Source organism: Nocardioides sp. LMS-CY, from assembly GCF_018732145.1.
Classification (GTDB): Bacteria; Actinomycetota; Actinomycetes; order Propionibacteriales; family Nocardioidaceae; genus Nocardioides; species Nocardioides soli.
Genome location: NZ_CP076104.1, coordinates 1,817,496 through 1,872,196, shown reverse-complemented (window position 1 = coordinate 1,872,196; position 54,701 = coordinate 1,817,496). Strand labels below are relative to the sequence as shown.

Genomic DNA, 54,701 nt, shown 5'->3' with positions numbered 1-54,701 from the left:
CTCCAGCTCGGCGTGCTCGGCGAGCATGCCCTCCACTGCTTCGAACATCTTCATCTCTCGTAGTCCGGACTCAGGTTGCGAGACGAGCCGGCGACACCGGCTCCCTCAACCTCCCGGTCTGATCCTCGTCGCGCTTGCGCGACGAGGGACCGGGACATGACACGAGCGCCGGTCCCCGCACGTGGCGGGGACCGGCGCTCGAAGACAGCTACTTCTTGGCGTCGGCGGCCTTCTTGGCGTAGCGGGCCTCGAAGCGGGCGACGCGGCCACCGGTGTCGAGGATCTTCTGCTTGCCGGTGTAGAACGGGTGGCACTGCGAGCAGACGTCGGCGTGGATGACGCCGGAGGTCGCGGTGCTGCGGGTGGTGAACTGGGCGCCACAGGTGCAGGTCACCTGGGTCTCCACGTACTCCGGGTGGATGTCCTTCTTCATGGTGTGTCCTCTCGATGGCCGCCGGGTCGCCGCACTCCCTGCGAGTGGAGCGTGAACCGGAGCCGACAGACGATTGTCGCACGCGGTGGAACGCATGAGTAATCGGAGACATTCCCGGCGCGAGGTGCCGTTCGGCGCCGCTGGTGCACCGAGCTGCCCGGCCCGCGTTCGGGTGCGCCGGGCGGCGGTGAGCCAGCAACCTGATGCGGGTGCCGGATGGTTGCTGACGTACCGCTGGGGCGGAGCCGCTGCCCCTACGGCGCGGGCTCGGCGACCCGCCCGGGCGGCTCGACGAGCTCGAGGTGCGGCGTGCCCGCCTGGGCCGGGAGCCGCACGGTGACGGTGGTGCCGACCCCCTCCTCGGAGTCGAAGAGCACGGCCCCGCCGTGGCGGTCGACGATGGTCTGCGTGATCCGGACGCCGAGTCCGGTGCCGGCGATCTCGTTGGTCACCGCGTTGGAGGCCCGGAAGAAGCGGGTGCCGAGCCGGTCGAGCTCCCCCGCCGGGATGCCGATGCCGCGGTCGGTGACGGCGACCTCGACCTGGCCGCGGTGCGCCGTGATCGCGACGTCGACGACGCCGTCGTCCTGGCTGAACTTCACCGCGTTGGTGACCACGTTCAGGAAGGCGCGGTGCAGCATCGCCCGGTCCGCGAGCACCGGGACCGGCAGGTCGGGGCACTTGACGCCGATCCGGATGCCCCGGCGGGCGGCGGTGATCTTCACGTCCATCACCACGTCGCGCACCAGGGCGGACAGGTCGACCGGCTCCATCTGCTGGCTGCTGCCCTCGGCGCGCTGGAGCGTGAGCAGGTCGTCGATCAGCATCTTGAGCCGGGCCACGTTGCGGCGGGTGGCGTCGAGCATCCGATCGTGCCGCGGCTCCAGCTGTCCCTCGAACTCCTCGGCCACCAGCTCGACGTAGCCGCTGATCGTCGTCAGGGGGGTGCGCAGCTCGTGGGAGACGTTCGCGACGAAGTCGTCCTTGGCGGTGTCGAGGGTGCGCAGCTCCCGCTGGATCCAGACCTCGACCGCCCGGGCCCGGTTCTGGGCGTCGGCCAGGTCGTTGAGGGCCTTCGCGACCGCTTGCACCTCCTTGGGTCCGGTCGGCTCGGCACGCACCTCATGGTCCCCGCGCGCCATCCGCTGCACGACCTTCTCGAGCGCCAGCAGCGGGGTCGAGAGCTCGCCGAGCAGGCGGCGCCGCTGCCGGGTCATGACCACCGCCGCGACGAACGCGACGAGCAGCACCGCGAGCACCGTGCCGCGCAGCCGGAGCGTGACGCCCTCGGTCGCGGACCGCACCCGGCTGTCGAACGCCGTCGTGGTGCCCCGGTGCGCGGTCCGGAACGCGTCGAACGCCGCGATCCCCCGCCGCATCTCACGCGGGCGGGTTCCGGCCCCGCCCTCGGCGGCGATCCGCGGCTCGGCGTACTGCTTGATCCAGGCGTGCGCCACCTGCTCCTGGCGTGCTACTGCCGCCTCGAGCGAGCGGTCCCCGACGGCGAAGGAGCGGACCTCCTTCTCGTGGGCGCTCAGCCGCAGCTCGGCCTGACGGTAGTCGTCGACGGAGTCGGGTACGCCGACGCTCGCCCACGCCTCGACGGCCGCGGACATGTCGGTGAGCTCTTGGTAGATCGCCTGGTTCGCCGCCGCGGCCGGCTCGAGCTCCTGGGTCAGCTCCTGGACGGCGACCGCGGACACGATCACCCCGGTCACGGCGACCAACGTGGCCAGCGCGCCGAACAGCCCGATCCGGGCCAGCACCGACGCCACCACGCGCGCGACCGGACGTCCAGTCATCCCAGCCACCCCCGTGCTCACCCCGGGTGCCCCAGGGCACCGTCCCCGCGGAGCAGGCTACTGGCGTGGGCCCGGCGCGAACGCCACAGACCCGCGACCTTGCGGCTACCTAGCGGCATCACCGGAAGTTCTTCGGGTGGCCCGCACCCCGGGCACGCACCTCGCTGCGTTGCCGTCGCTTGCTGGACGAACAAGTAGAGCCGCGCTCCGGCGCCTTGCGATGCACGCACCCCGAGCACGGGCCACCCCCGAGGAACTTCCAGTGACGACCGCTAGCGGCAACCGGCGGACGAACGCCGGACGACCATCTGTCGACGCGCCCGGTCGGCCTTCGCGGTCAGCCGGAGCGGCTCAGCAGCGCCTGGACCCGGGAGGCCAGCTCGCGGGGGCTGAACGGCTTGGTGATGTAGTCGTCGGCGCCGGAGTCGAAGCCGGTCTCGACGTCCGACTCCTGGGCGCGGGCCGTCAGCAGGATCACCGGCAGGTCGGCCAGCGCCGCGTCCGCCCGGATCTCCCGGATCGCGTCCAGCCCGGACACTCCCGGCATCATCACGTCGAGCACCGCGAGGTCGGGTCGCTCGGCACGACAGGCGTCGAGCGCCGCCCCGCCGTCGGCCACCGCGACCACGTCATGCCCGAGGGTCGAGAGCTTGAACTCGACGAGCTCGCGGATGTCGACGTCGTCGTCCGCGACCAGGATCCGAGCCACGCGGGTCCCCTTCCGTTCTGCTGTGCGCTGTCACCCTAGCCCGAGCGGCGCCGTTCCCACGCCGCTCGGGTCGTCGCCGGACCGGTCACTCCTCCCGACCGGACACGGTCGGGGTGGTCGTCTGGACCTGCATCAGGAACTCGATGTTGGTCTGCGACTTCTTCAGCCGCTCCAGCAGCAGCTCGAGGGCCTGCTGGCCATCGAGGGAGCTGAGCACGCGGCGCAGCTTCCAGACGATCGCGAGCTCCTCCTTGCTCATCAGGAGCTCCTCGCGGCGGGTGCCGGACTGGACCGCGTCGATCGCCGGGAAGAGCCGCTTGTCGGCGAAGTCGCGACGCAGCCGGATCTCCATGTTGCCGGTGCCCTTGAACTCCTCGAAGATCACCTCGTCCATCTTCGAGCCGCTCTCGATGAGCGCGGTCGCGAGGATGGTCAGCGAGCCGCCGTCCTCGATGTTGCGGGCCGCACCGAAGAACTTCTTCGGCGGGTAGAGCGCAGCGGAGTCGACGCCGCCGGAGAGGATCCGGCCGCTCGCCGGCGCGGCGAGGTTGTAGGCCCGGCCGAGGCGAGTGATGCCGTCGAGCAGCACCACGACGTCGTGGCCGAGCTCGACGAGCCGCTTGGCCCGCTCGATCGCGAGCTCCGCCACGGTCGTGTGGTCGCTCGGCGGCCGGTCGAACGTCGAGGAGATCACCTCGCCCTTGACCGAGCGCTCGAAGTCGGTGACCTCCTCGGGGCGCTCGTCGACCAGCACCACCATCAGGTGGCACTCCGGGTTGTTGGTCGTGATCGACTTCGCGATCGACTGCAGGATCATCGTCTTGCCGGCCTTCGCCGGGGACACGATCAGGCCGCGCTGCCCCTTGCCGATCGGGGCCGCGATGTCGATGACCCGGCCGATCATGTTCTCGGGCCCGGTCTCCAGGCGCAGCCGCTCGGAGGGGTAGAGCGGGGTCAGCTTGGCGAACTCCACCCGGTGCTTCGCCGCCTCGGGGTCGGCACCGTTGACGGCGTCGATGCGGACCATCGGGTTGAACTTCTCCCGGCGCTCACCCTCCCGGGGCTGGCGCACCTGGCCGACGATCGCGTCGCCGCGGCGCAGCCCGAACTTGCGCACGATCGAGAGCGACACGTACACGTCGTCGGCACCCGCGAGGTAGCCGCTGGTGCGCACGAACGCGTAGTTGTCGAGCACGTCGAGGATGCCGGCCGCCGGGACCAGGACGTCGTCCTCGAGGATCGTGGTGTCCGGCTCGTTGCGGCCACCGACAGTGCGGTTCCGGTCGCGACCGCGGCGGCGCCGGTTGCGGCGGCCGCTACCGTCGTCGTCGCCGTCGTCACCGTCGCCGTGCTGCTGGTGCCGGTCCTGGGACGGCTGGGCCTGGCGGTCCTGCTGTTGGCGGTCCTGCTGTTGGCGGTCCTGCTGCTGACGGTCCTGCTGCTGGCGATCCTGCCGGCTCTGCTGCTTGCCGTCCTGCTGCTTGTCCTGCTTGGCGTCCTGCTGCTTCTCTCGCTGCTGGTCCCGCTGCTGGTCCCGCTGCTGGTCCGCACCGCGCTCGCGCCGGGCCTGCCGCTCTTGCCGCGGCTGGCCCGACTGGCCCGCCTGGTCCGCGGACTTCTCCCGCGAGCGCTCGGGCTTGTCCTGCTGCTTGTCCTGCTGCTTGTCCTGCTGCCGGTCCTGCTGCTGGTCCTGCTGCGGGTCGTGCTGGGGGCGCTCCGGCTCCCGCTTCTCCTGCCGCGGGCGCTCCGGCTTCTCCTGCTCCCGCCGGGGCTGGTCCTGCGGCTGGTCCTGGCGCGGCTGACCGCCGCCGCTCTGGTGGGCCTTGATGGCCTCGACCAGCTGGGCCTTCTTCATCGAGCCCGAGCCCGAGATCCCCAGCCCCGCGGCCATCGACTTCAGGTCCGCGATGAGCATGGAGTTGAGCCCGGCACCGCGCTTCCTCGCCGGCTTGCTTCCCGGCTGCTCGTCTGATGCGCCGGTGGTGGCTTCGATGGTCTCCGTCACGTGAGGTCCTTCCCACGTATCACTGCCGAGCCGGCCTCGGGCCGGCGGCTTCTGGTCATTGGTTCCTCACCCGTCGCGGCGTGGGTTCACGAGGCGGGCGGGCATGAGAGCGGCAGAGCGCCGCGAACGAGGAAGAGGGTGCACGATGCCGGCTGCTGGACCGGCGGTGCCACGCCGAGTGATCCGGCGCGGTCCCAAGATACCACCGGGTCGGGCCGCACGTTCAGGTAAGGCGGGCGCCGGTCGTCTCGATGTCCAGCAGGTGGCCGACCCAGCCTCGCGGGCATCGCGCCCGCAGCGCCTCCGCCCCGGCCGCGTCGGTGAACGCCAGCACCGTCGGTCCCGCCCCGGAGACCAGGGCTGCGACACCGTCGGCCCGGAGCAGGTCGACGAGGTCGAGCGAGTCCGGCATCGCCGGGCGACGGTACTGCTGGTGCAGGTAGTCCCGGGTCGCCCGCAGCAGCTGCTCGGGCTGCCCGGCGAGCGCGGCGACCAACAGGGCGGCGCGGCCGGCGGCCGCCGCCGCGTCGGCGTGCGGCACCTCGGCGGGCAGCAGTCCGCGGGCCACCTCGGTCGAGACCGACGACGGCGGCACGAAGGCCACCGCCTGCACCCGCGGGTCGACCGCCGCGGAGACCGCGAAGAACTCATGGTCCTCGTCACACCCGGAGATCGTGAAGCCGCCGAAGAACGCCGGCGCGACGTTGTCGGGGTGGCCCTCCATCCGCGCGGCCAACCGGAAGAGCGCCTGGTCGTCCGCGAGCAGCGAGCCGCCCGCGACGAGCCCGCGGGCCAGCGTCACGCCGGCCACGATGGCCGCCGACGAGGAGCCGAGGCCGCGCGCGTGGGGGATCACGTTCGCGCAGGTCAGCCGGAGCCCCGGCGGCTGCGCCCCCATCAGGTCGAAGGCGGCGCGCATCGCGCGCACGACCAGGTGCGACTCGTCGCGGGGCACGTCCTCGGCACCCGCGCCGGTCACCTCGACCTCGAGTCCCGACCCGATCACCTCGGCGGTCAGCTCGTCGCGCAGCGAGAGCGCGAGCCCGAGCGAGTCGAAGCCGGGACCGAGGTTGGCCGACGTCGCGGGGACCGTGACCCGCACCGGGCCGTCGACGAAGGTCGCCACCTGTGCACCCGGCCGTCAGGCCAGACCGGCGGCCTCCGCCGCCGCCGTGACGTCGGCGTCGACCACGGTGTCGACGATGCTGTGGCCGCTCTCCGCGAAGCCCTCCAGGGCGGTCGCGGTGTCCTTGAGCCCGTGCCCGGTGACCGTGATCGCCACGGTGCTGCCGCGGTACGACGCCCCGCCGGCGAGCTCCTGGAGCAGCCCGGCGACGCCGGCCGCCGAGGCCGGCTCGACGAACACCCCGTCGCGCGCCGCGAGCTCGCGCTGCGCGGCCAGGATCTGGTCGTCGGTGACCGCCGCGAAGGAGCCGCCGGACTCGTCGCGGGCGGCCTCGGCCAGCTTCCACGACGCAGGGTTGCCGATCCGGATCGCCGTGGCCCGGGTCTCCGGGTCGGGGAACGGCGCACCGGTGACCAGCGGTGCCGCACCGGCGGCCTGGAAACCGCGCATCACCGGGGTCTTCGTGGCGGCGCCCGCGTCGGCGTACTGCGTGTAGCCGAGCCAGTACGCCGAGATGTTGCCGGCGTTGCCGACCGGCAGCAGGTGGTAGTCGGGGGCGTCGCCGAGGAAGTCGACGATCTCGAACGCCGCGGTCTTCTGGCCCTCGAGCCGGACCGGGTTGACGGAGTTGACCAGCGCCACCGGGTAGTCCCACGACAGTCCCTTGGCCATCGCCAGGCAGTCGTCGAAGTTGCCGCGCACCATGATCACCTGGGCGCCGTGCAGGATCGCCTGCGCCATCTTGCCGGCCGCGATCTTGCCCTCGGGCACGAGCACGAGCGGCTTGAGGCCGGCCTTCGCGGCGTACGCCGCCATCGAGGCGGAGGTGTTGCCGGTGGAGGCGCAGACGACCGCCTGGGCGCCGTCGTGCTTGGCGACGGAGATCGCGGCGGTCATGCCACGGTCCTTGAAGGAGCCGGTGGGGTTGTCGCCCTCGACCTTGAGCCACACCTCGGCGCCGGTCAGCCCGGACAGCCACTCGGAGTGGACCATCGGTGTGCCACCCTCGCGGAGCGTGATCGCGACCGTGCCCTCGGGGATCTGGAGCAGCGGTCGGTACTCCTCGATGACGCCACGCCACTGGTGGGTCCGCTGGATGCTCACTCCGCGACTCCCTCGACGCGCATCACCGAGGTGACCTCACGGACCGCCGGCATCCCGCGCAGCGTCTCGACGGTCGCCGCCAGCTGCGCGTCGGTCGACTCGTGCGAGACGACGACGAGCTGCGCGTCGGCACCGCGGCCCTCCTGGCGCACGGTCTGGATCGAGACGCCGTGCTCGGCGAACGCGGTCGCGACCGACGCGAGCACGCCCGCCCGGTCGTCGACGTCGATCGCGACGTGGTAGCGGGTGACGGTCTCCCCCATCGGCAGCACCGCCCGGTCGGCGTACGCCGACTCGCCGGCGCCGCGGGTGTCGGCGAGCCGGTTGCGGGCGACCGTGACCAGGTCGCCGAGCACCGCCGACGCCGTCGGCGCGCCACCGGCGCCGGGGCCGTAGAACATCAGCTGGCCGGCCGCCTCGGACTCCACGAACACCGCGTTGTAGGCCTCGCGGACCGAGGCGAGCGGGTGCGACCGGGGGATCATCGCCGGGTGGACGCGCACGGAGACCGCGTCGTCCCCACCCACCCCGTCCCTCAGCTCGCAGATGGCGAGCAGCTTCACGACGCTGTTCATGTCGCGCGCGGAGGCGACGTCGGCGGCGGTGACGTCGGAGATGCCCTCGCGGTGCACGTCGTTGGCGGTGACCCGCGAGTGGAAGGCCAGCGACGCCAGGATCGCGGCCTTGGCCGCGGCGTCGAAGCCCTCGACGTCCGCCGTGGGGTCCGCCTCGGCGTACCCCAGCTCCTGGGCCTCCTCGAGCGCCTCGGTGAAGCCGGCGCCGGAGGTGTCCATCCGGTCGAGGATGAAGTTCGTGGTGCCGTTGACGATGCCGAGCACCCGGGTCACCCTGTCGCCGGCGAGCGACTCGCGCAGCGGACGCAGAATCGGGATCGCGCCGGCGACCGCGGCCTCGTAGTAGAGGTCGCGGCCGACCTTCTCGGCGGCCTCGAAGAGCGTCGGGCCGTCCTCGGCGAGCAGCGCCTTGTTGGCGGTCACCACGGACTTGCCGCTCTCGAGCGCCGCGAGGATCAACGAGCGCGCGGGCTCGATGCCACCGATCACCTCGATGACCAGGTCGACGTCGTCGCGCGTGACCAACGCCGTGGCGTCGGTGGTCAGCAGGCCGTCGGGCACCTCGACCTCGCGGGGCGCCTCGAGCCGGCGTACGGCGACGCCGGCCAGCTCCACCGGTGCTCCGACGCGGGCCGCCAGGTCATCGGCCTGCTCGTCGAGCAGGCGCACCACCTGGGAGCCCACCGAGCCGCAGCCCAGCACTGCCACCCGCAGTCGATCGGGCACAGCAGGCTTGTCGCTCTCCATTACAAATCACCCATGTCCGTTGCCAACAGGTCGTCCTCAGTCTCGCGGCGTACGACGACGCGCGCGACCCCGTCCCGCACCGCGACCACCGGCGGCCGCAGGGCGTGGTTGTAGTTGGAGGCCATCGAACGGCAGTACGCACCGGTGCCGGGCACGGCGAGCAGGTCGCCGGGGCGCACGTCACCGGGCAGGAACTCGTCCTTGACCACGATGTCGCCGGCCTCGCAGTGCTTCCCGACGACCCGGGCCAGCACCGGAGGGGCGTCGGAGGCGCGCGAGGCCAGCGTGCAGGAGTAGTCGGCGTCGTAGAGGGCGGTGCGGATGTTGTCGCTCATCCCGCCGTCGACGCTGACGTAGGTGCGCACGGCGCCGCCGTCGAGCTGGACCGGCTTGACCGTGCCCACGGTGTAGACCGTGCACATCGCGGGGCCGACGATCGCCCGGCCCGGCTCGATCGAGAGCCGCGGTTCGGGGATGCCGAGCGCCCGGCACTCGTGCTCGACGATCTTGCTCATCTCGGTCGCCAGCTGCGCCGGGTCGGCCGGGTCGTCCTGCGTGGTGTAGGCGATGCCGAAGCCGCCGCCCAGGTCCATCTCGGGCAGCGTCACGCCGAGCTCGTCGCTGACCCGGGCCTGCAGGGCGAGCACCCGGCGGGCCGCGACCTCGAAGCCGGCCGAGTCGAAGATCTGGCTGCCGATGTGGGAGTGCAGGCCGAGCAGCTCGATGCCCGGGGCGGCGAGCACACGGCGTACCGCCTCGAACGCCTGACCGTTGGTGATCGACAGGCCGAACTTCTGGTCCTCATGGGCGGTGGCGATGTACTCGTGGGTGTGCGCCTCGACGCCGGCGGTGACCCGGATCATCACCCGGGCGGTCGCACCGTCACCGGTGATCGACTCCAGCCGCTCGATCTCGTCGAAGGAGTCGACGACGATCCGCCCGATGCCGGCGGCGACCGCGCGGCGCAGCTCGCTGAGCGTCTTGTTGTTGCCGTGGTAGCCGATCCGGGCCGGATCGACCCCGGCTCGCAGCGCCACGGTCAGCTCCCCCGCTGAGCAGACGTCGAGGCAGAGCCCCTCCTCCTGGATCCAGCGGGCCACCGCGGTGCAGAGGAACGCCTTGCCGGCGTAGAAGACGTCGTACGCCGCGAACGCGTCGCGGAAGGCCCGGGCCCGGGCCCGGAAGTCCGCTTCGTCGAGGACGTACGCCGGGGTGTTCACGTTCGCGACCAGGTCGGGCACCGCGAGTCCGCCGACGTGGAGCTCGCCGTCGACCTTGTGGGCGGTCTGCGACCACAGGTGCGGGACCAGGTCGTTGACGTCACCGGGCTCGCGCAGCCACGAAGGACCGCGGAGCGCTCCGGGCGCGTGCGCCCAGCCTGCCTCGTGGGTCATCTAGATCCGCCCTCTACATCCGCTCGGGTGCACTGACGCCGAGCAGGCCGAGGCCGTTGGCGAGCACGGTCTGGGCCGCCACCGTCAGCACGAGCCTCGCCTGGTTGATCGGCGCGACCGGCTCGTCCCCCTGCGGCAGCATCCGGCACTCGCGGGTGTCGTACCACTTGTTGAACACCGCCGCGAGATCCTCGAGGTACCGCGCGACCCGGTGCGGCGCACGCAGCTCGGCGGCCGCCGTGACGACCCGCGGGAACTCCGCCAGGGCGCGCAGCAGATCGCCCTCCCGCTCGTGGGAGAGCAGTGCGGGGTCGAAGGACGCCACGGCGCCGGCGAGCTCCATGCCGAGGTCGGCGGCGTTCTCCACCATCCGGCAGGTGCGTGCGTGCGCGTACTGCACGTAGTAGACCGGGTTGTCGTTGGTCGCCCTGGCCCACAGCTCCAGGTCGAGGTCGATGTTGACGTCGCTGGAGTAGCGGGCGAGCGCATAGCGGCCGGCGTCGACGCCGATGGCGCCCACCAGGTCGTCGATGGTCACCACGGTCCCGGCACGCTTCGACATCCGCATCGGCTGGCCGTCGCGCAGCAGGTTGACCATCTGCCCGATCAGGATCTCCAGGTTGACGCCGGGCTCGTCGCCGAACGCGGCGCACATCGCCATCATCCGGGCTACGTAGCCGTGGTGGTCGGCGCCCAGCATGATCAGGCAGCGGTCGAAGCCGCGCTCGCGCTTGTCGAGGTAGTAGGCGAGGTCGCCGGACAGGTACGCGCCCTGGCCGTCGGACTTGATGACCACCCGGTCCTTGTCGTCACCGAACTTCTCGGTGGCCAGCCAGGTCGCCCCGTCCTTCTCGTAGATGTTGCCGAGCTCGCGCAGTCGCGCCACGGCCCGCTCGACCGCACCGGACTTGTGCAGCTCGTCCTCGTGGAAGAAGACGTCGAAGTCGACGCCGAAGTCGTGCAGCGACTTCTTGATCTCGCCGAACATCATGTCGACGCCCACGGCGCGGAAGGCCTCCTGGGGGTCCTCGGCCTCCAGGGCGTCGGGGCGCTCGGTCAGGACGGCGGCGGCGATGTCGTGGATGTACTGCCCGCCGTACCCGTCCTCCGGGGCCGGCTCGTGGCGAGCGGCCGCGAGCAGCGAGCTGCTGAAGCGGTCGATCTGGCTGCCGTGGTCGTTGAAGTAGTACTCACGGGTGACCGCGGCGCCCGACATCTCGAAGATCCGGCCGAGCGCGTCGCCGACCGCCGCCCAGCGGACGCCGCCGATGTGGATCGGGCCGGTCGGGTTGGCCGAGACGAACTCCAGGTTGACCTTCTCACCGGCGAAGGCGTCGTTGGCACCGTACGCCGCGCCCGCCTCGACGATCTGGGCCGCCACGACGCCCTGGGCGTCCGCCGCGACGGTGATGTTGAGGAAGCCCGGCCCGGCGATCTCGACCGCGGCGACGCCGTCGACCTGCTCCAGACGCTGCTGGACGAGCTCGGCGAAGGCCCGAGGGTTTAGCCCCGCCTTCTTGCCGAGCTGCAGGGCGACGTTGGTGGCGTAGTCGCCGTGCCCCTTCTGTCGCGGGCGCTCCACCGTCACGGTCGTGGGGACGCCGTCCGGCAGGGTGATCGCACCCTCGGTGGACAGCGTCGTCAGAACGTCGACGATCGCGGTGGAGAGCTGCTCGGGAGTCACCGGGCAAGGGTATCGGCGCGACCGGCCCACTCCCGCACCGGTTTCCGCCGTGGGACGGCGCGGCCGGCCGCCCGACCGATTACACCCTCCTCGCGAGTGGGTTGTAGGGTTCTGCGCAGTCCCGTCACGGCGGGGCGATGCCTCCGTAGCTCAGGGGATAGAGCACTGGTTTCCGGTACCAGGTGCCGCAGGTTCGAATCCTGCCGGAGGCGCCCATCTCGTCGGGTCACGGTCGTGACCTCCCGGTGCCACCAGGACGCCGACAGTGGCAGCCCGCCCTCCGCCGGCCGGCGGTGAGCCAGCAACCAACGACCGCCGCGAGCCGGTTGCTCACTCACCGCGGCGGCGCGGGGCGCCCGCCCGGCTCAGTAGACGATCACCCCGCGCAGGTTCCGGCCGGCGTGCATGTCCTCGTACCCGAGTGCGACCTCGTCGAGCTTGTAGGTGCGGGTCACCAGTTCGTCGAGCTTGAGCCGACCCTCGGCGTAGAGCCGCAGCAGCATGAGGATGTCCGCCTTCGGGTTGGACGCGCCGAAGAGCGAGCCCTGGATGCGCTTCTGGAAGAGCGTGACGTCGGCGAGCGAGATGGGCGCGCCGATCTCCGCGATGTTGCCCAGGCCGGTCACCACGACCGTGCCGGCCTTGCGGATCGCCGCCATCGCCTGGGCGACGTGCTCCCCGGTGGTGACCCCGACCGTCACGATCGCGGAGTCGGCGCCCTGTCCGTTGGTCGCCGACTGGGCGAGCTCGGTCGCCTCCTCCATCGTGGCCACCGCGTGGGTGGCGCCGAGCTCGAGCGACTTCTCACGCTTGAGCGCGACCGGGTCGACGGCGATCACCATCGAGGCCCCGGCGTGCGCGGCGCCCTGCACCGCGTTGATGCCGATGCCGCCGACGCCCATCACCACCACGACGTCCCCGGGCCGGACGTCGGCCGAGTTCACCGCCGAGCCCCACCCGGTGCCGACGCCGCAGCCGATCAGACACGCCTTGTCCAGCGGGACGTCGTCGGGCACCTTCACCGCGGAGTCGACGGCGACCGTGGTCACCTCGCAGAAGGTCGAGATGCCGCACATCTGGCCGACCGGCTGTCCGTCGTAGGACAGGCGGAAGCTCTCCGGGTCGTCCCACCGGGAGCCGACGAGCAGGGTGGCGCCGAGGTCGCAGAGGTTCTGCATCCCGCGCGAGCACCAGGCGCACCGGCCGCACGACGGCAGGAACGAGAACACCACGTGGTCGCCCTCCTGCCAGCCCGGCGTGTGGGGGCCGACCGCGGTCACGACCCCGGCGCCCTCGTGGCCGCCGGCGAACGGGTAGATCCCGACGGGGATGTCGCCGGTCGCGACGTGGTCGTCGGAGTGGCACAGCCCCGAGGCCACCATCCGGACCTGGATCTCATCCTGTCTCGGGTCGTCGACCTCGAGGTCCACGACCTCGTAGGTGCCGGGTGCTTCCTTGATGATCGCGCCGCGTGTGTGCATGAGGTCCTCCCGGATCGGTGTGACGGGCGTCACGTCGATCGTGGCCCTCGGCCGTTGGCGATCGGTTGGTCGTCGGCGTCGCTCAGCAGGCGCCGAGCAGCTCGCGGAGGGCGGCGACCTCGCTGCGGTCGGCGGTGAGCGACCAGGCCGACTTCACCGCGACCCAGCGCACGGCGTACTCGCACTGGTAGGCCCGCCGCGGCCGCCAGGCGGCGGGGTCGTCGTCGGACTTGGCGGCGTTGGCCGGGCCGTCGACCGCCAGCAGCACGGCGAGGTCGTTGGCGTACTCGCGACGCCGGGCGTCCGACCACGACGACGCACCGGAGCGCCACGCCTCGGCGAGCGGGACGACGTGGTCGATCTGGATCGCCTGCGCCTGCGCCGGTGCCTTGAGGTCGTCGAAGGTGAGCCTGCGGCCGGTGTAGGGATCGAGCCACGAGCCGGCGAGCACGTCGTGGTCGCAGCGGCCCTGCTGAGCGACCGTCACGGTGCCGGGCACGGCGTCGCGCAGCAGTACGTCGTCGCGCTGGTTGCAGCCGTTGCCGTCGGTGTCGGCCCAGGGCGTGCCGAAGGCGGCCCGGTCGTACGCCGGGCCGGCCGGCGACCGCGGACCGACCTCGAGCCGGTCCAGCGCCCGGGTCGCCGCGGTCGGCGAGAGCGTCTCGACGGACGCCGGGCCCGCCGGCGACGTCGCGCCCTCCGTCACCGCGCAGCCCGCGAGCAGCGCGACACCGGCGACGGAGGCGAGGAGCCAGGCGCCGGCGGCCCGGCTCAGCCTCGATCCACCGATTTGCGGCGTCGCGCAGCAGGCGGAAATCGGTGGATCGAGGCTCAGCACCGCTCGATCGTGGCGTCCTGGCGCGCCTCGTTGCCGTAGCGGCGGGCCTGGTCGACGTACGGGAGCACCACGCTGGCGCCGCCCACGTTGCCGATGCTGCCCTGGACGACGCAGCTGGTGATCTTCGACGGCACCACGTGGGCCGTCGCCTGCGCGAGCCGGAACAGCTCGGCCGGGGACAGGTCGGTGCGCATGTGCGCCATCACCGAGAGCACGCCGCGCTCGATGAAGCCGGGCACGGCGGCGCGGGCGCGCACCCGGGCCTGGATGCCGCGCAGCACCCGCTGCTGGTTGGCCGAGCGGTCGAAGTCGCCACCGGGCAGGCTCTTGCGGATCCGGGAGAACGCCATCGCGCCGTACCCGTTCAGGTGCACCTGGCCGCTCTTGAAGCCCTTGCGGTTGAGGTTCTCGTCGTAGAAGGGCCGCGGGTTGTGGACCGTGATGCCGCCGATCTCGTTGACCATGTCCTCGAAGTAGGGGAACCGGGTCACGAAGACGTAGTCGGGCTGGATGCCGACGAGGTCGCCCACGGTCCGGCCGAGCAGCTGCGGCCCGCCGTACGCGAGCGCGGCGTTGACCCGGCTGGAGCCGTAGCCCGGGATCGGCACCCACGAGTCGCGCGGGATGCCGATGGCGGTGGCCGCGCCGGTCCTGGTGTTCATGCCCACCAGCTGGAGCGCATCGCCGCGGGTGCGGGTCATGTCCTCGCCCGGCCGGGCGTCGGAGCCCACGGCCAGGATCCAGACGACCTCGGGGGTGAGGTCGACGCCGTCGGCGCGCTGGACCTTCACCAGCTCGATCTCGGTGCTCTTGACCGCCGAGTCGGGGATCACCAGGGCGGCGACCCCCAGCACGGCGCCGACCGCGACCCAGCGCAGCAGGCGCGGGAACCGCTTCCGCATGTCAGATCGCTCCCTTCGTCACGTCGTAGCCGAAGACCTGCCAGCCCCCGCCCTCCCGGGTGAGGTAGAGCCGGCCGGCGACCTTGACCCGCTCCTGCGTGCCCCCGGTCGTGTCGAACTTGAGGATCACGTGCGCGGTCACCCCGACCGGCTTCCGCTTCACGGCGAGGACGTCGATGCGCAGCGCCCGGCCGACGGGCTCGACGCCGTCGATGTCCGCCCCGAGGTCCTGGTTGCTCATCAGGTCGGCGTCGCGCTTCGCCTCGGCCCGGGCGCCGCGGGTGAAGCCCGGCCAGGCGTCGGCGAAGTCGGTGCGCGGGTAGTCGCCCTCGACGTACGCCGCGTCGAGCCAGCCGTCGACGACCGACCGGACGTCGGTGGACAGCCGGTCGCGGGCCGGTCGGCCGAGCGTGCCGGTGACCTTCCCGAAGGACACCTGGGTCTCGACAGCGGGCGGCTCACCCGGGTCGGTCGAGGCGCTCGCGCCGTCGTCCGGACCGGCGCCGGGGTCGTCGTCCCCACCGCTGCATCCGCCCAGGACGAGGGTCGCCACCAGGGCGGTCCCCACCGTCGCGGCGAGCGCACGGGACCCGCGTCGGACTCTCTTGCTCATACCCCGAAGCTCTCCGTTTCCTGTGCCGATCGGGTCGAAGTCTGCAACGCCGACCTGTGGCTCCCGGCACACCACGCCGAATCGCCTTCCGGGCGATCTGCATTTGCTGGTCCGGGGGTCTAGCCTTGACGTCTGACACTCCCCCGCGCACGTACCGGAAGAGGCGAATCAACCCGTGCCGCAGTCCCCTGGTAGTCAGTCCGATCTCGCGACCGCCGACTTCGGCGCCAACGAGTGGCTCGTCGAAGAGATGTACGACCAATATCGACGAGACCCGGACAGCGTTGATCCGACCTGGAAGAAGTACTTCCAGTCCAACGGCAAGGGCGCGGGAGGTGCCAACGGTACGACCCAGGCCCCCCCGGGGAGCAAGTCGGGGTCGCCGGGCACCGCTCGGGCGCCCGAGCCGGCACCGGCCCAGCAGCCGGCCCAGCAGCCGGTGGCGAAGCACGCCGCGGAGCCGGTGCAGGAGCACCGGCCCGACCCGACGCCGACCCCCGCTCCGATCGCCCGGCCGCGGCCGGAGAGCAAGGCCGCCGAGCCGGCCAAGGGCACCAGCAACCCGGTGCCGAAGGAGTCCCGCCCGGCGGCGCCGGCCCCGACCAAGGACGAGCCGACGTACACCGTGCTCCGCGGCGCGCCGGCGCGCACCGTCCAGAACATGGACGTCTCACTCACCGTGCCGACCGCGACCTCGGTGCGCTCGGTGCCGGTCAAGCTGCTGTGGGACAACCGCACCGTCATCAACAACCACCTCGCCCGCGCCCGCGGCGGCAAGGTCTCCTTCACCCACCTGGTCGGCTACGCGCTGGTCAAGGCGCTGAAGACGATGCCGGAGATGAACTCCGGCTACGACGTGGTCGACGGCAAGCCCAACCTGATCACGCCGGCCCACATCAACCTCGGCCTCGCGATCGACGTGAAGAAGTCCGACGGCACGCGCCAGCTGCTGGTGCCGAGCATCAAGGCCGCCGAGACGATGGACTTCGCGGCGTTCTGGACGGCGTACGAGGAGATCGTCCGCAAGACCCGCGACAACAAGCTCACCATCGAGGACTTCCAGGGCACCTCGATCTCGCTGACCAACCCGGGCGGCATCGGCACGGTCCACTCCGTGCCCCGCCTGATGAAGGGCCAGGGCACGATCCTGGGCGTCGGCGCGATGGAGTACCCCGCCGAGTGGCAGGGTGCGTCGGCCGACGCGATCGCCCGCAACGGCATCAGCAAGGTCATGACGCTGACCTCGACGTACGACCACCGGGTCATCCAGGGCGCGCAGTCGGGCGAGTTCCTCAAGCGGATCCACGAGCTGCTGCTCGGCGCCGACGACTTCTACGACGAGATCTTCCGGTCGCTGCGCATCCCCTACCAGCCGATCCGCTGGAACGCCGACATCGCGACCTCGCACGACGACGAGATCTCGAAGCAGGCGCGCATCCTCGAGCTGATCCACGCCTACCGCGTGCGCGGCCACATGATGGCCGACACCGACCCGCTGGAGTACCGCCAGCGGACCCACCCCGACCTCGAGATCGAGTCCCACGGCCTGACCCTGTGGGACCTCGACCGCGAGTTCGCGGCCGGCTCCTTCGGCGGCGAGGGTCGTCGGTTCATGAAGCTGCGCGACGTCCTCGGCATCCTGCGCGACTCCTACTGCCGCACCACCGGCATCGAGTACATGCACATCATGGATCCCGAGCAGCGCCGCTGGATCCAGGAGCGCGTCGAGCAGCCGCACACCAAGCCGCCCCGCGAGGAGCAGCTGCGGATCCTGCTGAAGCTCAACCAGGCCGAGGCGTTCGAGACCTTCCTGCAGACCAAGTTCGTCGGTCAGAAGCGCTTCTCGCTCGAGGGCGGCGAGACCACGATCCCGGTCATCGACGAGATCTGCGAGGCGGCCGCCGAGGCCGGCCTCGACGAGGTCACGATGGGCATGGCCCACCGCGGCCGCCTCAACGTGCTGGCCAACATCGTCGGCAAGAACTACTCCCAGATCTTCCGGGAGTTCGAGGGCAACATCGACCCGCGCACCGTCCAGGGCTCGGGCGACGTGAAGTACCACCTCGGCGCGGAGGGCGCGTTCACCGCCGGCACCGGTGCCCAGATCAAGGTGTCGGTGGCGGCGAACCCGTCGCACCTCGAGGCCGTCGACCCGGTGCTGGAGGGCATCGCCCGGGCCAAGCAGGACGTGCTCGACCGCGGCGCGGCGTACCCCGTGCTGCCGCTTCTGGTGCACGGCGACGCGGCCTTCGCGGGCCAGGGCGTGGTCGCGGAGACGCTGAACCTCTCCCAGCTGCGCGGCTACCGCACCGGCGGCACCATCCACGTGGTGGTCAACAACCAGGTCGGCTTCACCACCTCGCCGGGCTCGTCGCGCTCCTCGCTCTACTGCACCGACGTGGCCCGCATGGTCCAGGCGCCGATCTTCCACGTGAACGGCGACGACCCCGAGGCCTGCATCCGGGCCGCGCGGCTGGCCTTCGAGTACCGCCAGGCGTTCAACAAGGACGTCGTCATCGACCTCGTCTGCTACCGCCGGCGCGGCCACAACGAGGGCGACGATCCGTCGTACACCCAGCCGCTGATGTACGACCTGATCGAGCAGAAGCGCTCGGTGCGCAAGCTCTACACCGAGTCCCTCATCGGTCGTGGCGACATCACGATCGAGGAGGCCGAGCAGGTCCTCCGCGACTACCAGCAGCAGCTGGAGCGGGTGTTCACCGAGGTGCGCGAGGCGACCAGCCAGCCCTCGGAGTGGACCACGGTCCCCGACTACCCGGACAAGCCGACCGGCGAGACCAACACCGCGATCACGCTCGACGTGATGAAGCGGATCGCCGACGCCTACGTCACCCCGCCCGAGGGCTTCACCGTGCACCCGAAGGTGATGCCGCAGCTGCAGCGCCGCGCGGCGGCGATCGCCGACGGACCGATCGACTGGGGCACCGGCGAGATCCTCGCCTTCGGCTCGCTGCTGATGGAGGGCCGCCCGGTGCGCCTGGCCGGCCAGGACTCGCGCCGCGGCACGTTCGTCTCGCGGTTCGCGACGATCATCGACCGGAAGAACGCCGACGAGTGGACGCCGCTGGCCAGCCTCACCGAGGACCAGGCCAAGTTCTACGTCTACGACTCGCTGCTCTCCGAGTACGCCGCGCTCGGGTTCGAGTACGGCTACTCGGTCGCCCGACCCGAGGCGCTGGTCCTGTGGGAGGCGCAGTTCGGCGACTTCGTCAACGGCGCCCAGACGGTGATCGACGAGTTCATCACCTCCGGCGAGAGCAAGTGGAACCAGCAGTCCGGCGTCGTGCTGCTGCTGCCGCACGGCTACGAGGGCCAGGGCGCCGACCACTCCTCGGCGCGGATCGAGCGGTTCCTGACCATGGCCGCCGACGAGGCGTTCGTGGTGGCCCAGCCGTCGACCCCCGCGTCGTACTTCCACCTGCTGCGCCAGCACTCGCTCGGCGAGGAGCACAAGCCGCTGATCGTCTTCACGCCGAAGTCGATGCTCAAGCGCAAGGAGGCCGCGGCCCGGCCGGAGGACTTCACCGGTGGGTCGTTCCGCCCGTTCCTCGGTGACGAGTCCGCCGACCAGGAGAAGGTCGACACGCTGCTGCTCTGCTCGGGCCGGGTCACCTGGGACCTGATGGTCGAGCGGGCCAAGCGCGAGGACGGCGAGCGCTTCGCGATCGCCCGGGTCGAGCAGCTCTACCCGCGTCCGGAGGCCGAGATCCGCGAGGAGATCGCCCGCTACCCGCACCTGCGGACCGTGCGCTGGGTCCAGGACGAGCCGCTGAACATGGGCGCGTGGCCCCACTACGCCGTCAACGTGTGGCCGCACGTCGACGCCCAGGTCGAGGTGGTCTGCCGCCCCGAGTCGTCCTCGCCCGCCGTCGGCACGATCAAGCGGCACGGCGAGGAGCAGAAGGACCTGGTCGCGCGCGCGTTCGCCTGATCTGGTAGTGGTTTCGAGGCTCGGGCCTGGCGGCCCTCGCACCTCAACCACCGTGTCGGTGGTTGAGGTGCGAGCGGAGCGAGCCTCGAAACCACCAGAGGAGGACTGATGTACTTCACCGACCGCGGCATCGAGGAGCTCGAGAAGCGCCGGGGCGACGAGGAGGTCACCCTGGCCTGGCTCGCGGACCGGCTGCAGGAGTTCACCGACACGCACCCGGAGTTCGAGACGGCCGTGGAGCGGTTCGCGACCTGGCTGGCCCGGTTGGACGATCCGGAGGACTGAGCCTGGGCAACGGCCGAGAAGTGCCAGCACTGCCTGTGAAGTCCGGTCAGGCCAGCGCGGCGAAGCCCCGCTCGACGATCGCCGGCAGCGACCCGCCCTCGTCGACCCAGATCGCCGTCGAGGCGCGGAAGACCGCGAGGCCGGCGGCGGCCAGGGTGCGGGCGGAGGCGTCACCGCCGAGCTCGCGAGCGACGGCCCACTCCCAGGACGCGAGGGTGTCGAAGAGTCGGCCCCGGAGCACCGGCGAGGTGGCGGCGGCGCGCTGGCGCAGCTGCACGCGCTCCCGGTCGGACTCGAAACCGCGAGCGAGCTCGACGACGGCCTCGCGTACGACCTCGAGGGGGCGCAGCGGGCCGCCGGCCAGCTCGCGGATCCGGGCCCGGAGCTGCGCCTGCCGCTCCTCGCGACCCATGTCGAGCACCTCGTCCTTGGTGGCGAAGTAGCGGAAGAACGTCCGGCTCGAGACGCCCGCGTCGGCGGCGATCGCGTCGACGGACGTCTCGTCGTACCCCTCACTCGCGAAGCGGCGCAGTGCGGCGTCCTCGAGCGCGCGCCGGGTACTGGCCTTGTGGGTCTCGCGACGCCCCGCCGGCTCAGTCACCCGCGACCGCCATCCGCCGCTGCGCGCTCCGGTCCGGCCGCGCACCGGGCCGGCCGCTGCGCAGCTCCACCCGCGACAGCGTCCCGGTGAAGGCGAACGGCGGCCGGTAGTCCGAGGTGACCGCGATCCCGCGGTCCCGGCCGACCAGCAGGCCGGCCCCGGAGGTGACGAGGTTCGGGAAGAAGAGCAGCCCGGGCAGCGGCGCCTGCGCGACGTCCGCCCCGTCGACGGCCAGCACCAGCCGGGGCTCGCGCCCGGGCTCGTAGCGCACCGAGAGCACGTGCTCGCCGACCGGCACGGGATCGGGCGCCACCAGCCGAGTCGTGCCGTCGAGCAGTGCGACCGCCGCGGTCAACCGCCCGTCGAGGAGGTACGTCGCCCAGCCACCGTGCCGGTCCCCGATCGCCGTGATGATCCCGTGCGCGCCGCCGGCCGGCAGGTCGACGTACGCCGTGAGCTCGAAGCCGTCCAGCAGCGCCGGCAGCTGGCACTCCTGGACCGGTCCGCCGCCGGGCGCATAGGTGCCGACGGAGGGCGGCGGGAACTCGCCGGGATGCAGGTGCGCCATCGACGCCGGGAACTCGAAGAGCGGCAGCACCTGGTTGCGCCCGGCCTCGGCCCACCACAGCGCCTCCATCCGGCGCACCCGCTCCGGATGCTCCGCCGCGACGTCGCGCGCCTCGGAGAAGTCCTCGGCGAGGTCGAAGAGCGACCACCGGTCGGCGTCGAAGTCCGTGCTGCCCACGAGGTGCGAACGCTCGTCGAACTGGTTGGCGACATGGTCGGTGACCGCCATCCAGCCGTCCTCGTAGATGCCGCGCGAGCCGAACATCTCGAAGTACTGCACGAGCCGGTGCTCGGCGGCCTCCGGTTCCGCGAAGCTCGGGAGCAGCGACCGGCCCTCGACCGGCTGCTGGGTCACCCCGTCGACCGCCTCGGGCGGCTCGATGCCGGCCGCGTCGAGCACCGTGGCGTAGAGGTCGACCGCGTGGCAGAACTGCGGGCGTACGCCGCCGCGCCCGACCAGCCGGTCACCCCAGCGCACCACGAGCGGCGTGCGCACCCCGCCCAGCCAGGCGTACCGCTTCCACAGCCGCAGCGGCGTGTTGCCGGCCCAGGCCCAGCCGAACGGGTAGTGGTTGTACGCCGCCTGGCCGCCGATGTCGTCGATCCGCGCGATCGACTCCTCGACGTCCTCCCCCATCCCGAGCCAGCCGGCGGCCTCGTTGAGCGTGCCGGTCACCCCACCCTCGGCGCTGGCGCCGTTGTCGGAGAGCACCATCACCATGGTGTCGTCGGCGATCCCGCGCTCCTCGAGGGAGGCGAAGAGGCGCCCCAGGTGGTGGTCGGTGTGGGTGACGAAGCCCGCGAAGACCTCCATGTAGCGGGCGAAGAGGCGCCGCTGGTCGTCGGGCAGCGTCTCCCAGTCGGGGATCCACGGCGGCCGCTCGGGCAGCTCGGTGCCTTTCGGCACGATGCCCTCCGCGACCTGCCGCTCGAAGGTGCGCCGGCGCCACGCCTCCCAGCCGTCGTCGAACGCGCCCCGGTAGGGCTCGACCCACTCCTCGGTGACCTGGTGCGGGGCGTGCGCGGCGCCCGGGGCGAAGTAGAGGAAGAACGGCTTGCGCGACTCCGCCTGCTGCTGGTCCTGGATCATCCGGATCGCCTGGTCGACCAGGTCCTCGGTGAGGTGATAGCCCTCCTCCGGGGTGTACGGCGGCTCGACGTGGGTGTTGTCGCGCACCAGCTCGGGTGCCCACTGGCTGGTCTCGGCCCCGAGGAAGCCGTAGTAGCGCTCGAAGCCCTGCCCCAGCGGCCAGCGGTCGAACGGGCCGGCCGCGGAGTACTCGTTCTTCGGGGCGAGGTGCCACTTGCCCACCGCCAGTGTGTTGTAGCCGTGGTCCTTGAGCACTCGCGCGAGACCGGCGGCCGAGCGCGGGATCCGCCCGGTGTACCCGGGGAACCCGAGCGCGGCCTCCTGGGTGACGCCCATGCCGACCGCGTGGTGGTTGCGCCCGGTGAGCAGGGCGGCCCGGGTCGCGCTGCAGACCGAGGTGACGTGGAAGCGGTGGTAGCGCAGCCCCTGGGCCGCGAGCCGGTCGATGTTCGGCGTGGCGATGCCCGAGCCGAAGCAGCCGAGCTGGGCGAAGCCGACGTCGTCGAGGACGACCATCAGGACGTGCGGGGCGTCGGGCCGCCCCGGGCGCGGGTACGTCGCGAACCGGGGCTCCGAGGTCTCGACACGGGTGGTGATCCGCTGGGTCTCCATGGCCGGGCATTCTGTCACTCGACTGACACTTTCGTCCGTACCCGGAGTACGGCAGGATGCCGCCATGACCGACCACACGACCAGCCCCGCGTGGATCAGCTCCTCCGGACCGGACGGCGACGTCAGCTACCCGCCGGCTCCCTGGGCGATGGTGGGCCAGCTCTGGCTCTCGGTCCTCAAGCTGCGCACCGGCGTCGACGAGCTCCGTCCGGCGGGCGTCTACGGCGTGGCGTTCGTGTCCTACGAGCCCGGCAGCCCGCTGACCTACTCCGAGCTGCTGGTCGCCCGGCTGGTCCCGACCCAGCAGCACGGCAGATGCGTCTCGATCACCGACATCTGGGTCGACTCCCCCGCGTCGGTGGCCGGCGGTCGCGAGCTCTGGGCGATCCCGAAGCAACTGTGCGACTTCGAGCTCGACACCAGCCATCGCGGTCCGCTGACGTCGACCCACTGGTCGACGTCGCTGGAGCGCCGACCGATCGCGAGCGCATCGTTCACCGACGTCAGCCGCGCGATGGTGCGGATCCCATTCCGGGGCACCACCTGGCAGCCCGGCATCGGCGACACCGAGGGCCAGGACCGCACCGCCGCCCTGCAGGGCTCCTCGAAGGCGCTGCCCTGCCGCGGCCGGTGGGACTTCGCCGCCGACGGCCCGCTCGGCTGGCTGCGCGGCGCCCGCCAGCTCGCGTCGTTCCGGCAGGCCGACTTCCGCATGTGCTTCGGCTGAAGCCGTGCCGCGTCGCATCGAGCCCGAGGCCGACGTCGTACGCCGGATCGGAGCGATCGCGACGCGGCTTCCGGAGGCCCGCGAGGAGGAGGCCTGGACCGGTGTGCGCTGGCGGATCCGGGCGAAGACCTTCGCCCACGTGATGGTCGCGCAGCCCGGCTACGAGTCGGCCTACCGCGACCTCACCGGCGACGACTCGATCCGCACCGTGCTCACCTTCCGCGCGGTCGGCGACGAGCTGCTCGCGCTGACCCACGCGGGGTGGCCGTTCTACCGGCCACCGTGGTCGCCCACGATCGTCGGCATGGTGCTCGACGACGACACCGACTGGACCGAGGTCGCCGAGCTGGTCACGGAGTCCTACCGCAACTGTGCCCCGCAGAAGCTGGTGCGGCTGCTCGACGCCTGAGCGCGGGACCTCAGTCGCAGCCCCAGCCGTCGCCGTCCGCGTCGAGACCGTAGATGTCGCTGCCGATGACGCGCACCGGGCCCCGGACATAGGCCGGGCCGTCGCCGCTGCCACCGGCGCAGTCGACGTCGCTGGCGATCGGCACGCACCCGCTGTAGTTGGGGTCGCACCGGCCACCCGGCTGAGGCTGCGGCTTGATCACCTTGGTGCCGTGGAGCACGATCCGGCTGACCGGCTTGCGCTTGACCTTGTCGACGACCAGCTCGCGGTCGACCCAGACGCCGTCCTCGTAGGTGATCCGGAAGACCTTGACGCGCAGGCCCGGGCGGCCCGGCCGCGCGACCTTCGTGACGCCCTTCTTCAGGGTGGCCGTCTTGCGGTGGACCGTCTGGTACCGGAGCTTGATGTTCTTGCGCACGCGCTCGTGCGTGACGACGACCTCCTCGGCCGGATCCGGCGACGGGTCGTCCGTTGCGTGGACCGCACCTACCGCGAGCGTCCCGCCCGCCGCGCCGGTGCCGACCTCGCTCGACTCCCCACAGCCCGCCAGTCCCAGCACCGCCATCGCCAGAGCCGCCACCGCGGCCAGCGTCCGCCCACGTCGCACCGTTGTCTCCCCCGATCGAGTTGCCCTGCGGTCGAGCGCACCGTAGGCAGAAACGGGCAAGCCGGTTGGCAACTTGAGGCAACGTTGAGCCTCAGGTCTAGAGCGCGTCTCCTCATCCGCTTCCGGTTGAGGAGCCGTGCTCTAGCCGGCCGGGCGCACCGTCACGTCGGTGATCGTCGCGTCGCGCGGCAGGTCGACGAGGCGCACGATCGCGTCGGCGACCGTCTCGGGGCGGATCCAGTCGGCGGCGTCGTACTCCCTGCCCTCCTGGGCGTGCACCCGCTCCTGCATCGGCGTGGCGGTGCGGCTCGGGAACACGGTGGAGACGCGCACCCCCGCTGCGGCCTCCTCGGCGCGCAGGGAGTCGGCCAGTGCGCGCAGGCCGTGCTTGGAGGCGGCGTACGCCGACCAGCGCGGACCCGCGGAGAGTCCGGCGGTCGAGTTCACGAACACGACGGTGCCGCGCGCGGCCCGCAGCGCGGGCAGCGCGACGCGGGTGAGGGCGGCCGGGGCGACGAGGTTGACGCGCAGCTGCGATGCCCAGGCCTCGACCGACAGCGACGACACCGGGCCGAGCTCGACGATGCCGGCGGCGTGCACGACGGAGTCGAGCGAGTCCGGGAGCACCAGGGACTCGACCGACTCCGGGAAGGCCAGGTCGGCGACAACCACCTCGGCGCCGTCGTACGACGAGCGCAGTGCCTCGGCCCGCTCCTCCGAGCGCGCCACCAGCACGACCCCGTCTCCCCGGTCGAGGAGCGTGCGCGCGACGAGCGCTCCGATCCCGGAGCCGGCCCCGGTGACGAGATGGGTGGCCATCAGCGGGTGAAGACGATCTTGCCGAACTGCTCACCCTCGAGCATCGCGGCGAAGCCGGCGCGGGCGTCGGCCATCGGCAGCGTCCGGTCGATCAGCGGTCGGGCGCCGGTCGCGTCGAGCATCGACACCAGGCCGGCGAGCTCGTCGCGGGTGCCCATCGTCGAGCCGATCACGCTCAGCTGCAGGAAGAAGATCCGGGTCAGCTCGGCGTCGTCGAGGTTCGGGCCGGAGGTGGTGCCGGAGGTGACGATCCGGCCGCCCGGACGCAACGACCGGATCGAGTGCGACCAGGTCGCACGACCGACCGTCTCCATGACCGCGTCGACCTTCACGGGCAGTCGAGCCCCCGACTCGAACGCATCGTGCGCACCGAGGTCGAGCGCCCGCTTCCGCTTGGCCTCGTCACGACTTGTGACCAGCACCCGCAACCCGGCCGCTCGGCCGAGCACGATCGCGGCCGTCGCCACCCCGCCACCGGCCCCCTGGATGAGCACGGTCTCGCCGGCCCGCAGCCGGCCGCGGGTGAAGAGCATCCGGTACGCCGTGAGCCAGGCGGTCGGCAGGCAGGCGGCCTCCTCGAACGACAGCGTCGCCGGCTTCGGCACCACGTTGCGGCGCGGCACGGCGACCTTGTCGGCGAAGGTGCCCTGGTAGCGCTCGGACAGCAGGGACCGCTTCGGGTCGAAGGTCTCGTCGCCCGTCCACGACGGATCGCTGATCACCGCGTGCACGACGACCTCGTTGCCGTCCTCGTCGTACCCGGCCGCGTCGCAGCCGAGGATCATCGGCAGCGCCTCCTCGCGCAGCCCGACCCCGCGCAGCGAGAACAGGTCGTGGTGGTTGAGCGCGGCCGCCTTCACGGTGACCGTCGTCCACCCGTCCGGCACGTCGGGGTCGGGCCGCTCCCCCACCTGCAGTGCGGAGAGCGGGTCGTCCTGGGAGAACCGGTCGGCGTAGACGGCGAGCATTCGTCCAACCTATCGGTGGTTTCGAGACGGTTGCTGCGCAACCTCCTCAACCACCGTGCACGGTGGTTGAGGAAGGCGCACTGGCGCCTGTCCTTCGAGACGGTTGCTGCGCAACCTCCTCAGGAACCATCTCGAAGCCACCGTCACCGGCGTGCGACACCGTCCCGGCGTGCGGCATCCGCCACAGCGGACGCGACCGCCGGGCCGACCCGCGGGTCGAACGGCGAGGGGATCACGTGCTCCTCGGTGAGCTCGTCCCCGACGAGGTCGGCCAGCGCCTGGGCCGCGGCGAGCTTCATGCCCTCGGTGATCGCGGTCGCGTGCACGTCGAACGCGCCCCGGAAGATGCCGGGGAAGGCGAGCACGTTGTTGATCTGGTTCGGGAAGTCCGAGCGGCCGGTGGCGACCACCCGGGCGTGCCGCTGCGCCACCTCGGGGTGCACCTCGGGGGTCGGGTTCGCCAGACCGAAGATGATCGCGTCGGGCGCCATCCGCGCGACGTACTCCTCCGGGACGTTCCCGCCCGAGACGCCGATGTAGACGTCGGCGTCGACGAGCACGTCGGCGAGACTGCCCGAGCGCCCGTTCTTGTCCGCGGTCATCTCTGCGAGCTCGCGCTTGACCGGCGTGAGGTCACCGCGTCCGGAGTGCAGCACGCCCGTGCGATCGGTGACCGCGAGGTCCGTGATGCCCGCCTCGATCAGGATCTTCGCGACGGCGACGCCGGCCGCGCCCGCGCCGGAGATCACGACCCGCGTGGCCTCCGGGTCGCGGCCGGTCAGGCGCAGCGCGTTCTGCAGCGCGGCCAGCGCGACGACGGCGGTGCCGTGCTGGTCGTCGTGGAAGACCGGGATGTCGAGCCGCTCCTTGAGCCGGTCCTCGATCTCGAAGCAGCGCGGCGCGGAGATGTCCTCGAGGTTGATGCCGCCGAAGCTCGGCGCCAACCGCACGATGGTCTCCACGATCTCGTCGGCGTCGGTGGTCGCGAGGCAGATCGGGACGGCGTCGACGCCCCCGAACTGCTTGAACAGCACCGCCTTCCCCTCCATCACCGGCATCGCGGCCTGCGGGCCGATGTCGCCGAGGCCGAGGACCGCGGTGCCGTCGGTGACGACGGCGACCGTGTTAGGCACCCAGGTGTAGTGCTGCGTCATCGTCGGATCCGCCGCGATCGCCTCGCAGACCCGGGCGACGCCGGGGGTGTAGGCCAGGGACAGGTCGTCTCTCCCCACCAGCGGTGCCGTCGACCGGAGCTCCATCTTCCCGCCTACATGCAGGTCGAAGACGGGGTCTCCGGCGTGCGGGTGAGAAGGAGTGTGAGGGGTCATCACGAGACCTAGCTTTCCAAGACGAGGGCGTACGAACAGGTGGGGTCCGGTTCGACGCGCGGGGTGTGCGCGGATGGGCATCGGACCGCGGGGGGTCTCCCTCCCCTCCAGTCTCGCACAGCCTCAGAACCGACGGGGACGTGGCCAGACCCTGGCGACGGTGACGGCTGTCACGTCCGCCTCGGGCAGCACCCCGCGGTGCCGCGAGTCGACCCCCTCGTCGGGGTTGTCGCTGAGCACCCACCAGCCCGGGGCTCCGGAGCGCGTCGTACGTCGCTCGGCGGCGCGCTTGACCGCCACCGTCCCGTCCGGGAACCGGGCGACCACCACGTCGCCGGGGCGCGGCGCGCGGCGGTAGGAGACCAGCAGCCGGTCGCCGGTGCGCAGGGTCGGCTCCATCGATGCGCCGCGCACGATCGCGAAGCCCCAGCGGGGGGTGTCTTCCCCTGTGGACCGGGTACCTCGTGTTCGCTGCGACACGCGGAGTAGTGTCCCAGCAGCGCCCCGTGAACTTCACCGGTGGCATCGAGGACAACCGAAGACGAGAGGACCCGACCCGCATGTTCGCGCGACTGTTCGCCCCCACCCTTGAGGTTTCCGCCCACTGCGATCTCCCCTGCGGCGTCTACGACCCGGCCCAGGCGCGCATCGAGGCGGAGTCGATCAAGGCGATCATCGCCAAGGTCGCCGACAACGACGATCCCGACTTCCGCACCCGGGCGATCCTGATCAAGGAGCAGCGCTCCGAGCTGGTCAAGCACCACCTGTGGGTGCTGTGGACCGACTACTTCAAGCCCCCGCACTTCGAGAAGTACCCGCAGCTGCACACCCTCGTCAACGAGGCCACCAAGCTGGCCGGTGCCGGTGGCACCAAGGGCGAGCTCGACGCCGCCAAGGCCGACGAGCTGCTCGCCAAGATCGACGAGATCGCCGAGATCTTCTGGGCGACGAAGAAGGGCTGAGGCCCGAACGCGTCCGGCCGGCACCGACCGGCGGTTAGCGGGACCGGCCCCGGGGTACGAAGACCCCGGGGCCGGTCCCGCTACATTTCGGCAGACCGGTCTCGGAACCCGCTTCACGACCACGCTCGAGGACGACACATGGCATCGATCGGCGCGACCACCGGCCCGACCGCGACCGAGGACGCCCGCCGGGCGGACGTCGAGCTGCGCCTGCCGGCCGACCGCGCGTACGCCTCCGTGCTGCGCACCACCACCGCCGGCCTGGCCGCTCGGCTGGACTTCCCGATCGACGACATCGAGGACCTGCGGATCGCGGTCGGCGAGGCCAGCGCGATGGTGCTCGCCGAGGCGGCGCCCGGCACCGACCTGCGCTGCCGCTTCTACCAGGACCTCGGTGAGCTGACCGTCGACGTCACCGTCTGCGTCGACGGCGCGGTCGAGCCCGACACCGACAGCTTCGCGTGGCAGGTGCTGACCACCCTCGCCACCCGCGCCGCCGCCGACTCGACCGACGAGACGTTCACGGTCACGCTCACCATGGTGTCCTCCCATCGGGAGCCCGGTCGCTGACATGGCGCTCTCGCTGGACGACGACGGGAGATCCGACGGCCCCACGGGCGTCGAGCTGACCCGTCTGCGCAGCGCCGAGCTGTTCGCCGTCTTCGGCGACGAGCGGGAGTCGGAGGCCGCCCACGAGTCGGCCCGGGAGGCGCTGGTGCACCTCCACCTGCCGCTGGTCGAGCACTGCGCCCGGCGCTTCCGCAACCGCGGCGAGCCGCTCGAGGACCTGGTGCAGGTCGGCACGATCGGGCTGATCAAGTCGATCGACCGCTTCGACTCCGAGCGGGGCGTCGAGTTCTCGACCTACGCCACGCCGACGATCATCGGCGAGATCAAGCGCTACTTCCGCGACAAGGGCTGGGCGATCCGGGTGCCGCGACGGCTCCAGGAGCTGCGCATGCAGATCGGAACGGCGAGCGCCGAGCTCACCCAGTCCCTGGGCCGCTCCCCGACCCCCCGCGAGCTCGCCGAGGCGATCGGCTGCTCGGTCGAGGAGATCGTCGAGGGCATCGAGTCCAGCAACGCCTACTCCACGCTGTCCCTCGACGCCAGCGACGACGGCGACGACGGCACCGCCACGATGCTCGACGCCATCGGCGTCGACGACGAGGGGCTCGAGCACGTCGAGATCCGCGAATCGATCAAGCCGCTGCTGGACAAGCTGGCGCCGCGGGAGAAGAAGATCCTGCTGCTGCGGTTCTTCAAGAACATGACCCAGTCCCAGATCGCAGCGGAGATCGGGGTCTCCCAGATGCACGTCTCGCGGCTGCTCAACCGGACGCTCGAGCAGCTGCGCACCTCGCTCGAGGAGAGCTCGTAGCGCCTCCTCCTACTCCTCCTCGGCCGGAGCCAGCGCCGCCACGCTCGCCGGGTGGAAGATGCCGCCCAGCACGATCAGCGCCACCGCGGCGACGGCCAGCGCGACCACCGTCGTGTCGCCACCCCAGAAGCTCCAGGCCACCCCGAGCTGGATCAGCTGGGCCAGCACCGCCGGGCTGCGCGCCCAGGAGCTGAGGCGGGACAACGCCCAGGCGCAGCCCAGCAGCCCGCCGCCGTACAGCAGGAAGAACACGGCGGTCGTCACCGCCACCTCCGCGCGGTCGGCGTTGAGGTTGGCCACCTCGAGCACGGCGTACCCGAGCAGCAGCAGCCCCTCGACCGCGACCAGCGAGGCGGCCACGATCAGGGGCGCCGGCACGTGGGCGGCGGGTCGTAGGCTCACCGGAGCACTCTAGAAGAGAGGCCGCCGGCGCCCCCGGCCAGACCGCCGCGGACGTGACTTCTGTGACGGATAAGACCATCGCAGGGGGTTGTTTAACGGTCGAAAGATTGCCACTCTTTGAGAGGCATCGCGTGAACTTGCGCGTGCTTTGTCGTGCCCATTCGCCCGGCAGGTCCGCAGCACCCCGCTCGGCCTGCCCCTTGAGCCTGTCTGTAGAGAGAAGGAACGCCCAGCCATGGATTGGCGCCACCGTTCCGCGTGCCTCGACGAGGACCCGGAGCTGTTCTTCCCGATCGGCAACACCGGTCCGGCCATCCTCCAGATCGAGGAGGCCAAGCAGGTGTGCCGACGCTGCGAGGTGCGCGAGCAGTGCCTCGCGTGGGCGCTCGAGGCTGGACAGGACCACGGCGTGTGGGGCGGTCTGAGCGAGGACGAGCGCCGCGCGCTCAAGCGTCGCAACGCCCGGGCCCGGGTGCGGACCGCCTAGCCGAGACGCGTCAGCGGATCCGCTGACGGTGGTCGAGCGAGCCGCGCGAGTGGGCTCGCGAACTCGCGACCGGCGTGTCGAGACCCAGTCCGGCGCCGGGTCACTAGTGGCCATCACCGGAAGTTCTTCGGAACTTCCAGCGACGACCACTAGTCGAGAGGCACGTCGAGCGCCGCCCGGGTACCGGTCCCGCCGGGGCCCGGCCCCAGCTCGAGCTGGCCGCCGAGCTCCGACTCCACCAGCGTCCGGACGATCGACAGCCCGAGGCTGCCCTGGCCCTCGAGGTCGAAGTCCTCGGGGAGGCCCCGACCGTCGTCGTCCACGCTGACGTGCAGCCGGCCGACCAGCCGCTGGGCGGACAGCACGATCTCGCCCGTGAGGTCGGCGTCGGCCGGGTCGTAGCCGTGCTCGACGGCGTTCTGGAGCAGCTCGGTGATCACCATCGCGAGCGCGGTGGCGGCCTCCGACGGCAGCTCGCCGAACGACCCGGACCGGCGCACCCGCACCCGGCTGCCGACCGCGCTCACCTCGGTCACCATCCGCCCCAGCGGGTCCACGATCTCGTCGAAGTCGACCCGCTCCTCGACCGCCTGGCTGAGGATCTCGTGGACGATCGCGATCGACCCGACGCGGCGTACCGCCTCCTCCAGCGCCAGCCGCGCCGACTCGTTGTCGATCCGCCGCGCCTGGAGCCGCAGCAGCGCGGCCACGGTCTGCAGGTTGTTCTTCACCCGGTGGTGGATCTCGCGGATCGTCGCGTCCTTGGTGACCAGCTCGCGGTCGCGGCGGCGCAGGTCGGTGACGTCGCGCACCAGCACCACGGCGCCGATGTGCTCACCGGCGGGCCGCAGCGGGATCGTCCGCACGATCAGCGCGACGCCCTCGGTCCCGATCTCGGTGTCCCGCTGCGCCCGACCGCCGAGGACCGCGCTGAGCGTCTCCTCGTCGGGCCGGCGCCGGGGCGGCACCAGCGAGCGCGTGGTCTCGGCCAGGGACAGCCCGGTCAGGTCGCCGGACAGGCCGAGCCGGCGGAAGACCGACTGGGCGTTCGGGCTCGCGTACACGACCCGCCCGGCGGCGTCGATGCGCAGGAAGCCGTCGCCGACCCGGGGGGTGTCCGCGTGGTCGCTGCGCTCCCCCGCCGCCGGGAAGTGGCCGTTGGCGATCATCTGGGTCAGGTCGGAGGCGGTCTGCAGGTAGGACAGCTCGAGCCGGCTCGGGGTGCGCACGCCGAGCAGGTTCGTGTTGCGGGCGACCACCGCGATCACCCGCCCGGCGCGGCGCACCGGGATCGACTCGATCCGCACCGGCACGTCGTCGCGCCACTCCGGGTCGCCCTCGCGGATCAGCCGTCCCTGGGTGTACGCCGCGTCGATCAGCGGCCGGCGACCGACCGGCACGAACGTGCCGATCACGTCGTCGACGTACGCCGTGGGACCGGTCGTGGGCCGCATCTGGCCGGCCGCCCAGAAGCCCTTGCCCTCCCGGTCCGGCAGCCAGAGCACGAGGTCGGCGAAGGAGAGGTCGGCGATGATCTGCCAGTCGGCCTGGAGCAGCTGGAGCCACGCGACGTCGTCGGCGTCGAGGTCGGTGTGGCTGCGCACGAGGTCGCTGAGGGACGGCACGCTGGCAAGCGTAGGACTTCCGCCGACACCCGCCCGGACCGCCACTGGACGTTTCGGACGACTTTCGTAGGATCGCCCCTATGTCCGGGTCATACTGGCGGAACGTGCACGCAGCAGGGCTGGCGGTCCCGTCGGATCGCCCCCTCGACGAGCTCACCGCCGAGCTGACCCGGATGCTGGGCGACCCCGACCCGGCCCTGCGCGACGGCACGGCGTACCCCGCCCTGACCACCTGGATCGAGCGCGGCGTCTACGACGACCTGCTCCCGGGGCTCGGCGACGGCATGGCGATGGGGCTGCTGGCCGGGCTCGGCGAGTGCGACACCGACACGGTCTTCCGGCGCAGCTTCTCGGCCCTCGTGCTCGGCGAGTGCATCGCCCGCGACAACGCCCGGCCGCTGCTGCCCGGCGGCAAGATCCTCGAGTGGGGCGACCGGCTCACGACCTGGCTGCTGCGCGAGCACGACCTGCGGGGCTTCGTCCCCGGCAAGGGTTGGGCCCACGCGGTCGCCCACGGCGCCGACGCCCTCGCGATCCTGGCGCGGTCGCCGCACCTGGCCACCCCCGAGCTGACCGTGGTGCTCGACGTCGTGGCCGACCGGCTGCTGCTCCCGGTCGACCGGCTGTTCAGCAGCGGCGAGCCCGACCGGCTCGCGTTCGCGACCATGGCGGTGCTGCGCCGCAACGTCGTGCCGCTGCGGGTGCTCGAGCCGTGGATCGCCCGGATCGCGGCCGCGGCCGGCACCCGCTCGGCGCACGACGACGGAGATCCCTACCTCGCCGGCGGCAACGCCGAGGCGTTCCTGCGGGCGCTCTACCTGCAGCTCTCGCTGGGCACCCGGCCGCCTCAGGTGCGCTCCGACCTGCTGCTGGTCGTGGTGGACGTGCTGAAGTCGACCAACCGCGCCTATCTCGTCACGACTGGTGAGTAACCTGCGGGCATGCCCGACGAGAACCGGCCCGACGACACCGACCTGACCGGCCACGCCGGCGAGCTGGCGATCGCGGTCGCTCGCGCACACGGCGTCGAGACGATGTTCACCCTGTCGGGCGCGCACGTGTTCCCGATGTACGACGGCGCGGTCAAGGCCGAGCCGCCGATGCGGCTGCTCGACGTACGCCACGAGCAGACGGCGGCCTTCGCCGCCGAGGCCACCGGCAAGCTGACCCGGGTGCCGGGGCTGGCCGTGCTGACCGCCGGTCCGGGCGTGACCAACGGACTGAGCGCCGTCGCACAGGCCCAGTTCGCGGGTTCGCCGATGGTGGTGGTCGGTGGGCGGGCGCCGCAGAGCCGGTGGGGCACCGGCGCGCTCCAGGAGCTCGACCAACCGCCGATCTTCGCGCCGGTCTCGAAGAAGGCGCACACGATCGCCACGGCCGACGCGGTGCTCGACGGGATCCACGACGCGTTCGTGACGGCCGGCTCGCCGCACCGCGGGCCGGTCTTCGTCGACGTGCCGATGGACGAGCTGTTCAACAGCGCCGGCGGCCCGCTGCCGGCGCCGATCATGCCGCGCGGCGCCGCGCCCGACCCGGACGCCCTCACCGAGATCGCCGAGCTGCTCGCCGCCGCCAGCCGACCGGTGCTGATCCTCGGCACCGACGTGTGGGCCGATCGCGCCGAGGAGGCGGCACTACGCTTCGTCGAGGCCACCGGCGTCCCGACCATCACCAACGGCATGGGCCGCGGGATCGTGCCCGGCGGCCATCCGCTGCTGGTCACCAAGGCGCGCGGCGCCGCCCTCGGCGGGGCCGACCTGGTCGTCGTGGTCGGCACCCCGCTGGACTTCCGGCTCGGGTACGGCGTGTTCGGGGGCCGCGACGGCGCACCGCCCGCCCAGGTCGTGCACGTCGCGGACTCCCCCGCCCAGCTCTCCGGCCACGCCGACCTCGCCGCGTCGGTGGCCGGCGACCTCACCTCGGTCCTCGACGGGCTGCTCACCGAGCTCGAGCAGGTCGTACGCCGGCCCGACTGGTCCGCCTGGCTCGGCGACCTCCAGGGCGCCGTGTCGGCCTCCGCCGCGCGCGACGCCGAGCTGCTCGGCGCCACCGCCGACCCGATCCACCCGGCCCGCATCTACGGCGAGCTGCTCCCCCGCCTCGCCGACGACGCGGTGGTGATCGGCGACGGCGGGGACTTCGTCAGCTTCGCCGGCAAGTACGTCGAGCCGCGCCGCCCCGGCGGCTGGCTCGACCCCGGCCCGTACGGCTGCCTCGGCGCCGGCCTCGGCGCCGCCATCGCGGCCCGGCTGGCCCGCCCGTCGGCACAGGTCGTGCTGCTGCTCGGGGACGGCGCCGCCGGCTTCTCGTTGATGGACGTCGACACGCTGGTGCGCCACGACCTGCCGGTCGTCATGGTGATGGGCAACAACTCCGCATGGGGCCTGGAGAAGGGCCCGATGCAGATGCTCTACGGCTACGACGTGATCGCCGACCTGGCGCCCCGCACGGCCTACGACGAGGTCGTGCGCGCGCTCGGCGGCGCCGGCGAGACCGTGACCGACCCGCGCCAGATCGGCCCCGCGCTCGACCGGGCGTTCGCCGCCGGCGTGCCGTACCTGCTCAACGTGATCACCGACGTCGCGGCGGTCTATCCCCGGACCAGCTTCGGTGTCTGAGGGGGTGCTGGTCCGGCGCGCCGGCCCCGGCGACCTCGCGACCGCGGGCGAGGTGACGGTCGCGGCGTACTCGGAGTTCACCCTCGGCCCGTCCGACCCCTACGTCGAGCGGCTGCGCGACGCGGCCGCCCGCCATCGCGAGGCCGAACTGTGGGTCGCCGAGCTCGACGGCGAGGTCGTCGGCACGGTCACGATCGCGCTCGTCGGGTCGCCGTGGCGCGAGATCGGCACGGCCGACGAGGGCGAGTTCCGGATGCTGGCCGTCGCGCCCGCCGCCCGCGGTCGCGGCGTCGGTGCGGCGCTGCTGACCTGCGTGGTGGACCGCTTCCGCGGGCTCGGTGCGCGCGGCATCGTGCTCTCCAGCCTGGCCGAGATGACCGCAGCGCACCGGGCCTATGCTCGGCTCGGCTTCGAGCGGGTGCCCGGCCGGGACTGGTCGCCGGTGCCCGGGATCGACCTGATCGCCTTCCGCAAGGAGCTCTGATGGACGCGACCCTGACCTTCACGGTGACCGACGACGACACGGCGGCCGCCGTCGGCTCCGGCACCCTGCCGGTGCTCGGCACCCCCCGGCTGCTCGCCTGGTGCGAGGCCGCCACGTGCGCGGCGCTCGAGCCGGGCCTGCCCGAGGGGTCCACGAGCGTCGGCACCCGCGTCGAGCTCGAGCACCTCGCCGCGAGCGCGGTCGGCCAGCGGGTCGAGGTGACCGCGTCCTCGACCTACGCCGACGGACGACTGCACCGGTTCACGGTCGCCGTCCGCAACCTCGGCGCCGACGGCGGACCGGGGAAGGTGGTCGGCACCGGCCAGGTCACCCGGGTCGTGGTCGACGCCGGGCGGTTCCTGTCGCGGCTGTGACGTCTGCCGGTGAACCGGTGCCGTACCCGGTGCACCGGAGGTCCCGACCCGCCCGCGGGTGGTTCGGAGGTCGCCCGGCGCGGATCGATCGAGGGCCGAGCGGGAGTGCCACCCACGGATAGTCCGTCACGTTCTGGTTGCCCTACCGGCCGACTTGCGGCTGGATCGTGACGGACTATCCCGAATCGCCACCCACCAGGCAGCCGAGAGCCGTCACCGCCCACGACCCGCGTGCGCCCGATTTCACGCAGCGCCGCGGGGTTTGAGAGGATGGTCGACGGCCTACGGGCCATCGACGTCCCGATCAGGAGGAAGACCATGGGCAAGACCGGCCGCAAGCGCCGCGCTCGCAAGAAGAAGGGCGCGAACCACGGCAAGCGCCCCAACGCCTGAGCGCACCGGAACCACAGAACCCCCGAACCTTGCGGTTCGGGGGTTCTTGCTTGCCGGTGGCCCACGACGGGCGCGGGCAGCGCGGTGGTGGAGCGGTCAGCCCTCGCGGAGCTGGACCTGGACCTCGCGGATCTTCAGCAGCACTCGCTGGCGCAGCTGGTCGGGGGCGATCTCGGTGCACGAGCGCGCCACCACGGTCTTGACCGTGCGCTGCAGGTCGTACTTCTCCAGGCAGGGGTTGCAGCTGTCGAGGTGCAGCCGCACCTCCGAGCAGTCGGCCTCGTCGAGCTCGTTGTCGATGAAGTAGACGATCCGCTCGAGGAAGTCGGCACAGTCCCCCGCGCTCGGCTCGCCGGGCAGGGAGGGGTGGTCGTGGCTCATGACTTGCCCCTATCGCGGCCGACGCTCAGCAGGTCGTTGTCGCGGACGTAGTCCGAGAGCAGGTCACGCAGCTGGCGCCGTCCCCGGTGCAGCCGCGACATCACGGTGCCGATCGGGGTCTCCATGATCTCGGCGATCTCCTTGTAGGCGAAGCCCTCGACGTCGGCGAGGTAGACCGCCAGCCGGAACTCCTCGGGAAGCCGCTGGAGGGCCTCCTTGACCTCGGAGTCGGGCAGGTGCTCGAGGGCCTCGGTCTCGGCGGAGCGCAGCCCGGTCGAGGAGTGCGACTCGGCGCGGTGCAGCTGCCAGTCCTCCACGTCCTCCGACATCGACTGCTGCGGCTGGCGCTGCTTCTTGCGGTAGTTGTTGATGAAGGTGTTGGTCAGGATCCGGTACAGCCAGGCCTTGAGGTTGGTGCCGGGCCGGAACTGGTGGAAGGACGAGTAGGCCTTCGCGTACGTCTCCTGCACCAGGTCCTCGGCGTCGGCCGGGTTGCGGGTCATCCGCATCGCGGCCGAGTAGAGCTGGTCGAGGAAGGGCAGGGCGTCCCGCTCGAAGCGGGCGGAGCGCTCCGCGTCGGTCTCGGTGGCGAGGTCCACGACGGGGTCGACCTCGGGGGTCGGGTCAGCAGGGTCGGTCATCACTCCCCAGCCTAGCCCGGTCGGGCGTTCGAGCACTGCCTGCATGGTGGTTGGAACGCCGACACCCCGTCGGTCATTCCCGGGCCCACGCTCAGGGGCGGGCGCTCGCGCCGGCGATCTCGCGCACGATCCACTCGAGGGTCGACTCCACGATGATGCCCATCGCCTCGGACTCGGTGAGCTCGCCGCGGGCCGGCACCTTGAAGCCGTGATCGGCACCGGGCACGACGGCCAGGTCGGTGTCGGCGGGGAACTCCTCCGGCCGGCCGAAGGTGTCGCGCTCGCCCTGGATCACCAGCGTCGGCACCCGCGAACCGCGCAGCTCGTCGAGTCGCGACGACTCCGGCTTGCCGGGCGGGTGCAGGGGGAAGGCGAGCGCCAGGCAGCCCGACGCCGCCAGTCGCTTCGCGCAGCGAGCGGCCGACCGGGCGCCGGCGGAGCGGCCGCCCACCACGAGCGGGGTGCGGGTGCGCAGCCGGTTGGCGGCGGCGATCAGCCCGGCGTCGAGCGTCGGCGGCGCGGTCGCCACCTTGCGTCCGGCCACCTTCCAGGGCTGCTCGAGACGCACGACCGTGACGCCGTTGCGCGGCAGCTGCTCGGCGAGCGCGGTCAGGTCGCGGGTGTCGATGCCGTTGCCGGCGCCGTGGCTGAGCAGCAGGGTGGCGATCGGACTGCGGGCCTGGTCGACCACCAGGCGTGCCTCGCCGTGCGGCGTGTCGAGGCGGCGTTCCTGCCGGGTCACGACGAGGTCTCCTCGGGTCCGTGCTCCAGCGGCAGCGGCTCGAGCAGCTCGGGGCCGTTGTTGCGCACGTTGCTCACCAGCGCCGACACCGGATAGGCCTCGAGCCGGCCGGGGGCGGCCGGCTCGAGCAGGTCGAGCAGCTCCGCTCCCTGGGCGCGGGGGTCGAGCCAGGCGCCCCAGCGCTCCCGATCGACCATCAGCGGCATCCGCTCGTGGATGTCGCCGAGCGCGTCCTCGGCGTCGGTGGTGATCACCGTGCAGGACCACCGGAACCGGTCGGGCGCGTCGTCGGCCTTCGCGGGGTCGCGCCAGATCTCGTAGAGGCCGGCCATCGCGAGGATCCCGTGGTCACGCGGCCGGACGAAGAACGGCTGCTTGCGGGGCTTGCCGGCCTTGGTCGTCTCCCGGGTCGGGTACCACTCGAAGTAGCCGTCCGCCGGCAGCAGGCAGCGACGGGTCGCGAAGGCCCGCTTGTACGCCGGCTTCTCCGCGACGGTCTCCATCCGCGCGTTGATCAGCCGGTTGCCGATCGAGGCGTCCTTCGCCCACGACGGCACCAGGCCCCAGGTGAGCACCCGCAGCTGGCGCTGCGGCGGCTCGTCGCTCTCCTTGGACGGCGGCCGCTCGACGACGGCGTACACCTCCTTGGTGGGCGCGACGTTGTAGTCGGCCTCGAGGGCGTCCGGGATGCGACTCTCGACGATGTCGAACTCCTCGACGAGATCCTCCGGGCGTCTGCTCGACGCGTAGCGGCCGCACATGCGGCAACTCTAGAGGGGACGGCCGACGGCGGCCGGGCCCAGCAGCGGCTCAGGGTGCGTCTCCTGATCCGGCGCCGTCGCGCAGCAGGCGCTTCCGGATCAGGAGCCGTGCACTAAACCCGGGCCAGCTCGTCGAGCAGGGCGGCCACGGCCTCGTCGTCCGCCGGCAGGCCCTCGATCCAGGCGCGGGGCCGGGGAGGGTCGCCGGCGTCGATCATCCGCAGCAGCAGGTCGAAGCGGCGCAGCAGCAGCTCGTCGCGCAAGGCCAGCACCACCAGGCGGCCGGGGGCGATGTGCCCGATCGTCTCGCTGCCCGGGAACACCCCGCGCACCGTGGCCCCCAGCTGCGCGTCGGCCATCGCGCGGGCCAGCGGCTCGCCGAGCCGCGCCGAGTCGGGCCCCGCGCCGGTCGCGACGACGACCAGCGCGTGGGTCTGGTGCGCGGGGCCGCCCCGGCGCAGGTCGGTGACGACGGTGCGCAGGTGGGCCAGGCTCGCGAGGCCCGTGAGCGGGTCCTCGCAGGACACGGCGTGCAGGTAGCCGAGCGTGGCCTCGCCCCAGGCCGCGGCGAGGGCCCGCGCAGCGGCGTACGCCGGAGCCTCGCCGCGCACCAGCTCCCAGGTGCGGGCGAGGCCGTCCAGCGCCTCCGGCAGCGAGACTCCGTCGCGTGCGAGGGTGCCCCCCAGCACCTCGCACGCGACGACCGAGCCCGATCCCGAAGCCAGGGCCTCCCCCACTGCCTCGAAGCGGGGTGGCAGCGCCACCCTCAGCTCGTCGGTCAGCTCCCGCCCCGGTCCGGGATCGGCCGTGGTCGAGCTCCGCCTGCGCGTCGCCATCCCATCCACGGTCGAGCTCCCCCTCTGGTCCGGTCTTGCCGGCTATGGGACGGCGCACCCGCCGACCCATGACGCGCTCGCGCTCGCCAATTCTTTCGGGTTCTCCCGGGTTCCGCCCGACTCTCCCGAGCGATGCCGTCGCCTTTCGCGGGTTCGGACGTTGGGCCAGGCATGGGCTCCTCCGTATCGACCCTCGACGGGCGCAGCGACGCCGAGCTGATCTCGGCCGTCCGGGCCGGCGACGTGGCGGCGTACGGCGAGCTCTTCGCACGCCACGCCGAAGCCGCCCGGCGGCTCGCCAGGCAGCTGGCGCCGGGGCCGGACGCCGACGACCTCGTGTCGGAGTCGTTCGCGAAGGTGCTCGGCGTCCTGCAGCGCGGCGGCGGCCCGGACCTCGCGTTCCGCGCCTATCTGCTGACCGCCGTACGACGGGTGCACGTCGACCGGATCCGGGCCGCGGCGCGGCTGCACACGACCGACGACCTGACGCCCTTCGACCCCGGCGTGCCCTTCCGCGACACCGCGGTCGAGCGCTTCGAGAGCGCGGCCGCGGCGCGCGCGTTCGCCTCGCTGCCCGAGCGCTGGCAGCTGGTGCTGTGGCACACGGAGGTCGAGGCACAGCGGCCGGCCGAGGTCGCGCCGCTGCTCGGCATGACCCCGAACGCCGTCTCCGCGCTCGCCTACCGGGCCCGGGAGGGCCTGCGCCAGGCCTATCTGACGATGCACGCCGGCGACGCGGACGACGACGCCTGCGAGCGCACCCGCGCCGAGCTGGGCGCCTACGTCCGCGGCGGCCTCGCCCGGCGCGACGCCGCCCGGGTCGAGCAGCATCTCGAGCGGTGCCGGCCGTGCAGCTCCCTCTATCTCGAGCTCAGCGAGGTCAACGCCGACCTCCGCGCGGTGCTCGCCCCGCTGCTGCTCGGCGGGGCCGCCGCGGCGTACCTCGCCTCCAGCGGGGGCACCGCCGTCACGGGCATCGCGCTGCTGCTCGGGCGGGCCCGCGACCTGCTGCTGGCCCACGGCCCGACCGCGGCGGTCGCCGGTGCCGCAGCGTCCGCGGTCGTCGCGGGTGCTGCGATCACGCTCCACCGGGCGCCGTCGGAGACGCCCGCCGCGGTCGAGCCACCCGCCGTCTCCAGCACGCCGTCGGTGCTCGAGAGCGGTCCGCGGCCGCTGCACCGGGCGCCCCACCCCGACCGGAGCGGGCCCGCCGGCGCCGTCACCCTCGCCGTCCCCGCGACGCCCGAGCCGACCTCCGGTCCCACCACCCCGCCCGACCCGGCCCCGACGAGCGCCCCGACCTCCGCACCCACCACCGCACCCACCACCGCACCCACCACCGCACCCACCACCGCACCCACCACCGCGGCGCCGACGACCGGCCCGCCCACAGCCGAACCGGCACCCGCGCCGCGCTCGCCCGCGGCCGGGCTGTCGGCGAGCGTCTCGATCGGGGCCGACGGTGTCGAGGTCGGGCTGGGGCTCGGGCTCGGCGGCGTACCCGTGCTCCCCGAGACCACCCTGGGCGTGCCGCTGGGCGTGCCATCGGGAGTGGGGCTGCCAGGGTCCGGGTAAACAGGAGGACATGACCGTCAGCAGACTCATCGCCCGACCGATGCTCGCGTCGATCTTCGTGGTCGGTGCCGCGACCGCGCTCAAGAACGCCCCCGGCACCGCGACCAAGGCCGACGCGGTCACCTCCCGCGTGGTCCCGATGCTGCGCAGGGCCGGCCTCCCCGTGCCGGACGACCCGGAGACGCTGGTCAAGATCAACGCCGGCGTCCAGATCGGTGCCGGGCTGGCGCTCGCCACCGGTCGCGCCCCTCGGCTCTCGGCCGCCGTGCTCGCGGCGTCACTGGTGCCGACGACGGCGGCCGGACACCGGTTCTGGGAGATCGACGACCCGGCGCAGCGCACCCAGCAGAGGCTGCACTTCTTCAAGAACGTGTCGCTCATCGGCGGGCTGATCATCGCCAGCGGCGACACCGAGGGCCGGCCGGGCGTGGCCTGGCGGGCGAGGCGCGCCGCGAAGGACGCCCGCCGTGAGGCGAAGCGGCTGGCCCACGATGCCCGGCGCGAGGCGAGGCTGGCCGCCGCACGAGTGCACTGACGCCACTACGCTGAGCGTCGTGACTGCCGCTACCGACGCCCCGGCCGACCCCTGGCCCGCACCCCGCGCGGCCCACCCGGTCGACGCCGTGGTGACGCTGCCCGGCAGCAAGTCGCTCACCAACCGGGCGCTGCTGCTCGCCGCGATCGCCGACGGCCCCTCGGTCGTCCGCCGGGCGCTCCGTTCGCGGGACACGACGCTGATGGCCGCGGCGCTGACGGCGCTCGGCTCGACCGTCGACACCGCGGGCGACGACTGGACGGTCACGCCGGGTGCCTTCGCCGGCGACGCCCGGGTCGACTGCGGGCTGGCGGGCACCGTGATGCGGTTCGTGCCGCCGGTCGCCGGGCTCTCGACCGGCACGGTCTCCTTCGACGGCGACCCGCACATGCGCAAGCGCCCGATCGGCGAGATCCTCGGCGCCCTGCGCACCCTCGGTGTCGAGGTCGACGGGGAGGCGCTGCCCTTCGCGATCCGGGGCTCCGGCTCGGTCCGCGGCGGCACGGTCGTGGTCGACGCGTCCGCGTCGTCGCAGTTCATCTCGGCGCTGCTGCTCGCCGGCGCTCGCTACGACGAGGGCGTCGACGTACGCCACGACGGCAAGCCGGTCCCGTCCCTCCCCCACATCGACATGACGGTCGCGATGCTGCGCGAGCACGGGGTGCAGGTCGACGACGCCGACGCGAACCGCTGGCGCGTGGCCCCGGGGGCGGTGCGCGCCGTCGACCACGTGATCGAGCCCGACCTGTCCAACGCGGCGCCGTTCCTGGCGCTCGCGGCGGTCTCGGGCGGGTCGGTGACCGTGCGCGACTGGCCGCGCTCGACCACCCAGGCCGGCGACGCGCTGCGCGAGATCCTCGCGACGATGGGCTGCGAGGTGGAGCGCGTCGAGGAGGGGCTGCGGGTCACGGGCTCGGGCACCCTGCTCGGCATCGACGTCGACCTGCACGACGTCGGCGAGCTCACCCCGGCCGTCGCCGCGCTGTGCGCGCTGGCCGAGGCGCCCTCGCACCTGCGCGGCATCGGCCACATCCGTGGGCACGAGACCGACCGGATCGCGGCCCTCGTGACCGAGCTGTCCGCGCTCGGCGCCGAGGTGACCGAGCACGCCGACGGGCTGAGCATCGAGCCGGCGCCGCTGCACGGTGGGGTGTTCCACACCTACGCCGACCATCGGATGGCGCACGCCGCCGTCATCCTCGGCGCCGCCGTCGACGGCGTGCTGGTCGAGAACGTCGCCACGACCGGCAAGACCTTCCCGGACTTCGCGGGCACCTGGTCGGGACTCATCGGCCGATGAGCGAGCGCTGATGAGCGGGCGGTACTCCGACCAGGACGTCGAGCACTACGAGCGACCACGTCGGCACACCCGCCCTCGCACCAAGGAGCGCCCGTCGTACGACGACGCGCTCGACGGCATGGTCGTCACCGTCGACCGGGGCCGCTACACGCTGCTCGTCGAGGGTCGCACCGTGACCGCGATGAAGGCACGGCCGCTGGGCCGCAAGGGCGTCGTGGTCGGCGACCGGGTGCGCGTCGTCGGCGACACCTCCGGCGCGGAGGGCACGCTGGCCCGGGTCGTCGAGGTCGCCGACCGCACCACCGTGCTGCGGCGCACCGCGGACGACGACGACCCGGTCGAGCGGGTCATCGTCGCGAACGCCGACCAGCTCGTCGTCGTCACCGCCCTGGCCGACCCCGAGCCGCGTCCCCGGCTGATCGACCGGGCGCTGGTCGCGGCGTACGACGCGCGGATGCAGCCGCTGCTGTGCCTCACCAAGGCCGACCTGGCGGACCCGGAGTCGCTGCTGGTGACCTACCGCTCGCTCGGCGTACCGTGGCTGGTCACCCAGCGTGGCGGCGACCTGAGCGAACTGCGGGAGCGGCTGCGCGGCCGGATCAGCGTGCTGATCGGCCACAGCGGCGTCGGCAAGTCGACGCTGGTCAACGCACTGGTGCCGGACGCCGACCGCCAGGTCGGCCACGTCAACGCCGTCACTGGGCGGGGCCGGCACACCTCGACCTCGGCGATCATGCTGCCCCTGCCCGCGACCGACGGCCGCGACGGCGGCTGGATCGTCGACACCCCCGGCATCCGCTCCTTCGGGCTCGCCCACGTCGAGCCGGAGCGGTTGATCGAGGCGTTCCCCGACCTCGACGAGATGACCGAGGACTGCCCGCGCGGCTGCACGCACGGCGCCGACGAGCCGGAGTGCGGGCTCGACGAGGCCGTGCGCACCGGCGACGCCGACCCCGAGCGGGTGGAGTCGTTCCGCCGGCTGCTCGTCGCGCGCAGCGAGCCGCCGTACTAGGTCGTGTTGCGAGCGCTGCGGGCGTCGAGGAGCGCCATCCCGAAACAGAACGCCGCGATCGCGCAGGCACCGGCGAGCACGCGCAGGCCGAGCACCAACGGACGGTCCGCCTCGGTGGCCGAGTCGCTCCGGTCGATGACGTAGGCCATGAACCCGAAGTAGACGCCCAGCACCGCCGACAGCAGCGTGCCGAAGCCCGCCGTCCTGCTCGTCATCTCGTCTCCCTCGCGCCCGGGTCGGTCCATCATGGACGGTCGCCCGCTCCCCGGCGGTCGAACTCACCCGAATCGGCGAGTTTCGAGCACCACCCGCCGCGGTACCGCCCCTCCAGGAGAGGGAGGAGAACACGATGGGTGGTGGCGTGGAGACGTACTGCTCCGGAGACACCTGGCGCAACCGGGTGATCGGCGGCGCGGAGCCGCTGCCCGGGGAGTACCGCACCCGGGAGGCGGCCTCGGAGGTGGCCCGCGCAGAGGCGCGGATCCGGGGTGTGGAGCACGTGATCCGGAGGGCCGACGGGAGCGTGGCGGACCGGCGTCGCTACCCGCGGCTGTCGGAGGAGATCCCCGGCTGAGCGGGCTCCTGCCGGGTGGTGCGGGGTGGCGGCTTCATCAAGGGATGAGGACGAAGGCGCGCTTCCCCTGTCGAGTTCACCCGGGTAGGCGCGGGTCGACCTTCATCCCTTGATGAAGCTGCGAAGGGCCGCGGGCGACCGCCCGCGGTCTGGCCCGAGCCCGGCCCCGCCGATCAGCCCCAGACCGCGCGGGCACCGGCATCGCCGGTGAGGATCACCAGCACCAGCACCGCCCCCGCACCGACGCCGAGGAGCACGTCGAGCACCACCCGCAGCGCGCCGGTGCGCGTGTGCAGCCAGCCGGCGAGGAGGCCGACGATGCCGAAGCCGAGCGTCACCCAGAACAGCACCCGGGCGCGGTGCTCGTGGGTCAGCACCTGCGGGCTCGTCTGGATCTCCGGCGGCCGGGAGTTCAGGAAGGACTTGCCGGTGAAGTACGCCGCGGTGATCGCCCCGACCGCGATCACGACGAGCACCAGCATCGGCCAGCGCATCCGGTCACGCCACCGCGGCACCAGGTAGGCCAGCGCCGCCAGCGCGGCCAGTGGTCCGAACACCACGGCGGCGTGGACGACGAGCGGGTGCAGCGGCAGGCCGTTGAGCTCCATGCCCAGCACAACGGCGCACCTTGCCGGAACGTTCAGTCGACAGCGAATAGGCTGGCTGCGTGCCGACCGACTACACCGACGACCTGCGCCTCGCGCACGTCCTCGCCGACGACGCCGACTCGATCACCGAGAGCCGGTTCCGGTCGCTCGACCTGCACGTGATGAGCAAGCCCGACCTCACGCCCGTGACCGACGCCGACCAGGCGGTCGAGGAGAGCATCCGGCGTACCCTCTCGCGAGTCCGCTCGCGCGACGCGATCACCGGCGAGGAGCAGGGCTCGACCGGCCACAGCCAGCGCCGCTGGATCATCGACCCGATCGACGGCACCAAGAACTTCGTCCGCGGGGTGCCGGTCTGGGCGACGCTGATCTCCCTGGTCGTCGACGACGAGGTGGTGCTCGGGGTGGTGTCGGCACCACTGCTGCAGCGCCGCTGGTGGGCGTCGACGGGCAACGGCGCCTGGACCGGCCGCTCGCTGCTCAAGGCCACCCGGTGCCAGGTCTCCGACGTACGCCGGCTCGAGGACGCCTCGCTGTCCTACGCCTCCCTCTCCGGCTGGGAGGAGCGGGACCGGCTCGACGACTTCCAGTCGCTGATGCGGCGCTGCTGGCGCACCCGGGCGTACGGCGACTTCTGGTCCTACATGCTGCTGGCCGAGGGTGCCGTCGACCTCGCGGCCGAGCCCGAGCTCGAGGTCTACGACATGGCCGCGCTCGACGTGATCGTCCGCGAGGCCGGTGGCCGGTTCACCTCGCTGGACGGCACCGACGGCCCCTTCGGCGGCAACGCGCTCGCCTCGAACGGCCACCTGCACGAGGCCGCCCTGGCCTTCCTCGGCGCGCTGCCCGATGACGACGACGACCCGGACTGGCGCCGCTCGGGCCCCGGCTCGGTCTCCGATCTGCGCCTGCACCGCCCGCGAGACTGACCCTGGCCCCAGCCGGTGTGCACCGGTACGGTCTGTCCATGCGGATCGGTGAGGTTCTCCAGGCCAAGTCGAGTCGCGAGGTCGTGACGATCTCGCCGGAAGCCGGCGTGCGCGAGCTGATCGCCAGGCTCGCCGAGCACAACGTGGGCGCGTTGATCGTGAGCGGCGACGGCGTCTCGGTCGACGGCATCGTCAGCGAGCGCGACGTCGTGCGCCACCTGCACGCCGACGGCACCGTCATCAACAACACGGTCCGCGCGATCATGACCGAGGTCGTCGAGACCTGCGACGAGGACACCCCCGTCGAGGAGTTGATGAAGACGATGACCGAGCACCGGATCCGGCACGTGCCCGTCGTCCGTGACGGCCGGCTGACCGGGATCATCAGCATCGGCGACGTGGTCAAGCACCGCATCGACCAGCTGGAGTTCGAGCGCGACCAGCTCGACAGCTACGTGCACCAGACCTGAGGCGAGGCTCAGCCTGGATCGCTCTCGGCGAGGACGAGCGCCATGTCGTCCTGCAGCGCCTGACCCGTGTACGCCAGCAGGCGCGCGACCAGCCGGTCGAGCGCCTCCTCGACGGTCCCGTCGCCGAGCTCGGCGGCGTACTCGTCGAGGGCGAAGAACTCGCCCCTGTCGTCACGCGCCTCGACCAGTCCGTCGGTGTAGAAGAGCATCCGGGCGCCCCGCGGCCAGGGGTGCTCGCTCAAGGTGGGCACCGAGCCCAGGCCCAGCGGGACGGTCGGCTCGCCCGTGTCGACCGTGGTCGCCTCGCCCGACTGCAGGAACAGCGGCGGGTGGTGACCACAGTTGGCCAGCGTCACCCGGTCGCCCTGGAACTGCCCGACGATCGCGGTCACGAACTCCTCATCGCCCAGGATCCGGCTCATCGTCTCGTCGATGCGCATCGCGAGCGCCCCGGGATCCGGCTCGGTGAAGGCCGCCGCCCGGAACGCGCCGAGGACGGTCGCCGCGGTCTGCACCGCCTCGAGGCCCTTGCCACGGACGTCACCGACGATCACCCGCACGCCGAAGGGCGTCTCCGCGACCTCGTAGAGGTCGCCGCCCACCAGCGCCTCCGCGGCCGCGGACACGTAGCGGGCGGCGAGGCCGACCGAGCCGATGGCCGTCGGCATCGACCGGAGCACGGCCCTCTGGGCGGTCTCGGCGATCACGGTCATCCGCTGCAGCCGCTCCTCGCGGCGCTCGCGCAGTGCGGCGTTCTGCACCGCGACGACGCCGAGCAGCGCGCACAGCCCGATGCGCGCGAGCCAGTCGAACGTGCCGGCGTCCTCCAGCCACAGCACGGACAGGAACGCGCAGGCGACCGAGCCGGCGGCGACGATCGCGGTGTTCCGGGCCGAGGTCAGCAGGCTCGCGACCATCGCCGCGCCCGCGAAGATGGCGATCAGCTGGGCCGGCGTGATGATCGACAGCACGATGAGCCCCGCCAGCACCCCGAACCCGACGAGCAGCCCGCGGTCCGGGCGCACAGACGGTCGGAGTAGTGGCACCGACACATCCTGACAGTCCGGCCCCGGGCCGGAGCGCGGAACGCCCCCGGGCCCCCCGTTAGGGTGAGCGACATGGACAAGCCCGAGATCGACTTCCCCGACTTCGACCCGCCCGCCGACCTCGTGGTCACCGAGCTCGCCGAGGGCGACGGCCCCGAGGCGACGGCGGGCGCGACCGTCTCCGTGCACTACGTCGGCGTCGCCCACTCCACGGGCGAGGAGTTCGACGCCTCGTACAACCGTGGCGCGCCGCTCCAGTTCCGGCTCGGGGTCGGCCAGGTCATCGCCGGCTGGGACCAGGGCGTGCAGGGCATGAAGGTCGGCGGCCGTCGCCAACTCGTGATCCCGCCGCACCTGGGCTACGGCGACCGGGGCGCAGGCGGCGTGATCAAGCCCGGCGAGACGCTGATCTTCGTCGTCGACCTCCTCGGCGTCAGCTAGGCGCCGCCCTGCGGGCGCCCGGCTGCGTTGTCGTCGCTCGACGGCCCGCTCCGCTCAGAGGCCGCCTTCGCTCCTCCGCCTTGCCGGGCATCCCGCAGGACGACGCCTCACCAGAGGCTCGCTACCAGGGCAGGCCGTCGTCGGCGCCCTCCTCGGCCACCAGGGCGGACTGACCGCCCAGGCTGACGACGTCCCCCTGCACCAGCTGCCGGCCCCGGCGGGTCTCCACCTCGCCGTTCACGCGCACGTGCCCGTCCTGGATGACGGGCTTGGCCTCGGCGCCGCTCTCCACCAGGTTGGCGAGCTTGAGGAACTGGCCGAGCCGGATCGAGTCGTCGCGGATCGGGACGGGGAACGGCTCGGACATGAGGCCATTGTCGCTCCTGCCCGTCGAGGCCCGTCAGATGGCTGGAAATGGGTCGAGCCAACGACCATCTGACGGGCTCGACGCGCTGTCCCCAGGTACGCCGGAGCCGGGATTCGTCCACCCTGCTGGACCTCCGCGGCCGATTCCTCGCGATCCCCGATCTCTTCGACCCGGTCCGTGGCGTGGTCGGCGAGCACGCCGGTGCCGACCACCGCGACATCGACCGCCACGCCCGAGACATCGAGCGCGAGGCCGACCTGCGCAATGCCGGGCTCGAGTACGTCGAGACCGTCGGCCGCGACCTGCGCGACGAGCGCCGGGTCGTGCACCGCATGGAACAGGCGGCCGCCCGCGCCGTACACCTCGAGCGCGGGCTCGCGCCACCCTGACGACCGATCAGTGGATCAGCACCGACACCGTGTGGATCAGCACGCCCACGAGCCCGCCGACGATCGTGCCGTTGATCCGGATGAACTGCAGGTCGCGGCCCACGTGGAGCTCGATGCGGCGGGCGGCCTCCCGGCCGTCCCAGCGCTCGACGGTGTGGGTGATGACCGCGGTCAGCTCGGCGCCGTAGCGCTCGACCGCGAAGACCGCGGCGTCGGCGGCCAGGCCGTCGAGGCGCGCCCGGAGCGCGGCGTCGTCGACCAGCCGCCGGGCGAACGCGGTCACCTCGTCGAGCAGGCGGCGGCGTACGGCGCCCTCGGGGTCGGCCAGCGAGGCCTGGAGGCTGCGCCGCAGGGCGTTCCAGAGCGAGACCCCCGAGGCCACCAGCTGCGGCTGGTCGAGCAGCCGCTCCTTGAGGCGCTCGGTGCGCTCCTGGGTCTCCGGGTCGTGCTGCAGGTCGTGGGCGAGCTGGCCGAGCATCGAGTCGAGCGCGAGGCGGGCGTGGTGACGCGGATCGGTGCGGATGTCGTCGACCCAGCTCACCAGCTCGCGGTGCAGTCGGGAGATCACCGCCTCGTTGAGTCGGGCGGGAGCCCACCACGGCGCCCGCTCGCCGAGCACCTCCGCGACCGTGTCGGGGTTCTCGACCAGCCAGCGGTGCGCCTCGTCGAGCACGAGGTCGACCAGCCCGTGGTGCAGGTCGTCGCGCACGGTCTCCTCGAGCAGGCTCCCCAGCACCGGCGCGATCGGCTCCGCCCGGAAGCGCGGCACCAGCGCGTCGCGCACCAGCTCCTCGACGTGCTCGTCGCGGATCCGGCCGAGCGCGATCACCGCCACGTCGGCGAACTCGTCGACGGCCCGCTTCGCGTGCTCGGGTACGACGAGCCAGTGGCCGACCCGCAGCGAGATCGTGGCCGCGGCGACCCGGTCGCGGATGATCTCCTCCTGGAGGAAGTTCTCCCCCACGAACTCCTCCAGCGACCGGCCCAGCTCGTCCTTGCGGCGCGGGATCAGCGCCGTGTGCGGCACCGGCAGCCCCAGCGGGTGCTTGAACAGCGCGGTGACCGCGAACCAGTCCGCGATGGCGCCGACCATCGACGCCTCGGCGCCGGCGTTCACGAAGCCCCAGAAGCCGCCGTGGCCGAGCGTCGCGACGTACACGACGGCGGCGAAGCAGAGCAGCCCCACCGCGAGGGTGCGCATCCGGCGCAGTCCTCGGCGCCGCTGCTCGTCGGCCTCCGAGTCGGGGGTGATCATCGTCAGTGTCGCGCTCATCGAACGCCATCCTCCCCCATTGGGTCCAGACCACCGCGAAGTGAGAAGATTCCGCTCATGCCTCGCACCGTCATCACCTTCGGCACGTTCGACGTGTTCCATGTCGGGCACCTGCGGGTGATCGAGCGCGCCGCCGCGCTCGGCGACCGCCTGGTCGTGGGGGTCTCGGCCGACGCGCTCAACCTGCGCAAGAAGGGCCGCGAGCCGGTCTTCAGCCAGGCGGAGCGGCTCGCGATCGTGGCCGCGCTGAAGCCGGTCGACGAGGTGTTCGTCGAGGAGAGCCTCGAGCTCAAGCGCGACTACATCCAGAAGTTCGCCGCCGACGTGCTCGTCATGGGCGACGACTGGGCGGGGCGCTTCGACGAGTTCCGCGACGTCTGCGAGGTCGTCTACCTGCCACGCACGCCCGCGATCTCCACCACGGCGCTGATCGAGAAGATCTCCGGCGGGTCCTGACCCGCGGCCCCGGCGATGTCCTCCCGGTCGCTGCGCCCGCTGGCGTACGCCGCGGCCACGGCGCTGCTCTCCACCGGGCTGCTCGCGCTGGCGATCGGGGCGGGCTGGCTCGGGCCCGACGTGGGGCGCGGTGCGAACTTCTGCGAGGCCACCCGCGGCGGGCCGGTACGGCAGCCGGCCAACTCCTTCTCCAACCTCGGGTTCGTGGTCGCCGGGCTGCTGATCGCGTGGCGGGCCGGGCGCCCCGACCGGCTGGGCGACGCGCTGCCCCGGTACGCCGGCCTGGCCACGGCGTACGCCTGCGTGGTGGTGCTCCTCGGGCCGGCCAGCGCCGCGATGCACGCCACCCAGTCGGAGCTGGGCGGTCGGCTCGACCTGCTGAGCATGTACCTGGTGGCCTCGTTCGCCGCGGCGTACGCCCTGATGCGGTGGACCGGGCCGCAGGGGCGGCTGTCCTTCTGGCTGGTGTTCGGCCTGCTCGTGGCCGGCTGCGAGCTGGTCGGGCTCTACGACGGCGAGGTGCCGGTCGTGACGTACGCCGGCAACCTCGCCTTCGCCGCGCTGCTGCTCCTGGCCGTGGTCGTCGAGGTCCGGCTCCGGCGCCGCCCCGGCGCGACCCGCACCGACCTGCGGTGGGGCGCGGCCGCGCTGGGCACGATCCTGCTCGCCTTCGCGATCTGGGTCACCAAGGCGCTGTGGTGCGACCCGCACTCCCTGGTCCAGGGGCACGCGGCCTGGCACCTGCTGGGCGCGGTGGCGGCGTACCTGCTCTTCCGCTTCTGGGCCAGCGAGCGGGCCGGCGACGAGACGGGCTAGGAGCCGGTGGGCTCCGGGATCGGGTCGGCGCGCAGCTCGTGCCGACCGGCGACGACCAGCCACACCGCCAGGGTGGCGATCAGCAGGACCGGGAGCAGCTCGATGTCGGGCACGACCGTCGCGGCGAGGAAGAGCGAGAGCCAGCCGCTGCGGGTCGCGGCGATGGTGATGCCGAGGACCCCGGCCGAGACCGCGACGGCCGGCGGCACGCTGTCGACGAACCCGACCACGGCCCAGCCCGCGACCACGCCGACGAACACCGCCGGGAAGATCCGGCCACCGCGGAAGCCGGACGCCGCGGCGACCAGCAGCGCCGCGAGCTTGACCACGACCATCAGGACGAGGTCGCCGTTGGAGTAGTCGGCGATGTCGGCCGAGACCGTCTTCATCTCCTCGAGGCCCTTGAAGAGCGTCTCGGGGCCGCCGAGGGCGCCCAGCCAGCCGAGCACGAAGCCGCCCACCGTCAGCATCACCACGGGGTTCCGGATCGACCGGAACACGCGGTGCAGCGGGGAGATGACGTACGACGCGGCGAGCCCCAGCAGCGCGGTCAGCAGCGCGACGGCGACCGCCCAGCCGACGTCGCCCAGGTGGAAGCCGTCGTAGCCGGGGATCTCCAGCCGCAGGTCCATGTCCGAGAGCGCCAGCATCGTCGCCGAGCCCGAGGCGGCGGCGACCAGGGGCGCGAAGAGCCGGTTCCACAGCGGGATCCGGGGGTCGCCGATCTGGGCCTCGGTGAGCATCAGGGCCGCGGCGACCGGCGTCCCGAACATCGCACCGATCGTCCCCGCGACGCTCCAGCTCAGCCAGGCCGGCACGGCGACCCGGGGCAGCAGCCGCATCCCGATGATGACGGTCAGCGACCCGTTGACGAGCATGATCGGGTTCTCGGGGCCGAGGCTGACGCCGCCGGCGAGCATCAGCACCAGCGCGAGGGCCAGGCCCGGCACCGCGAGGCCGGGCAGCGGCGCCGCCACCAGCTCCGCGCTGGCCGGATCGGGGCCGGCCCGACCGGGCGCGAAGCGCACCACGAGCCCGACGAGCAGGCCGGTGGTCGTCAGCACCACGACCATCCACCACCAGCGGTCGGGATCGACCCCGACCGCGTCGGGCAGGTCGTCCCAGACGAGGTCCTCGAGCAGCTCGGCCAGCAGCGAGAGCCCGAGCAGGCTCAGCCCGCAGCCGACGCCCACCAGGATCGCCGGCACGGTGAGCCGCAGCAGGTCGAGTCGACCCGGCAGCGGCGCCTCTGGGGCACTCGTCACCTGCAGCACGCTAGGGCGTCACCGCGCGCCGGCACTCACCCGACGCGGGTGAGTGCCAGCGGATCTCAGCGGGTCACGAGCACCCGCGTCGGGGCCAGCCGCGCGGCGGGTGCGGCCTGGGTGCGCAGATGGATGTTCTGGAGCAGGCCGACGGCCAACATCCCCGCGAACATCGAGCTGCCGCCGTACGACACGAACGGCAGTGGGACGCCGGTGACCGGCATGATGCCCAGGCACATGCCGATGTTCTGGAAGGCCTGGAAGGCGAACCAGCAGGCGATTCCGGACGCCGCGAGGCGGCCGAAGACGTCGTCGGTGCGCACCGCGATCGCCAGCGCCCGCCAGATCACCAGGGCGAGCAGCGCGACCAGCAGCCCGGCACCGACCAGCCCGAGCTCCTCCCCCGCGACGGTGAAGACGAAGTCGGTGTGCTGCTCGGGCACGAACCCGGCCCGGGTCTGGGTCCCGTCGAACAGGCCCGAGCCGAAGAGCCCGCCACTGCCGATCGCGATCCGCGCCTGCTCGACGTTGTAGCCGGCGCCGCGGGGATCGAGATCGGGGTTGGTGAAGGCCAGGAAACGGTCGAGCTGGTACTGCTTGAGGAAGCCGGCCGCCACCGCCGCGACCGCGGCGGTGACCCCGCCGGCGACGAGCAGCCCGAGCCAGCGTCGCGGTGCTCCGGAGACGGCGATCACGCCGACGACGGTCGCGGCGAGCACCAGCATCGTGCCGAGGTCGGGCTGGAGCAGGATCAGCGCCGCAGGGAGCGCGGCGATCGCCAGCATGCCCGCCACGTCGCCCACGCCCGCGCCCGCGGCGGCCACCCGCGACCGGCGTACGTCGGCGCGCTCGGCCACCCACAGCGCCATCCCGATCACCACCGCGAGCTTGGCGAACTCGGAGGGCTGGATCGACATCCCGCCGAGCTGGAGCCACGACTGCGAGCCGTTGACCGTGCTGCCCATCGTGAGCACCAGCACCAGTCCGGCGACCGAGGCGAGGTAGACCAGCGGGGCGACGATGCGCACCCACCGGTGGTCGGTCGCGAGGACGACCAGCATCAGCACGACGCCGATGACGATGTTGACCAGCTGCTTGCGCAGGTACGCCGTGGGGTCACCGCCGGTCAGGTCCTCGCGGTGGCTGGTGGCCGACCAGACGAGCAGCGTGCCGAGCGTGACGAGCGCCAGCACGGCGAGCATCAACACCCAGTCGAGGCGCGGAATCCGGAAGGCCGGTCGGGCGGTCGTCGTCGGCATCTCAGCCCTCCTTCCGCGGCGGCAGGATGGAGCCGTCCCGGGTGAACGTCGGCAGCCCCGCCGGCGGGGTGGTGCCCGGGATCGCGGCGCGGTCGGGCCGCACCGTCTCGCCCTCGATGCCGTAGAGCGTCTCCCAGATCCGGCGGATCGCCGGGCCCGACGTGCCGGAGCCGGTGCCGCCCTGGCTGACCATCATCACGACGACGTAGTCGTCGGAGTACGACGCGACCCACGACGTCGACTGCTTGCCGTAGACCTCGGCCGAGCCGGTCTTGGAGCGGACCGTGACCTGGTCGAGGGGGAAGCCACCCATCTTCCAGGCCATCGTCCCCTGCCGGGTCACGCCCTGGAGCGCCCGGTCGATGTAGCCGAGCACGGAGTCGGGCAGGCCGATCGTGCCGGTCTTCTTCGGCGGGATCTTCCGGACCACCTTGCCGTCGGCGCCGACAACCGCCTTGGCGATGCGCGGGGCGTAGAGGGTGCCGCCGTTGGCGAGCGCGGCGTACGCCCGCGCGAGCTGGAGCGGGGTGACGAGTGTGTCGCCCTGGCCGATCGCGAAGTTGACGGCGTCGCCGGCCCGGTAGGCGTAGCCCTCGGCGCAGAACTCCTGGGCGAAGAGGTAGACGAAGTCGCTGGTCTTCCCGTCCTGCGGCTTGTCGGCGATGCCGCAGTAGTAGTCCTTCATCGACTCGAAGTAGTCGCGCTTCCAGGCGCGGTCCGCGATCCGGCCGGAGGACTCGCCCGGCAGGTCGATGCCGGTCTCCTTGCCGAACCCGAAGGTCTTCGCCTCCGCGACCAGCGGGTCCTTGGCGTGCACGTCGGCGACGTCGGAGCCGTAACGCTGCCAGAAGTCGTAGCCGACCCGGTAGAAGAAGGTGTTGCAGGAGACCTCGAGCGCCTTGTCGAAGCCGATGTAGCCGT

60 protein-coding genes and 1 tRNA gene (2 of these 61 cut by a window edge) are annotated in these 54,701 nt (G+C 72.4%); 25 read left to right on the top strand and 36 right to left on the bottom strand.

Going from position 1 to position 54,701, the window contains the following annotated elements:
- The 10 genes from prfA to argS form a co-directional block, all read right to left on the bottom strand.
- Window positions 1-48 carry the 5' end (the start) of a peptide chain release factor 1 gene (gene prfA, locus KM427_RS09005; RefSeq protein ID WP_215526987.1) on the bottom strand. The gene continues 1,026 nt to the left of window position 1, outside the view, so the window shows 48 of its 1,074 coding nt (coding positions 1-48); it begins with the start codon at window positions 46-48; its stop codon lies off the left edge, out of view.
- A gap of 160 nt (window positions 49-208) precedes the next feature.
- A complete protein-coding gene (rpmE, locus tag KM427_RS09000) occupies window positions 209-433 on the bottom strand; it encodes a 50S ribosomal protein L31 (RefSeq protein WP_183590745.1) in 225 nt (74 codons plus the stop codon).
- A 254-nt stretch (window positions 434-687) separates the two neighbouring features.
- Entirely contained in the window at window positions 688-2,235 is a 1,548-nt protein-coding gene (locus KM427_RS08995) for a sensor histidine kinase (RefSeq protein WP_215526986.1), read from the bottom strand.
- A gap of 337 nt (window positions 2,236-2,572) precedes the next feature.
- Entirely contained in the window at window positions 2,573-2,944 is a 372-nt protein-coding gene (locus tag KM427_RS08990; protein WP_183590747.1) for a response regulator transcription factor, read from the bottom strand.
- Window positions 2,945-3,029: 85 nt separating this feature from the next.
- On the bottom strand, window positions 3,030-4,949 hold the full coding sequence (rho, locus tag KM427_RS08985; RefSeq protein WP_252275209.1) for a transcription termination factor Rho: 1,920 nt from the start codon (window positions 4,947-4,949) through the stop codon (window positions 3,030-3,032).
- 223 nt (window positions 4,950-5,172) lie between these two features.
- On the bottom strand, window positions 5,173-6,075 hold the full coding sequence (thrB, locus tag KM427_RS08980; protein WP_215526985.1) for a homoserine kinase: 903 nt from the start codon (window positions 6,073-6,075) through the stop codon (window positions 5,173-5,175).
- A 15-nt stretch (window positions 6,076-6,090) separates the two neighbouring features.
- Window positions 6,091-7,179 carry a threonine synthase gene (gene thrC, locus KM427_RS08975; RefSeq protein WP_215526984.1) on the bottom strand — a complete coding sequence of 363 codons (1,089 nt, stop codon included), beginning with the start codon at window positions 7,177-7,179 and terminating at the stop codon, window positions 6,091-6,093.
- The gene (locus KM427_RS08970; RefSeq protein ID WP_183590750.1) at window positions 7,176-8,501 is read right to left on the bottom strand and encodes a homoserine dehydrogenase; all 1,326 of its coding nucleotides are present in this window, start codon (window positions 8,499-8,501) and stop codon (window positions 7,176-7,178) included. The genes thrC and KM427_RS08970 overlap by 4 nt, the downstream gene beginning before the upstream one ends.
- Window positions 8,501-9,895, bottom strand: a complete 1,395-nt coding sequence (lysA, locus tag KM427_RS08965; RefSeq protein WP_183590751.1) for a diaminopimelate decarboxylase — start codon at window positions 9,893-9,895, stop codon at window positions 8,501-8,503. The genes KM427_RS08970 and lysA overlap by 1 nt, the downstream gene beginning before the upstream one ends.
- 13 nt (window positions 9,896-9,908) lie before the next feature.
- Entirely contained in the window at window positions 9,909-11,579 is a 1,671-nt protein-coding gene (argS, locus tag KM427_RS08960) for an arginine--tRNA ligase (protein WP_215526983.1), read from the bottom strand.
- 139 nt (window positions 11,580-11,718) lie between these two features.
- On the opposite strand from argS, the gene KM427_RS08955 reads away from it, so the two are divergent.
- Window positions 11,719-11,791 (top strand) — tRNA-Arg (locus tag KM427_RS08955).
- A gap of 153 nt (window positions 11,792-11,944) precedes the next feature.
- Here KM427_RS08955 and KM427_RS08950 read toward each other — a convergent pair.
- The 4 genes from KM427_RS08950 to KM427_RS08935 form a co-directional block, all read right to left on the bottom strand.
- Window positions 11,945-13,060 carry an NDMA-dependent alcohol dehydrogenase gene (locus tag KM427_RS08950; RefSeq protein ID WP_215526982.1) on the bottom strand — a complete coding sequence of 372 codons (1,116 nt, stop codon included), beginning with the start codon at window positions 13,058-13,060 and terminating at the stop codon, window positions 11,945-11,947.
- A gap of 82 nt (window positions 13,061-13,142) precedes the next feature.
- A complete protein-coding gene (locus KM427_RS08945; protein WP_215526981.1) occupies window positions 13,143-13,898 on the bottom strand; it encodes an HNH endonuclease family protein in 756 nt (251 codons plus the stop codon).
- Window positions 13,892-14,800 carry an LCP family protein gene (locus tag KM427_RS08940; protein WP_215526980.1) on the bottom strand — a complete coding sequence of 303 codons (909 nt, stop codon included), beginning with the start codon at window positions 14,798-14,800 and terminating at the stop codon, window positions 13,892-13,894. Before KM427_RS08940 ends, KM427_RS08945 begins: the two co-directional genes overlap by 7 nt.
- 1 nt (window position 14,801) lies before the next feature.
- Window positions 14,802-15,413, bottom strand: coding sequence for a hypothetical protein (locus KM427_RS08935; RefSeq protein ID WP_183590756.1), 612 nt, complete (start codon window positions 15,411-15,413; stop codon window positions 14,802-14,804).
- Window positions 15,414-15,588: 175 nt separating this feature from the next.
- On the opposite strand from KM427_RS08935, the gene KM427_RS08930 reads away from it, so the two are divergent.
- The gene (locus KM427_RS08930) at window positions 15,589-19,365 is read left to right on the top strand and encodes a multifunctional oxoglutarate decarboxylase/oxoglutarate dehydrogenase thiamine pyrophosphate-binding subunit/dihydrolipoyllysine-residue succinyltransferase subunit (RefSeq protein WP_215526979.1); all 3,777 of its coding nucleotides are present in this window, start codon (window positions 15,589-15,591) and stop codon (window positions 19,363-19,365) included.
- Between the two features lie 108 nt (window positions 19,366-19,473).
- Entirely contained in the window at window positions 19,474-19,650 is a 177-nt protein-coding gene (locus KM427_RS08925) for a DUF6104 family protein (RefSeq protein ID WP_011755196.1), read from the top strand.
- Between the two features lie 46 nt (window positions 19,651-19,696).
- Here the strand turns inward: KM427_RS08925 and KM427_RS08920 are convergent, their stop codons facing one another.
- On the bottom strand, window positions 19,697-20,251 hold the full coding sequence (locus KM427_RS08920) for a TetR family transcriptional regulator (RefSeq protein ID WP_215526978.1): 555 nt from the start codon (window positions 20,249-20,251) through the stop codon (window positions 19,697-19,699).
- Window positions 20,244-22,520, bottom strand: coding sequence for an arylsulfatase (locus KM427_RS08915; RefSeq protein WP_215526977.1), 2,277 nt, complete (start codon window positions 22,518-22,520; stop codon window positions 20,244-20,246). Before KM427_RS08915 ends, KM427_RS08920 begins: the two co-directional genes overlap by 8 nt.
- Before the next feature lie 64 nt (window positions 22,521-22,584).
- Between KM427_RS08915 and KM427_RS08910 the strand changes: the two genes are divergently transcribed.
- A complete protein-coding gene (locus KM427_RS08910; RefSeq protein ID WP_215526976.1) occupies window positions 22,585-23,247 on the top strand; it encodes an acetoacetate decarboxylase family protein in 663 nt (220 codons plus the stop codon).
- A 4-nt stretch (window positions 23,248-23,251) separates the two neighbouring features.
- Window positions 23,252-23,656, top strand: a complete 405-nt coding sequence (locus tag KM427_RS08905; RefSeq protein ID WP_215526975.1) for an MmcQ/YjbR family DNA-binding protein — start codon at window positions 23,252-23,254, stop codon at window positions 23,654-23,656.
- A 10-nt stretch (window positions 23,657-23,666) separates the two neighbouring features.
- Here KM427_RS08905 and KM427_RS08900 read toward each other — a convergent pair whose 3' ends face one another.
- The 5 genes from KM427_RS08900 to KM427_RS08880 all read right to left on the bottom strand — a co-directional run bounded on the left by KM427_RS08900 (window position 23,667) and on the right by KM427_RS08880 (window position 27,792).
- Entirely contained in the window at window positions 23,667-24,263 is a 597-nt protein-coding gene (locus tag KM427_RS08900) for a G5 domain-containing protein (protein ID WP_215526974.1), read from the bottom strand.
- Between the two features lie 141 nt (window positions 24,264-24,404).
- Window positions 24,405-25,082, bottom strand: coding sequence for an SDR family oxidoreductase (locus tag KM427_RS08895; RefSeq protein ID WP_215526973.1), 678 nt, complete (start codon window positions 25,080-25,082; stop codon window positions 24,405-24,407).
- A complete protein-coding gene (locus tag KM427_RS08890; RefSeq protein ID WP_215526972.1) occupies window positions 25,082-26,050 on the bottom strand; it encodes a zinc-binding dehydrogenase in 969 nt (322 codons plus the stop codon). Before KM427_RS08890 ends, KM427_RS08895 begins: the two co-directional genes overlap by 1 nt.
- Window positions 26,051-26,193: 143 nt before the next feature.
- Window positions 26,194-27,309 (bottom strand): NAD(P)-dependent malic enzyme, encoded by a 1,116-nt coding sequence (locus tag KM427_RS08885; RefSeq protein ID WP_252275207.1) that lies wholly within the window; start codon window positions 27,307-27,309, stop codon window positions 26,194-26,196.
- Window positions 27,310-27,501: 192 nt separating this feature from the next.
- Window positions 27,502-27,792, bottom strand: a complete 291-nt coding sequence (locus tag KM427_RS08880) for a S24/S26 family peptidase (protein ID WP_252275205.1) — start codon at window positions 27,790-27,792, stop codon at window positions 27,502-27,504.
- A gap of 92 nt (window positions 27,793-27,884) precedes the next feature.
- On the opposite strand from KM427_RS08880, the gene sodN reads away from it, so the two are divergent.
- The 3 genes from sodN to KM427_RS08865 all read left to right on the top strand — a co-directional run bounded on the left by sodN (window position 27,885) and on the right by KM427_RS08865 (window position 29,721).
- On the top strand, window positions 27,885-28,340 hold the full coding sequence (sodN, locus tag KM427_RS08875) for a superoxide dismutase, Ni (RefSeq protein ID WP_252275203.1): 456 nt from the start codon (window positions 27,885-27,887) through the stop codon (window positions 28,338-28,340).
- 138 nt (window positions 28,341-28,478) lie between these two features.
- Complete coding sequence (locus KM427_RS08870; RefSeq protein WP_215526970.1) at window positions 28,479-28,910, top strand: ATP-binding protein; 432 nt, start codon at window positions 28,479-28,481, stop codon at window positions 28,908-28,910.
- Window position 28,911: 1 nt separating this feature from the next.
- Window positions 28,912-29,721, top strand: a complete 810-nt coding sequence (locus KM427_RS08865) for an RNA polymerase sigma factor SigF (RefSeq protein ID WP_183590766.1) — start codon at window positions 28,912-28,914, stop codon at window positions 29,719-29,721.
- Between the two features lie 9 nt (window positions 29,722-29,730).
- Here the strand turns inward: KM427_RS08865 and KM427_RS08860 are convergent, their stop codons facing one another.
- A complete protein-coding gene (locus KM427_RS08860; protein WP_183590767.1) occupies window positions 29,731-30,123 on the bottom strand; it encodes a hypothetical protein in 393 nt (130 codons plus the stop codon).
- Window positions 30,124-30,358: 235 nt separating this feature from the next.
- Between KM427_RS08860 and KM427_RS08855 the strand changes: the two genes are divergently transcribed.
- Window positions 30,359-30,610 (top strand): WhiB family transcriptional regulator, encoded by a 252-nt coding sequence (locus KM427_RS08855; RefSeq protein WP_011755173.1) that lies wholly within the window; start codon window positions 30,359-30,361, stop codon window positions 30,608-30,610.
- Window positions 30,611-30,759: 149 nt separating this feature from the next.
- On the opposite strand, the gene KM427_RS08850 is transcribed toward KM427_RS08855, so the two are convergent.
- The gene (locus KM427_RS08850; protein ID WP_183590768.1) at window positions 30,760-32,235 is read right to left on the bottom strand and encodes a sensor histidine kinase; all 1,476 of its coding nucleotides are present in this window, start codon (window positions 32,233-32,235) and stop codon (window positions 30,760-30,762) included.
- Window positions 32,236-32,315: 80 nt separating this feature from the next.
- On the opposite strand from KM427_RS08850, the gene KM427_RS08845 reads away from it, so the two are divergent.
- The 5 genes from KM427_RS08845 to KM427_RS25895 all read left to right on the top strand — a co-directional run bounded on the left by KM427_RS08845 (window position 32,316) and on the right by KM427_RS25895 (window position 36,104).
- Entirely contained in the window at window positions 32,316-33,167 is an 852-nt protein-coding gene (locus KM427_RS08845) for a DUF2785 domain-containing protein (protein WP_215526969.1), read from the top strand.
- 9 nt (window positions 33,168-33,176) lie between these two features.
- Window positions 33,177-34,853, top strand: a complete 1,677-nt coding sequence (locus KM427_RS08840; RefSeq protein WP_183590770.1) for an acetolactate synthase — start codon at window positions 33,177-33,179, stop codon at window positions 34,851-34,853.
- Window positions 34,846-35,337, top strand: a complete 492-nt coding sequence (locus KM427_RS08835; RefSeq protein ID WP_215526968.1) for a GNAT family N-acetyltransferase — start codon at window positions 34,846-34,848, stop codon at window positions 35,335-35,337. The genes KM427_RS08840 and KM427_RS08835 overlap by 8 nt, the downstream gene beginning before the upstream one ends.
- A complete protein-coding gene (locus tag KM427_RS08830) occupies window positions 35,337-35,711 on the top strand; it encodes a thioesterase family protein (RefSeq protein ID WP_215526967.1) in 375 nt (124 codons plus the stop codon). Before KM427_RS08835 ends, KM427_RS08830 begins: the two co-directional genes overlap by 1 nt.
- 318 nt (window positions 35,712-36,029) lie before the next feature.
- Window positions 36,030-36,104: a 50S ribosomal protein bL37 gene (locus tag KM427_RS25895; RefSeq protein WP_369759046.1), complete on the top strand. Its 75-nt coding sequence runs from the start codon at window positions 36,030-36,032 to the stop codon at window positions 36,102-36,104.
- 96 nt (window positions 36,105-36,200) lie between these two features.
- Here the strand turns inward: KM427_RS25895 and rsrA are convergent, their stop codons facing one another.
- The 5 genes from rsrA to KM427_RS08805 all read right to left on the bottom strand — a co-directional run bounded on the left by rsrA (window position 36,201) and on the right by KM427_RS08805 (window position 39,465).
- On the bottom strand, window positions 36,201-36,485 hold the full coding sequence (gene rsrA / locus KM427_RS08825) for a mycothiol system anti-sigma-R factor (protein WP_183590773.1): 285 nt from the start codon (window positions 36,483-36,485) through the stop codon (window positions 36,201-36,203).
- A complete protein-coding gene (locus KM427_RS08820) occupies window positions 36,482-37,126 on the bottom strand; it encodes a sigma-70 family RNA polymerase sigma factor (RefSeq protein WP_183590774.1) in 645 nt (214 codons plus the stop codon). The genes rsrA and KM427_RS08820 overlap by 4 nt, the downstream gene beginning before the upstream one ends.
- Window positions 37,127-37,217: 91 nt before the next feature.
- Window positions 37,218-37,868 carry an alpha/beta hydrolase family protein gene (locus tag KM427_RS08815; RefSeq protein WP_183590775.1) on the bottom strand — a complete coding sequence of 217 codons (651 nt, stop codon included), beginning with the start codon at window positions 37,866-37,868 and terminating at the stop codon, window positions 37,218-37,220.
- Window positions 37,865-38,629: an SOS response-associated peptidase gene (locus KM427_RS08810; RefSeq protein ID WP_183590776.1), complete on the bottom strand. Its 765-nt coding sequence runs from the start codon at window positions 38,627-38,629 to the stop codon at window positions 37,865-37,867. Before KM427_RS08810 ends, KM427_RS08815 begins: the two co-directional genes overlap by 4 nt.
- 113 nt (window positions 38,630-38,742) lie before the next feature.
- Window positions 38,743-39,465, bottom strand: a complete 723-nt coding sequence (locus tag KM427_RS08805; protein ID WP_183590777.1) for a hypothetical protein — start codon at window positions 39,463-39,465, stop codon at window positions 38,743-38,745.
- 171 nt (window positions 39,466-39,636) lie between these two features.
- On the opposite strand from KM427_RS08805, the gene KM427_RS08800 reads away from it, so the two are divergent.
- The 4 genes from KM427_RS08800 to rsgA are packed head-to-tail and all read left to right on the top strand — an operon-like array spanning window position 39,637 to window position 43,887.
- Window positions 39,637-41,040, top strand: a complete 1,404-nt coding sequence (locus KM427_RS08800) for a sigma-70 family RNA polymerase sigma factor (RefSeq protein WP_215526966.1) — start codon at window positions 39,637-39,639, stop codon at window positions 41,038-41,040.
- Between the two features lie 10 nt (window positions 41,041-41,050).
- A complete protein-coding gene (locus KM427_RS08795) occupies window positions 41,051-41,575 on the top strand; it encodes a DoxX family protein (RefSeq protein WP_215526965.1) in 525 nt (174 codons plus the stop codon).
- Window positions 41,576-41,594: 19 nt separating this feature from the next.
- Window positions 41,595-42,875, top strand: coding sequence for a 3-phosphoshikimate 1-carboxyvinyltransferase (aroA, locus tag KM427_RS08790; protein ID WP_252275200.1), 1,281 nt, complete (start codon window positions 41,595-41,597; stop codon window positions 42,873-42,875).
- 10 nt (window positions 42,876-42,885) lie between these two features.
- A complete protein-coding gene (gene rsgA / locus KM427_RS08785; protein ID WP_215526964.1) occupies window positions 42,886-43,887 on the top strand; it encodes a ribosome small subunit-dependent GTPase A in 1,002 nt (333 codons plus the stop codon).
- On the opposite strand, the gene KM427_RS08780 is transcribed toward rsgA, so the two are convergent.
- A complete protein-coding gene (locus tag KM427_RS08780) occupies window positions 43,884-44,102 on the bottom strand; it encodes a hypothetical protein (protein WP_215526963.1) in 219 nt (72 codons plus the stop codon). The two genes, rsgA and KM427_RS08780, sit on opposite strands and share 4 nt — an antisense overlap.
- A 134-nt stretch (window positions 44,103-44,236) precedes the next feature.
- On the opposite strand from KM427_RS08780, the gene KM427_RS08775 reads away from it, so the two are divergent.
- Window positions 44,237-44,461, top strand: a complete 225-nt coding sequence (locus KM427_RS08775) for a DUF2188 domain-containing protein (protein ID WP_215526962.1) — start codon at window positions 44,237-44,239, stop codon at window positions 44,459-44,461.
- A 173-nt stretch (window positions 44,462-44,634) separates the two neighbouring features.
- Here the strand turns inward: KM427_RS08775 and KM427_RS08770 are convergent, their stop codons facing one another.
- The gene (locus tag KM427_RS08770; protein ID WP_343057813.1) at window positions 44,635-45,069 is read right to left on the bottom strand and encodes a DUF2231 domain-containing protein; all 435 of its coding nucleotides are present in this window, start codon (window positions 45,067-45,069) and stop codon (window positions 44,635-44,637) included.
- A gap of 59 nt (window positions 45,070-45,128) precedes the next feature.
- Here KM427_RS08770 and hisN point away from each other — a divergent pair, with 59 nt between their 5' ends.
- The gene (hisN, locus tag KM427_RS08765) at window positions 45,129-45,998 is read left to right on the top strand and encodes a histidinol-phosphatase (protein ID WP_183590784.1); all 870 of its coding nucleotides are present in this window, start codon (window positions 45,129-45,131) and stop codon (window positions 45,996-45,998) included.
- Between the two features lie 38 nt (window positions 45,999-46,036).
- Complete coding sequence (locus tag KM427_RS08760; RefSeq protein ID WP_183590785.1) at window positions 46,037-46,468, top strand: CBS domain-containing protein; 432 nt, start codon at window positions 46,037-46,039, stop codon at window positions 46,466-46,468.
- A gap of 8 nt (window positions 46,469-46,476) precedes the next feature.
- Here the strand turns inward: KM427_RS08760 and KM427_RS08755 are convergent, their stop codons facing one another.
- Complete coding sequence (locus tag KM427_RS08755; protein ID WP_215526961.1) at window positions 46,477-47,514, bottom strand: PP2C family protein-serine/threonine phosphatase; 1,038 nt, start codon at window positions 47,512-47,514, stop codon at window positions 46,477-46,479.
- A gap of 72 nt (window positions 47,515-47,586) precedes the next feature.
- Between KM427_RS08755 and KM427_RS08750 the strand changes: the two genes are divergently transcribed.
- Window positions 47,587-47,955, top strand: coding sequence for an FKBP-type peptidyl-prolyl cis-trans isomerase (locus tag KM427_RS08750; RefSeq protein ID WP_215526960.1), 369 nt, complete (start codon window positions 47,587-47,589; stop codon window positions 47,953-47,955).
- Between the two features lie 121 nt (window positions 47,956-48,076).
- Here KM427_RS08750 and KM427_RS08745 read toward each other — a convergent pair whose 3' ends face one another.
- The gene (locus tag KM427_RS08745) at window positions 48,077-48,322 is read right to left on the bottom strand and encodes an RNA-binding S4 domain-containing protein (protein ID WP_183590788.1); all 246 of its coding nucleotides are present in this window, start codon (window positions 48,320-48,322) and stop codon (window positions 48,077-48,079) included.
- A gap of 47 nt (window positions 48,323-48,369) precedes the next feature.
- Between KM427_RS08745 and KM427_RS08740 the strand changes: the two genes are divergently transcribed.
- On the top strand, window positions 48,370-48,711 hold the full coding sequence (locus tag KM427_RS08740) for a hypothetical protein (protein ID WP_215526959.1): 342 nt from the start codon (window positions 48,370-48,372) through the stop codon (window positions 48,709-48,711).
- A 7-nt stretch (window positions 48,712-48,718) separates the two neighbouring features.
- Here the strand turns inward: KM427_RS08740 and KM427_RS08735 are convergent, their stop codons facing one another.
- Window positions 48,719-49,984 (bottom strand): DUF445 domain-containing protein, encoded by a 1,266-nt coding sequence (locus KM427_RS08735; protein ID WP_183590790.1) that lies wholly within the window; start codon window positions 49,982-49,984, stop codon window positions 48,719-48,721.
- Between the two features lie 57 nt (window positions 49,985-50,041).
- Between KM427_RS08735 and KM427_RS08730 the strand changes: the two genes are divergently transcribed.
- Together KM427_RS08730 and KM427_RS08725 are read left to right on the top strand one after the other, a co-directional pair.
- Complete coding sequence (locus tag KM427_RS08730; RefSeq protein ID WP_215526958.1) at window positions 50,042-50,440, top strand: FAD synthase family protein; 399 nt, start codon at window positions 50,042-50,044, stop codon at window positions 50,438-50,440.
- Window positions 50,441-50,455: 15 nt separating this feature from the next.
- Window positions 50,456-51,256, top strand: coding sequence for a ceramidase domain-containing protein (locus KM427_RS08725; RefSeq protein WP_215526957.1), 801 nt, complete (start codon window positions 50,456-50,458; stop codon window positions 51,254-51,256).
- Here KM427_RS08725 and KM427_RS08720 read toward each other — a convergent pair.
- The 3 genes from KM427_RS08720 to mrdA form a co-directional block, all read right to left on the bottom strand.
- Window positions 51,253-52,521, bottom strand: a complete 1,269-nt coding sequence (locus KM427_RS08720) for an ion channel protein (protein WP_215526956.1) — start codon at window positions 52,519-52,521, stop codon at window positions 51,253-51,255. The two genes, KM427_RS08725 and KM427_RS08720, sit on opposite strands and share 4 nt — an antisense overlap.
- A 65-nt stretch (window positions 52,522-52,586) precedes the next feature.
- Window positions 52,587-53,780 (bottom strand): rod shape-determining protein RodA, encoded by a 1,194-nt coding sequence (gene rodA, locus KM427_RS08715; protein ID WP_215526955.1) that lies wholly within the window; start codon window positions 53,778-53,780, stop codon window positions 52,587-52,589.
- 1 nt (window position 53,781) lies between these two features.
- A protein-coding gene (gene mrdA / locus KM427_RS08710; protein ID WP_215526954.1) for a penicillin-binding protein 2 crosses the window boundary here: on the bottom strand, window positions 53,782-54,701 show its 3' end. It continues 1,234 nt past the right edge of the window; the window shows 920 of its 2,154 coding nt (coding positions 1,235-2,154); its start codon lies off the right edge, out of view; its stop codon occupies window positions 53,782-53,784.

What these genes read in the sequence shown, in the direction of transcription:
- rpmE (WP_183590745.1), bottom strand. Translation starts at nt 433, where the DNA reads ATGAAGAAGGACATCCACCCGGAGTACGTGGAGACCCAGGTGACCTGC.
- KM427_RS08995 (WP_215526986.1), bottom strand. Translation starts at nt 2,235, where the DNA reads ATGACTGGACGTCCGGTCGCGCGCGTGGTGGCGTCGGTGCTGGCCCGG.
- KM427_RS08970 (WP_183590750.1), bottom strand. Translation starts at nt 8,501, where the DNA reads ATGGAGAGCGACAAGCCTGCTGTGCCCGATCGACTGCGGGTGGCAGTG.
- lysA (WP_183590751.1), bottom strand. Translation starts at nt 9,895, where the DNA reads ATGACCCACGAGGCAGGCTGGGCGCACGCGCCCGGAGCGCTCCGCGGT.
- KM427_RS08950 (WP_215526982.1), bottom strand. Translation starts at nt 13,060, where the DNA reads ATGCACACACGCGGCGCGATCATCAAGGAAGCACCCGGCACCTACGAG.
- KM427_RS08940 (WP_215526980.1), bottom strand. Translation starts at nt 14,800, where the DNA reads ATGCGGAAGCGGTTCCCGCGCCTGCTGCGCTGGGTCGCGGTCGGCGCC.
- KM427_RS08935 (WP_183590756.1), bottom strand. Translation starts at nt 15,413, where the DNA reads ATGAGCAAGAGAGTCCGACGCGGGTCCCGTGCGCTCGCCGCGACGGTG.
- KM427_RS08925 (WP_011755196.1), top strand. Translation starts at nt 19,474, where the DNA reads ATGTACTTCACCGACCGCGGCATCGAGGAGCTCGAGAAGCGCCGGGGC.
- KM427_RS08915 (WP_215526977.1), bottom strand. Translation starts at nt 22,520, where the DNA reads ATGGAGACCCAGCGGATCACCACCCGTGTCGAGACCTCGGAGCCCCGG.
- KM427_RS08910 (WP_215526976.1), top strand. Translation starts at nt 22,585, where the DNA reads ATGACCGACCACACGACCAGCCCCGCGTGGATCAGCTCCTCCGGACCG.
- KM427_RS08895 (WP_215526973.1), bottom strand. Translation starts at nt 25,082, where the DNA reads ATGGCCACCCATCTCGTCACCGGGGCCGGCTCCGGGATCGGAGCGCTC.
- KM427_RS08890 (WP_215526972.1), bottom strand. Translation starts at nt 26,050, where the DNA reads ATGCTCGCCGTCTACGCCGACCGGTTCTCCCAGGACGACCCGCTCTCC.
- KM427_RS08885 (WP_252275207.1), bottom strand. Translation starts at nt 27,309, where the DNA reads ATGGAGCTCCGGTCGACGGCACCGCTGGTGGGGAGAGACGACCTGTCC.
- KM427_RS08870 (WP_215526970.1), top strand. Translation starts at nt 28,479, where the DNA reads ATGGCATCGATCGGCGCGACCACCGGCCCGACCGCGACCGAGGACGCC.
- KM427_RS08865 (WP_183590766.1), top strand. Translation starts at nt 28,912, where the DNA reads ATGGCGCTCTCGCTGGACGACGACGGGAGATCCGACGGCCCCACGGGC.
- KM427_RS08855 (WP_011755173.1), top strand. Translation starts at nt 30,359, where the DNA reads ATGGATTGGCGCCACCGTTCCGCGTGCCTCGACGAGGACCCGGAGCTG.
- KM427_RS08845 (WP_215526969.1), top strand. Translation starts at nt 32,316, where the DNA reads ATGTCCGGGTCATACTGGCGGAACGTGCACGCAGCAGGGCTGGCGGTC.
- KM427_RS08840 (WP_183590770.1), top strand. Translation starts at nt 33,177, where the DNA reads ATGCCCGACGAGAACCGGCCCGACGACACCGACCTGACCGGCCACGCC.
- KM427_RS08830 (WP_215526967.1), top strand. Translation starts at nt 35,337, where the DNA reads ATGGACGCGACCCTGACCTTCACGGTGACCGACGACGACACGGCGGCC.
- rsrA (WP_183590773.1), bottom strand. Translation starts at nt 36,485, where the DNA reads ATGAGCCACGACCACCCCTCCCTGCCCGGCGAGCCGAGCGCGGGGGAC.
- KM427_RS08820 (WP_183590774.1), bottom strand. Translation starts at nt 37,126, where the DNA reads ATGACCGACCCTGCTGACCCGACCCCCGAGGTCGACCCCGTCGTGGAC.
- KM427_RS08810 (WP_183590776.1), bottom strand. Translation starts at nt 38,629, where the DNA reads ATGTGCGGCCGCTACGCGTCGAGCAGACGCCCGGAGGATCTCGTCGAG.
- KM427_RS08805 (WP_183590777.1), bottom strand. Translation starts at nt 39,465, where the DNA reads ATGGCGACGCGCAGGCGGAGCTCGACCACGGCCGATCCCGGACCGGGG.
- KM427_RS08800 (WP_215526966.1), top strand. Translation starts at nt 39,637, where the DNA reads ATGGGCTCCTCCGTATCGACCCTCGACGGGCGCAGCGACGCCGAGCTG.
- KM427_RS08795 (WP_215526965.1), top strand. Translation starts at nt 41,051, where the DNA reads ATGACCGTCAGCAGACTCATCGCCCGACCGATGCTCGCGTCGATCTTC.
- rsgA (WP_215526964.1), top strand. Translation starts at nt 42,886, where the DNA reads ATGAGCGGGCGGTACTCCGACCAGGACGTCGAGCACTACGAGCGACCA.
- KM427_RS08780 (WP_215526963.1), bottom strand. Translation starts at nt 44,102, where the DNA reads ATGACGAGCAGGACGGCGGGCTTCGGCACGCTGCTGTCGGCGGTGCTG.
- KM427_RS08775 (WP_215526962.1), top strand. Translation starts at nt 44,237, where the DNA reads ATGGGTGGTGGCGTGGAGACGTACTGCTCCGGAGACACCTGGCGCAAC.
- KM427_RS08770 (WP_343057813.1), bottom strand. Translation starts at nt 45,069, where the DNA reads ATGGAGCTCAACGGCCTGCCGCTGCACCCGCTCGTCGTCCACGCCGCC.
- KM427_RS08760 (WP_183590785.1), top strand. Translation starts at nt 46,037, where the DNA reads ATGCGGATCGGTGAGGTTCTCCAGGCCAAGTCGAGTCGCGAGGTCGTG.
- KM427_RS08750 (WP_215526960.1), top strand. Translation starts at nt 47,587, where the DNA reads ATGGACAAGCCCGAGATCGACTTCCCCGACTTCGACCCGCCCGCCGAC.
- KM427_RS08745 (WP_183590788.1), bottom strand. Translation starts at nt 48,322, where the DNA reads ATGTCCGAGCCGTTCCCCGTCCCGATCCGCGACGACTCGATCCGGCTC.
- KM427_RS08740 (WP_215526959.1), top strand. Translation starts at nt 48,370, where the DNA reads ATGGGTCGAGCCAACGACCATCTGACGGGCTCGACGCGCTGTCCCCAG.
- KM427_RS08735 (WP_183590790.1), bottom strand. Translation starts at nt 49,984, where the DNA reads ATGAGCGCGACACTGACGATGATCACCCCCGACTCGGAGGCCGACGAG.
- KM427_RS08730 (WP_215526958.1), top strand. Translation starts at nt 50,042, where the DNA reads ATGCCTCGCACCGTCATCACCTTCGGCACGTTCGACGTGTTCCATGTC.
- KM427_RS08725 (WP_215526957.1), top strand. Translation starts at nt 50,456, where the DNA reads ATGTCCTCCCGGTCGCTGCGCCCGCTGGCGTACGCCGCGGCCACGGCG.
- rodA (WP_215526955.1), bottom strand. Translation starts at nt 53,780, where the DNA reads ATGCCGACGACGACCGCCCGACCGGCCTTCCGGATTCCGCGCCTCGAC.